We start from the raw sequence: 57,671 nt of genomic DNA on the forward strand, positions 1-57,671 counted from the left end.
AATCAATGGAAAAACCGTCAAACTCAAAAAGTGTTCAACTGCATCCATGCCCTGATCAAGAAAAAGGGCACCGTTGAAAGCTTCAAATACATCTTCCAAAAGTGTCTTGCGTGAACGAGCACCTGCTTTTTCTTCACCATGACCTAGATTTATTTCTGCTGGAAAGCCAAATTTTTGAGCGAATTCAGCGAAGCCTTCGGTATCAACAATGTTAGACCTCATGCGAGTCAATTCGCCTTCATTTAGCTGAGGAAAGTTGCGGTATAAATAATCTGAAATAGCCAATTCAAGTACTGCATCGCCTAAGAATTCAAGCTTTTCGTAATCACGCACGCCATCTCCTGGGTGTTCGTTGGCGTATGAAGAGTGAGTGAAAGCTTCTTCTAATAATTTTGGGCTATTAAATCTAATTTTATATTTTGTTTTTAATTGATTAATAAATTTCGTACTGACCATCTTTTCAACCCCTTTTTCTTTATAAATTATACCAGTTTTTGTAAGCGAAAATGAAAAAGAAAACTATTACACAGACTTTATGCAATAGTTTTCTTAAATTCTAACTATTTATCTTTACTTGGCATATGCAACATTACCCCAAAGGATGTGGCCGTTATTCATTTTCGATGGCTTTTGCGAAAAACCCGTTAACTCACTATTAACAGCATCAATTTGGTAAGTGTTATAAGTTGGAACCACATAAGCCTGGTCATTCATGTACTTTTGCCATTCATGGAATTTATCAAGCCGATATTGGTGATTAAAGGCTTTTTGCGAATCCATTTCTTGTAATAATTTAGTGTTTTCAGGAGTAACAAACCGTGAGTAATTTTGAATTGATCCTTGACCGTATAACTGTTCTGCCGATGGCTCCGAAGATAACATCCAACCACCAAGGAAAACATCGACCTTAGGATCATCATGTTGAACTTTATCATAGAATGAATTGAATTCACTAAGACGGCCACCGATCAACTTTACATTTAAGCCAGCTTTTGCCCATTGTTGAATATAGTTTTGAACGATCGGTTCATCAATTGGCGTATTGCCTTTGGCGAGTAAATTAATTGTTAAAGGCTTGCCTTCTGGCGTAGTCCGCCATTTACCCTTCTTTTTATAACCAGCTTTATCCAAAATCTGATTGGCTTTCTTCAAGTTAAACGAATAGCCATTGTTATCTTTCGCAAAATAATCACCAAATTGTTCAGGAATCAAAGTTGGCACTTGGAAACTCAAGCCATCTGTATAGTGCTTATAAACAGAATCAGTGTTTAGCGCGTACGCCATTGCTTGCCGAAGTGACTTATCACTCATTTTAGCTTTAGGATTCATGACGTTTTTAGAGGTCTTATTATCCCACTTGCCGACCTTGAAAGCCATGTAAAAATAGGCTAATGGGACTTTAGCCACGAAGGTAATCTTTTTGGTATCTTTGACTTCCTTCCACTGACTATTAACCACCCTCGCAACATCAAACTTATGACTCTTGATTGCCTGCGAAGCTGATTTGGTCGTAATTACTTGAATAATAATTTTATCTAGCTTTGGCTTACCTCGCCAGTAGTATTTATTAGGTACCCACGTAACTGCTTGGCCACGAACAACTTTTTGCGCTCTGTATGGCCCAAAGTAAAGTGGCTTCTCACGCACCTTGTCAGAGGACTCTAACTTGTCAAATGGAATATCCTTCAAGTAGTGATATGGTGCTGCACTTTCCAATAAGTAGCCATTACCGCTGTTATACATGCCAGGTTTTAATTCCTTACAGTGAATTACCACTTTCAGTCCATTTTCACCATCTGGCATCTCGATTCCAGAAATGGCTTTAGCTTTACCATCACGGTAAGCCTCTAGTCCATCAATAATGGCATACTGCGATGAATATCGTTGCGACTTAGTCGCCTTATTTGCCAAGATTTCATATGCATATTCTATGTCTTTAGCTGTAACCTGTTTACCATCAGACCACTTAACGCCCTTTTTGATCGTAATCGTTGCTGTTTTAGCTTTACGATCGAGCTTTAAGGTTGCTGGGCCTTTATCATTAATTTTGTAATTATCATCTGTATCAAAAAGCGACTCTTGACCGGGACTAGAAACATCTGCACTTGGTTGATCATTTTGCAATTCATCTAGAAAGACCCCAGTAAACGGCGTATCTGACTCAAGTGCTACCTTAATCGTTCCGCCTTGCTTGGCCGCTTTGTTCGCCGTTTCAACAGGAAACTTGTCGGCCTTTTTAGCACCTTCATTACTATTATTATTACTCTTGCCACAGGCTACCAAAGTTAAGGCAGTTGCAGAAACAACTCCTAATGAGCCTAGAAATTTACCTTTTTTCATAAAACAAGTTTCTCCTTTTTTTTAAAAATATGTAATTAAGTGTTTGAAACAAGCTAATAAATAAATATTAGCAGAAAAAATTAAAAAATCAATATATTTGTTAATTTTTAATTCATTATTTTGTATTATTATTCGCTATATTTTAATTTTATTTACATAAAGACAACAAATACCCCTTATTTATGAGCTTTATTTTTAAAACTTGTTTAAAATCAAAACTTGATTACTATGAGAGCGAGCATATAGTTTAACAAGGCTAAATCTTGATTATTCAGACGAATACCGCCGCATCACGATTAACAAACAAAAACCAGCTTAACAAAAAAACGTTAGGGTGATTAACCCTAACGCTTTTAAATATTTTTCGCAAAAAAACCGGTAAATTACTAATTAAATTTAACAGTTTTATTTAGCAAAAGCAACTTGGTACCATAATTGATGACCATTGTTTAATTTCGATGGTTTCAATGAGTAGCCAGTAATCTTACTATTAACAGCATCGATTTGGTATTCATTATAAGTTGGAATGACATAAGCTTCATCATTCATGTATTTTTGCCATTCGTGGAACTTATCAACACGGTATTTATGGTCAAAGGCCTTTTGTGAGTCCATATCCTTAATGAGCTTCGTATTTTCTGGAGTTACAAAACGTGAGTAATTGGACATTGTCCCTTCACTATACATTTGCTCTTGAGATGGTTCTGTTGAGAGTGTCCAGCCAGCTAAAAATACATCAACCTTAGGATCATCATGTTGCACTTTATCATAGAAAGAATTGAATTCAGTTAATCGACCACCGACTAGCTTAACGTTTAACCCAATCTTGTTCCATTGTTGAATAAAGTTTTGAGCAATTGGTTGGTTAATTGCTTGACCTGATTTGGCCATAAAGTTAATTGTCAGTGGTTTACCATCAGGAGTAGTACGCCACTTACCCTTTTTCTTATAACCGGCTTTATCCAAAAGTTGGTTGGCTTTCTTTATGTTATAAGTATAACCTTTGGCATTCTTATCGAAGTAATCGCCAAATTGTGCAGGAATCAAAGTTGGAACTTGGAAGCTTAAGCCATCAGTATAATGCTTGTATACCGCATCAGTGTTCATTGCATAAGCCATCGCTTGCCGTAATGATTTGTTATTCATCTTAGCTTTAGGATTCATGACGTTCTTAGACTTTTTAGCGTCCCATTTACCTACTTTAAAGCCCATATAATTATATGCTAATGGTACTTGGGCAACAAAGGTAACATCGCTAGTACCCTTTACTTGTTTCCATTGGTTATTGATTACACGAGCAATATCAAACTTATGACTCTTAATTGCTTGCGAAGCAGAATTTGGTGAAATTACTTGGTAAATAATCTTATCTAATTTTGGCTTACCACGCCAGTAATATTTATTTGGAACCCAGGTTACAGATTGACCACGATTAATTTTCTGCACTTTATATGGACCAAAATACAAAGGTCTCTTTCTGATTTGATCAGAAGCTTCTAGTTTAGAAAATGGAATATCTTTTAAATAATGATATGGTGCGGCGTTTTCCCAAATATAACCGTTACCACTGTAATACATGCCTGGCTTCAATTCCTGGCAGTGTAATACTGCAACGCGACCGTTTTCACCATCAGGCATTTCAATCCCAGAAATAGTCTTGGCTTTACCTTCGTGGTATTCTTTCATACCATTAATTATATTAAATTGAGATGCATAACGTTGTGATTTAGTTGCCTTATTGGCAATAATTTCATATGCATATTCAATATCTTTGGCCGTTACTTGCTTACCGTCAGACCATCTTACGCCCTTTTTAATTGTAATCGTAGCGGTTTTAGCTTTACGATCAAGTTTCAAGGTAGCAGGACCTTTATCATTAATCTTGTAGTGATCATCTGTATCAAATAATGATTCTTGACCAGGACTTGAAACATCAGCGTCGGGTTGACTCATCTGTAATTCATCATTAAAGATACCTGTGAAAGGAGTATCAGTTTCTTCTGCAACCCTAAGTGTACCTCCTTGTTTCGCAGTCTTAGTTTTAGTTTCGATTGGAAACTTGCTTGCAGTTTTTGCACCTTCATTACTAGTATTGCTACTCTTACCGCAGGCTACTAATGTTAAAGCAGCAGCTGAAACAACTCCCAGCGAACCTAAAAATTTACCTTTTTTCATAAAACGAGTTTCTCCTTCTTAATAATTAATTTTTAATAGTGTTCGAAACAAGTTAATAATTAAATAATATCATTATAAATGAAAATTGCAACAGAATGATTAATTTAAGCTTAATTTTGAATACTTTTTGTCTTTTATATTTTTAATCAAACAAAAAACTCGAAATAATTTCGAGTTTTTAAAATCTTATTTTACATATGCAACTTTAAACCATTGTTGATTACTGTCTGATGGTTTAACCGAATATCCTGTCAGTTTACTATTAACTGCTGTAATCTCGTAAGAGTTATTAGTTGGAACAACAAAAGCTTGTTCGTTCATATATTCTTGCCACTTATGGAATTGTTCAACACGGTATTTATGATCAAATGCTTTTTGTGAATCGATATTCTTTAGCAATTTAGTATTCTCAGGTGTAACAACTCTACCAAAATTAAATGGTGCACCTTCGGTATATAAGTCTGCTGGAGATGGTTCTGAAGACAAACTCCATGATGCCATGTACATGTCAATTCCAGGAGCATCATTTTGCAGTTTATCGTAAAATGAATTAATCTCAGTTAAGCGCCCATTATATAAACTTACATTTAAACCAATTTTATGCCATTGCTGGATGTAATTTTGATAAATAGGTTCTTTCGTAGCATCTCCCTGCATAGCTAGAAACTTAATTTTCAGTGGCTTACCGTTAGGCTGAACACGCCACTTACCCTTCTTTTTATAGCCAGCTTTATCCAAAATTTCATTGGCCTTTTTCAGATCATAAGGATATCCTTTAACATTTTTATCAAAGTAATCACCGAATGGAGCAGGAATTAAAGTTGGAATCCTAAAGGTGAGGCTGCTATTATATTTTTTATTAACATCATCAAGATTCATAGCATAAGCAATTGCCTGGCGTAAAGCTTTATTGTTCATTTTCGCTTTAGAATCCATTACATTTTTGCCCTTTTTGGCATCCCATTTACCTACCTTAAAACCAAGGTATGAATATGCTAAAGGAATCTTAGCTACGAAATTAGTGTTTTTTGCGTCTTTAACTTGCTTCCATTGTGAGTTAATGACTGCTGCAACATCAAATTTTTGACTTTTAATTGCTTGGGAAGTTGAATTGTTTGAAACTACCTGACAAACAATCTTGTCTAATTTCGGCTTGCCACGCCAATAATATTTGTTTGGTGACCAAGTTACTGACTGACCACGAACCACTTTATCTACCTTATATGGGCCAAAGAACAATGGCTTCTTCCGAACTTGATCTGATGACTCTAGCATACTGAATCGTACCTTTTTCAAATAGTGATATGGCTCGGCAGTCTCACTAAAATAGCCATTACCACTATTATACATTCCTGGTTTTAATTCATCATAGTGAATAACTATTGTGCGTCCATTTTCACCATCCGGCATTTCTAAGCCCGAAATTGTTTTGGCTTTGCCATCATGATACTCTTTCATACCCTTAATTGAAGCAATTGAACTAGTATATCTCTGTGATTTAGTTGCTTTATTAGCCATGATTTCATACGGATATTCTAGATCCTTAGCAACAACTTGCTTGCCGTCAGACCACTTAACACCCTTTTTAACCGTAATTGTGACTGTATTGTTTTTACGATCAATTTTCATGGTCGCAGGACCTTTATCGTTGATTCGATAATCATCATCAACATCAAATAAGGCTTCATTACCAGGAGAGGCGACATCGAAATCTGTTTTCGTAGTATATAGTTCATTAGCAAAAATTCCCGTAAAAGGTGAATCTGTTTCAATAGCATATTTTACTGTTCCACCCTGTTTAGCTTCCTTTTTTGCTACTTCGGCTGGGAACTTACTTGCTTTTTTAGAATCATCAGTATTAGCCGAATTACTGCCTTTGCCACAGGCTACTAAAGTAAGTGCAGCAGCTGAAACTACTCCTAGCGAACCTAAAAATTTAACTTTTTTCATAAACGAGTTTCTCCTTCTTAATAATTAATTTTTAATAGTGTTCGAAACAAGTTAATAATTAAATAATATCATTATTAATGAGAAATGCAACCAAATTATTAATATAATTTTAATATTAAATATTTTTATTTAAATAAAAACTCGAAATAATTTCGAGTTTTAAAATCTTATTTTACATATGCAACTTTAAACCATTTATCGTTAAGATCTGATGGTTTAACCGAGTATCCAGTAATCTTACCGTTAACTGCAGTAATTTGATATGAATTAGTCATCGGAATGCAGTATGCTTCTTCATTCATATATTCTTGCCACTTGTGGAATTGTTCAACGCGGTATTTATGATCAAATGCCTTTTCTGAATCAATTGCATTAAGTAGTTTAGTATTTTCTGGTGTGACAAATCTAGTCATATCAAATGGCGCGCCCTCACCATATAAGTCATTTGGTGACGGTTCACTTGACAAGGACCAAGCTCCCGTAAACATATCGATTTCGGGATCGTCATTTTGAACTTTATCAACATAAGAATTAAATTCAATCAATCGATTGTTAATCAAACTGACATTTAAGCCAATTTTATGCCATTGTTGAATATAATTTTGTGTAATTGGTTCCTTACTTGGATCTGAACCCTCACTAACCAAAATTTTGATTTTTAACGGTTTACCGTTTGGCTGAACCCGCCATTTGCCTTTCTTCTTATAACCAGCTTTGTCTAGCAGTTCATTTGCTTTCTTAAGGTTATAATCGTAGCCTTTGGCATCCTTATCAAAGTAGTCACCAAATTGAGCCGGAATCAAAGTTGGTATTTGGAAAGTCAGGCCACCAGTATAGCGTTTGGTTGCCTGTGAAATATTCATGGCATACGCAATAGCTTTACGCAAAGATTTATTATTCATCTTGGCGTTCGGGTTCATGACGTTTTTACCCTTTTTAGCATCCCATTTACCAACCTTAAAGCCAAGGTATGAATATTCCAAAGGAATTTTAGCAACAAAGTTTACGCCTTTAGTATCTTTTACCTGTTTCCATTGTGAGTTAATTACACGTGCAACGTCAAATCTTTGACTCTTAATTGCTTGAGAGGCGGATTTAGTAGAAACTACCTGGCAAATAACCTTGTTTAACTTTGGTTTACCACGCCAGTAATATTTGTTAGGTGACCAAGTTACTGATTGACCACGAACCACTTTATCTACCTTGTATGGGCCAAAGAACATCGGCTTTTTCCGAATTTGATCTGATGATTCCAGCTTACTGAATGGTACATTTTTCAAGTAGTGATATGGTTGGGCATTTTCACTAAAGTAACCATTACCACTATTATACATACCTGGCTTTAATTTATCGTAGTGAATAATTAATTTACGACCATTTTCACCATCTGGCATTTCTAAGCCAGAAATAGTTTTAGCTTTACCATCATGATACTCTTTCATCCCCTTAATTGAGGCAATCGAACTAGTATATCTTTGCGATTTGGTCGCTTTATTGGCCATAATTTCATAAGAAAATTCCAGATCTTTAGCAACAACTTGCTTGCCATCAGACCACTTAACGCCCTTCTTAACCATAATTGTGATTGTATTGTTTTTACGGTCAAGTTTCATGGTAGCTGGGCCTTTGTCATTGATTCGATAATCGTCATCAACATCAAATAAGCCCTCAAGACCAGGTTCCATAACGTCCACATCGGTCTGGGTTGTGGTTAATTCACTAGCAAAAATACCGGTAAAGGGTGTATCCGTTTCGATAGCTTGCTTAACCGTCCCGCCTTCCTTGGTGGACTTGTTTGGTACTACAGGGGAAAATTTGCTAGCTTGCTTAGTATCATCGGTATTAGCCGAATTACCGCCTTTGCCACAGGCTACTAAAGTTAGCGCAGCTGCACTAACTACACCAAGTGACCCCCAAAATTTTGCACTTTTCATAATTTAACTCCTTCTAATTTCACGCTGGTAATATTTGAAACAAGTTAATGATTAAATATTAACATACAAAATTAGTATATCAATAAAAATATTAGTTTTTATTTAATTTATTTTTTAATCTATATTAAGATAGTATTTGATTTTGCTATTTTAGTGCTACTATTATCATTTAACATAGCCAACTTGGTACCATAATGGATGATCATTATTAGATTCAGACGGTTTAAGAGAATATCCAGTAAGACAATCATTAACAGCATAAATTTTATATGCATTGTACATTGGAATAACGTAAGCGTCTTTAAACATGTACTCTTGCCACTCATGAAATTTTTGCACACGATATTTGTGGTTAAATGCTTTTTCTGAGTCTATCTCATCAATTAGTTTATTGTTTTCAGCAGTAACAAATCTAGTATAGTTTGCCGGACCACCCTCACTATATAAACCATTAGGCGACGGCTCATTTGAAAGTCCCCATGCAGCCATAAACATATCAACCGACTGATCATCATTTTGAACTTTATCGTAGAACGAGTTTATTTCAGTTAGCCTACCATTGAGCAAACCAACATTTAAACCAATTTTATGCCACTGCTGAATATAATTTTGTACAATCGGTTCCTGCGTTGCAGCTCCTGACATGGCCAAAAGGTTGATTTTTAATGGTTTGCCATTAGGTTGAACACGCCATTTACCTTTTTTCTTATATCCGGCCTTATCCAAAAGTTCATTTGCTTTGTTTAAATTGTACGTAAAACCTTTGACATTAGGATCATAGAAGTCACCAAATTGTTTGGGAATTAAAGTTGGAATCTGAAAACTTAAGCCATTAGTGTAGCGCTTATTAACCGCAGCAATATTCATTGCATAGCCAATTGCCTGCCGCAATGACCTATTATTCATCTTGCTATTAGGATTCATGACGTTTTTGCCTTTTTTAGCATCCCATTTTCCCACTTTGAAGCCTAAATAGCTGTAATACAACGGGATTTGCGCAATGAATTTAACTTTTTCGGTATTTTTTACCTCTTTCCATTGCGAATTAACTACCTGAACAATATCAAACTTATGCGATTTAATCGCTTGCGAAGCAGAATTAGGTGAAACTACTTGATAAACAATTTTGGCTAACTTCGGCTTTCCTCGCCAATAAAATTTATTGGGGATCCATGTCACTGATTGACCGCGAACCAATTTGGCTAATTTATAAGGGCCAAAATAAAGTGGCTTTTTTCTAATCTTATCTGAAGACTCGAGCTTATTAAATGGAACGTCCTTTAAATAATGGTAAGGCGCAGCAGACTCAACGTAGTAATCATTGCCGCTAAATGACATCCCGGGTTTTAACGATGAAAAATGTAAAATCATCCGTAACCCATTATCACCATCTGGCAATTCAATTCCTGAAATAGTTTTTGCTTTACCCTCATGATATTCTTTCAGTCCTTTAAGGACCTCCAGCTTAGTCGAATACCTCTGTGCCTTTGTTTTTTTATTGCCTAAAATTTCATAAGGATACTCAAGATCTTTAGCTGTTACCTGCTTGCCATCTGACCATTTAACGCCTTTTTTTAACGTAATCGTAATTGTCTTATTTTTTTGATTAATCTTAATGGTTGCTGGTCCCTTATCATTTATTTTATGGTAATCATCCGTATCAAATAGTGATTCAGCACCTGGTGAAGCTATCTGTGCATCAAAAGAAGTTGTAGCTAATTGATCAGAAAAAATACCAGTAAAAGGTGTATCAGTTTCTAAAGCTACCTTAACTGTTCCTCCTTGTTTAGCGGCTTTCTTAGGCATAGAACTAGGAAATTTACTTGCTGTCTTTGCATCATTACTATTACTTTGATTACTTTTACCACAGGCAACTAAGGTTAAAGCAGCCATGCTGACAATACCAACCGAACCGATAGTTTTTAATTTGGTCATTATACTACACTCCTTTTTAATTATAATTAACTATTTATTAAATATTACCATATTTAAAGCTATAAATATAATTTTACTTTAATTTATGCAAAAAAATACTTCTAAAACTAGTTTTTTCTAGTTCTAGAAGTATCTTGTACTTAATCTTATTTGCTTAATTACTTAATAAAGCCAACCTTATACCATAATTGATGACCATTCGAATTGTCTGATGGCTTAGTTGAATACCCAGTTAGTTTATTATTAACTGCAATCACTTTATAAGAGTTATCCAATGGTAAAACATAAGCTTGATCATTCATGTATTCTTGCCATTGATGGAATTTTTCTACCCGATAACTATGATTAAAGGACTTTTGCGAATCAATCTCATTTAAAAGCTTATTATTTTTAGACGTTGCGAAGCGAGAATAATTCATAGGTGAAGACTCACCATACATTGAAGCTGGTGATGGCTCACTAGCTAAACTCCAGCCTGCCATATAAATGTCCACTTGTGGGTCATCATTTTGAATCTTATCATAAAATGAATTAAACTCCGTTAATCGGCCACCAAGCAATTTTACATTCAAGCCAATCTTTTGCCATTGTTGGATATAATTTTGAACCGTTGGTTCTTGAGCTGAACTTCCTGTCATTGCCATGAAGTTAATAGTTAATGGCTTGCCATTAGGTTGAACACGCCACTTACCCTTCTTCTTGTAGCCAGCTTTATCTAAAAGTTGATTGGCTTTCTTTAAATTATAATTGTATCCTTTAGCATCCTTGTCAAAATAATCGCCAAATTGAGCTGGAATTAGGGTTGGAATTCTAAAGCTTAAGCCGGAAGTATAATGTTGGTCAACAGAATCAACGTTAACTGCATAACCCATTGCCTGCCGTAGAGCTTTATTATTCATTTTTGCATTAGGATTCATCACATTTTTATCTTGCTTAGCATCCCATTTACCAACTTTAAAACCAATGTAGTGATATGCGAGAGGAATTTGTGCAACAAAGTTTACGCCTTTAGTGTCCTTAACCTCATTCCATTGGTCATTAACAACTTCAGCGACATCAAACTTGCGACTCTTGATACCTTGTGAAATTGAATTTTGTGAAATAACTTGTGAAACAATTTTATCTAGTTTTGGTTTACCACGCCAATAATATTTATTCGGAACCCAAGTTACAGATTGTCCACGAACAATTTTTTCAACTTTATACGGTCCAAAATATAATGGCTTCTTTCTAATTTGGTCAGAAGATTGTAATTTCTCAAATGGAATATTCTTAAGGTAATGATATGGAGCTGCACTTTCCCAGAAATAACCGTTACCACTGTATAACATTCCAGGCTTCATTTCTTTAAAATGTAAAACAACCGTACGACCATTATCACCATCAGGCATTTCAATTCCAGAAATTGTCTTTGATTTGCCTTGATGGTATTCTTTTACGCCTTCAATTTCTTCCAGTTGACTACTATATCTCTGTGCCTTTGTCTTTTTATTAGCAAGAATTTCATATGGATATTCAAGATCCTTAGCGGTCACTTGCTTACCATCGGACCATTTAACACCTTTTTTAACGGTAATTGTGATAGTTTTAGCATTACGGTCAAGCTTCATTGTAGCTGGACCTTTGTTAGTAATCTTATAACTATCATCAGTATCAAATAATGATTCTTCTCCTGGCTCAGCTACTGAGCTATCTATCGCCGTTGTAGAAAGTTCGTCAGAAAAAACACCTGTAAATGGTGTATCAGTCTTAATAGCATACTTCAAAGTACCACCCTGCTTGGTCTCTTTAACAGGTACTGCTTGAGGGAATTTACTTGCCGTCTTAGCATTTTGGTTATTAGCAGTATTGCTATTTTTGCCACAGGCTACCAAAGTCAACGCTGCAGCTGAAGCAATACCTGCTGCGCGAAGAATTTTTGTCTTATTCATATTATTAAAACTCCTATCTAAATAATGAATAATCCCGTGTGTTCTTGGAATAAGCTAATAATTATATTTTAGCATAAGTTAGTTTAAGTTCAAATGCTTATCATTTCATAAACATTAATGTATAGATAAATTAAAATTAACATTCTAATTAAATCCAAAAAAATAACTTCGTTTAATGACGAAGTTATTTTTAATATTAAGTTAGTTTTCTCTTTGTCTTGCATCACCAGCACGCTGGAATGCACGTCCAACATAGTTAACACTCAATGAAATTGCTAACAACATGACCGTAGCAGGTAGCCAAAGCCAAGGCCGACTTACAACGTTAACCGGATCGTTAGCAAAACCAATTAAGGTACCTAGTGAAGGAACTGTTGATGGCAAACCGTAGCCAATAAAGGAAAGTGTTGTTTCAATACCAATGTTACTTGCGATTGCTAAAACCACATCAATAATAACCATTGAGGTAATATTCGGCAAAACTTCGCGGAACATAATCTTTAAATCTGATGAACCTGAGGTTTTCGAAGCAAGAACATAATCTCTTCCACGTTGAGATAGGACGAACGCTCTAAAGTATCTCGCTGTAGTTGTCCAACCGAACATTGAGATAATCCATACTAAACTCACAGGACTATAATGCGGAATAACACTTACTAAAACAATTTCAATTGGCATAGCAGGTAAAACTTGAACAAAGTCAACTATTCTCATGATAATTGCATCGACATAACCGCCGTAATAACCAGAAACTAAGCCAACTACCAAACCAACAATTTCACAGACAGCAGTAACACCTAAACCAATCAAGATGGAGTTACGTCCACCCATGATTAGAAGGTTAACAATATCACGACCACCATCATCAGTGCCGAACAGATGACCGTTCATGCCCCATCCCATATAGGCATCAATAATATTTGTTTCTGTTACCTTTTCAGAATTTAAGAATAATGATCCTCCAAAAGTAAATAAGAGAATTAAAACAATAATGATAAATGCGGTAAGTGCAATTTTATCTTTGACAATTTCTCTAACTACTACCTTAAAACTTGAAGCAGGAGAAGAAACTTTTTTCTTTTTTACTTCTTGAGTTGAAGTGTTTTCTTTCTTTTCAGACATTTCTTTTCCTCCTTACTTAATTCTGATTCTTGGATCAACGATACTCATAATAATATCTGACAAAAGATTTCCGAGTAAAGTAAGGATACCAAAGATTAAAATCAATGCCGTCAAAGTGGTGTAATCACGTTGTCCAATTGAATCTAGGAATAGTTTACCCATTCCTGGGTAACTGAACACTGATTCTACAACCATTGAACCACTTAAAAGACCAGTAATAACTGTACCTATTGATGACGCAATTGGTAATAACGAGTTACGTAAAATATGTTTGTTGAAAACAACATTTTCGGGAACACCCTTACTGTGAGCGGTCCGAACGTAATCTTCGACTTTATTATCAACGATTCCTGTTCTCAGATACTGTACAATTGATGTCGTTGTTATCAATGCAACAAGACAAGCAGGCAAGATAATGTGATAAATTTGACTGCCTAAAGTACCCCAGAAGCCAGAAGCGTTAGGTGAAACTGATCCAGAAATTGGGAACCATCCTAGCGTAAAACCAAATAACCAAATTCCTAAAATGTAAAAGACAAATGGTGGCACGGCAAAAGTAACGTAGTTAAAAATTTGAACTGCTTGATCTTGCCATTGATCTTGGTGACGTCCTGCAGTAACTCCCAAAGGAATAGAAATGCAGTAACTAAGAATAGTAGTCAACATTGCAAGCCAAAAAGTATTTACAGCACGATCAGCAATTAAAGAAGTAACTGGCACGTGTTGAATGTAACTGGTCCCAAGGTCGCCCTTAAATAAATTGCCAACCCAACGTCCATATTGAACTGGAGCTGGATCATAAAGACCTGCCGCTCTCTTCAATGCTTCAAGTTGCTTTGGATCAGTATTCGGATTGATTTGACCAGTAAATGGGTCACCCGGCATCATTTTAGCCAAGAAGAAGACTAAGATACTCAAGATAATCAATTGAGGAATCATAATTAATATACGTCTTAAGACTGTTTTCCACATTATTAGTCTCTCCCCTTTTCGTTTAATTCTTCTCGCTGAAGTTCATCTTTAGGTAATGCAACCCAGTGCTTTCCGGACACTTGTTGAAGTGGGAAGACACGACCGTCTTTATCATACCATTTACTTTGATCATTCTGAAATTCTTGTTCAACTTCTTCACGATGCTTCTTATGTTCTTCACGGTGCTCAACATCTACAACCGGAATCGCAGAAAGTAAACGTTTGGTGTAAATGTGAATTGGATGATTATAGATATCTTCACGGGTACCAATTTCAACTAGTCGTCCACGGTGCATAATTGCCAAGTTCTCAGACATGTGCTTAACAACACCTAAGTCGTGCGAAATAAATAAATATGCAATGTTGTACTGCTGTTGAATATGTTTCATGAAGTTCAAAACTTGCGCCTGAACCGACAAGTCCAAAGCACTCGTTGGTTCATCGGCAACGATCAGCCTTGGATTTGTTGCAACAGCACGAGCAACACCAATTCTTTGTCTCTGACCACCTGAAAATTCATGTGGGTACTTGTAGATAGCATCACTTGGCATACCAACGATATCTAATAATTCTTGTACTCGATCACGTTCTTGATCTGTAGTCAAATTTTCAAAGTTACGAATTGGTTCAGCAATGATGTCTTCAATTCGTTTTCTAGGATTCAAACTTGACATTGAATCTTGGAAAATCATCTGGACATCTTTGTTGTAATCAAGCTTTTTTCTATTCTTTGATTTAGTAATATCAACATCTTTATAAATGATTTGACCACTAGTTACTGGTTCTACACCAACTATTGCCTTACCTGTCGTTGATTTACCCGATCCTGATTCACCAATTAAGCCATAAGTTTCACCTTCATTAATGGTAATACTTACGTCATCAACGGCACGAACATAATCTGTTATTCTGTTCCAAAAACCTGATCTAATTGGGTAATGCACCTTTAAATTTTTAACTTGAATAATTTCTTTAGCCATAATTACTCCCCACTTGCTTCAGCATCTTGAAAGTGGAACGTCTTCCAGCACGTGCATCTTACCCAGTGTCCTGGTTCAACTTCATGCATGACTGGATCTTTTTCGTGCGCACTTGCTGGAATCCATGGGATTCTAGCCGCAAAACGATCACCTTCACGCGGCATATTTTGCAATGAAGGAACAGTTCCATGAATAACGTGTAAATCCTCATCCTCATCTTCAGATTGAGGCATTGAATTTAAAAGTGAGCGAGTATAAGGGTGAAGTGGATGCTCAAAAATAGTCTTAACATCGGCTTTTTCAACTACTTGACCAGCATACATAACAGCAACTTGGTCAGCAGTTTCAGCAACAACACCCAAATCATGAGTAATTAAAATAATACCAGAATGTGACTGACGTTGAATATCTTCTAGCAAGTCCAAAATTTGGGCCTGAATAGTAACATCCAAAGCAGTAGTTGGTTCATCAGCAATAATAATTTCTGGCTTACATGCAATTGCCATCGCAATAACGATCCGTTGACGCAAACCACCTGAAAGCTCAAATGGATACATTGAATAAGTTTCTTCAGGCTTAGGCATACCAACTTGATTAAAAAGTTCAATTACCCGAGCATGACGCTCTTTTTCATTCATATCCGTATGATAATAAAGCGTTTCGGCAACTTGATCGCCAACTCGCATTAATGGGTTTAAACTTGCAAGAGGATCTTGGAAGATCATTCCGATCTTATTACCACGAATCTTATCAAACAAGGTTTCATTTAAACCTACGAGATTCAATTCATTATATAAAATATCACCAGTTACTTTTGTATTTTTATGGTCATACAGACCAATTATACTTGCAGCTATTGTACTCTTACCACAGCCAGATTCACCTACGACTGATAAAATTTCATCACGCTTCAGAGTTATATTAATATCATCGGCAGCATCATAAAATTTTCCTTGTAATCGGTAAGCAGTATGCAAATGCTGGATATCTAGCAAGAGATCACTTTGTTTTTCCAAAGGCCATTCCCCTCTCAAATTTTCAACAGATTTATTAAAGATACTTAATAAATTTATTTAATTTCTAATTATATACATCAAATCGGCTACATGCAAATGCCAAATCAATATTTTAGAAATTATTTTTGGTGAGCTGCAATATAATTAACCGCATCTCCCACTGTTTTTATTTTCTCAGCATCTTCATCTGAAATTTCTGAGCCAAATTCATCTTCAAGCTGCAAGATGAATTCAACAAGATCAATTGAATCTGCATCCAAATCATTGGTAAAATTGGTTTCCTTTGTAATTTTATCTTTATCAACTTCAAAATTGTCTGCCAAAATATCTCTAATCTTGGTAAAAATTTCTTCTTCGGTCATCATTTCTTCTCCTTGTTACTATTAGTTAATTCCGTTAGTTTTTAACCGCAAATTCGCTTCTAAATTCTCCGATAATATTTTCTTTTAGTATTTTATCAATTTGCTTAATCGTAAAGTAAACTGCTCGTTGATCTGAACGGCCATGCGTCTTAACTACTGGAGCATCAACTCCAAGTAAAACTGCTCCGCCATATTTATCAACGTCAAACTTAGAAACCAATCCCTTCAATGCCTTTTTAATTAATAAAGCTCCAATTTTAACCATAAAACCACTATTTAGCAACTTATCTTTTAATAAATGGATTAAAACAGAAGATGTGCCTTCAATATTTTTTAAAACTGCATTTCCAGTAAAGCCATCAGTTGCAACTACATCGGCCTTGCCTTCCAAAAGTTCATTGCCTTCAATGTTACCAACAAAGTTAAGGTCACTATCGAGTAGCAATTGATAAGCAGATTGATGCAAATCGTCTCCCTTATCGCTTTCTGAACCATTATTAAGAAGGGCAACGCGCGGATTTTTGACACCCCGTACTTTTTCTGCATAATACGATGCCATTTTAGCCCAAGTTAAAAGGTATTCAGGTTTGCTTTTAGCATTAGCACCAACATCAATCATGTTAAAGCCATCATCCGAATTTTTAACCGGTAACGTAGGCATAAACCCTGGTCGTGCTATACCTTTAATTCGTCCAATAATGAAAATACCACAAGCAAGAATTGAACCCGTATTTCCTAAAGACAACAAAGCATCTGCTTTGCCTTGCTTCACAAATTGTGCAGCAACGACTAAAGACGAATCTTTTTTAGTCCTTATTGCTTTTACTGGTTCATCCTCATCATTAATGATTTCGGATGTTGCTACAATTTCAATCCGATCTTGATCAGAGCCAACCAGTTTTCTGATTTTTTTTTGGTCACCAAATAAAATAAATTTAGTGTCGGTTAATTCAGCCTTTGCTTGCAAAACGGCTTGGACAATAGCTTTGGGGGCATTCTCGCCACCCATTGCATCAACTGCAATTGTTCTCATTTGTCACCACAATCTTTTCTAAGTACGTTCTTGCTGTAATTGTTTATATTCTAGCACTTGTTGTAAATTTTTATGCGTAGAATTTGTTAAATTTGGATCTTTTTTGATTAATTCCTGTGCTTCTTTTTGCGCAACCACCAAAGTTTCATAATTATTCACTACGTTGCCGACCTGGAATTCCGGCAGACCAGACTGTGCTTTACCAAACAAATCTCCTTCACCACGCATCTTCAAATCCTCCTCGGCAAGCTTAAAACCATCCGTTGTCGAAGCGATGATTTTCATGCGTGATTTTCCTGCCTCCGTTTTAGGATCAGCCAGAAAAATACAATAACTTTGTGTGCTGCCTCGACCGATTCGACCTCGAAGTTGGTGCAATTGACTAATACCAAAGCGATCAGCATTATAGATCACCATCATATTGGCATTTGCCACGTCAACCCCTACTTCAATTACGCTGGTTGTCACTAAGATATCTATTTGACCTGCCCCAAAGGCAGCCATAATGTCCTCTTTTTTGTTGCCAGGCATTTGACCATGAAGAAGTACTACTTTTTGGTCAGGAAAATCGTGACTTAATTTTTCAAAAAGCTCTTCTGCATTTTTTAAATCCAATGCCTCAGATTCGGTAATTAACGGTGTAACTGCGTAAATCTGGAAGCCCTGCGCCAATTGCTCGCGCATCAATTGATAGACTTCCTTCATTTGGCCACTAGTTTTCCAAGAAGACTTTATTTGCTTACGACCAGCAGGCAAATGACGTATTTCAGAAACAGTGGTATCGCCGTAGACAGTTAGGGCTAATGTTCTCGGAATCGGTGTCGCGGTCATTGCCAAAACATCAGGTACATTACCTTTATTTATTAAAGTTTGCCTTTGACTGACACCAAAACGGTGCTGCTCATCAATAATGACAACCCCCAAGTTCTTAAAGATTACTTTTGCTTGAATTAAAGCGTGAGTTCCAACTACAACATTAATTGTACCATCTGTTAATTCGCGATAAATTTCCCGTCGTTCTAAAGTTTTGGTAGTCCCAGTTAATAGAGCACACCTAACTCCAAATGGTCGGAGTAACTCATCAATTTTTTTAAAATGCTGCGTGGCTAAAATTTCCGTTGGCACCATCAGAGCCGCTTGAAAACCTGCAGTAATCGCAGCATAAATGACATAAATAGCAACAATTGTCTTTCCCGAACCAACATCCCCCTGTAAAAGACGGTTCATCTGTCTAGTTGAATGAATATCAGCAAATATTTCATTGATTACCTCTTTCTGGTCAGCAGATAATTCAAATGGCAATTCTTTAGTCAGCCGGGCTATTTCAGTTAAATCATATTTTTTGGCAATACCACGATTGTGCTTATTTTGACTAGTTAATTGGTCCAATTCTGTTTGGAAAATAAAGAATTCACGAAAAATTGCACTTCTTTTTGCTAGCTGCGCTTCTCGTGCATTCTTAGGATGGTGCATCTGAACGATAATCTGTTGTTCAGAAAGCAATCTGTATTTATTTCTCAATGATTCCGGAACGATATCCTCAACTTCAGGTAAAAAATCTTCAATAGCTAAATTTATTAACTCAACAAGCTTTTTTTGCCGGATATTGCGGTTAACCGAATAAATTGGCGCCATTCCACTATCATTTTCTTTACTAGCGACAAATTTAAAGCCAGATAAGCTTTGTCTAGAAGCATTATACTTGCCATAAACAGCCACTTCTTTGCCAATTGTAATTTTGTCCTTTAACCAAGGTTGATTAAAAAAATTGACCATGACAACATCATGGTCAATTCTTATTTTAAAACTAAGTCTGCTTTTTTTATAACCAAAACGACTGACAAAAGCCTCAGTTGCTACTATTCCTTTCAGCATTACCTTTTGACCATCCATGATCTGATCAAGAGGTATCGTTTGCAGTTCATCGTAGCGAAAAGGAAAATAAAATAACAAATCATATATGCTGTAAATGCCTAAACTTCCAAGTGCAGCCGCAGTTTTTGTACCGACACCTTTTAAGTCAGTGACAGGAGCAAACAACTTCTTTGTATTCATTTTTATTCAACAGAAATCAAGAAATTGTAGACAGGTTGACCACCATTATGAATTTCAAATTCAAGATCGTCATGCTTGTTCTTAAGTGCCTCTGCAACTTGGTTAGCTTCTTCTTTGTTAGAATCCCGACCAAACATAATTGTTATGATTTCGGAATCTTCATCCAGCATTTTTTCAACCATATCAATCGTTGAATTAATCAAATCCGTTTCCGCAACCTGAATGTCACCGTCAATGATGCCGAGATAGTCATTTTCATGAATCTCTACACCATTAATTGTCGTATCACGGTTCGCCTTAGTCACTTCACCAGAAACAACATCTTCTAAAGCATCTGTCATGCTCTCAACGTTATCGTCAAGAGAATCATCAGCATCAAAGGAAAGCATTGCAGTCAGACCTTGTGAAATAGTTTTAGTTGGAACAATGCCAACAGGTATATCACTTACTTCAGCAGCCTGCTTAGCGGCCATCACGATATTGCCATTATTTGGTAAAACAATCGCCTTCTTAGCACCAGATTTTTTAATTGCGTCAATAATGTCTTGGGTAGATGGGTTCATCGTCTGACCACCAGAAATAATTCTATTGACTCCTTCGCTTTCAAACAGCTTACGAATGCCGTTACCTGAAGCAACAGCAATTACAGCAAAATCAACACTTTCTTGCTCTTCTTCACTGATATTAACGATTGTCTCGTGCTGAATCCGCATATTGTCAATCTTAATTTTACCTAGTTGGCCAAATTGCTTGCCGTATTCAAAGACAGCACCTGGATGCTCAGTATGAATATGGACTTTAGCAACTTCATCATCGGAAACGGCCAATAAAGAATCACCTATTTGTGACAAGTGCGCTCTAAATTCTTCAAGGTCAAAAGTTTTTTTATTAGGAACATCAGCAGTCAAGTCAACCATGATTTCCGTACAATAACCATTAGCTATATCTTGAGTAGATAGTTGGGATTGAACTGATTGGTGGTGCATGGCATTAATCATTTCATCCATTTCACCTTCATCAGGCTGATAACGATCAGCAAAGTTTTCTCCTAATAAACCTTCTAAGAAACCTTCATAAATGAAGAGCAAGCCTTGACCACCTGAATCAACCACCCCAACTTGTTTTAAGACTGGTAATAAATCAGGGGTCGTCTTAAGAGCAGCTTTTGCCCCCTCTACAATTGCCTTCATTACTTCTTCAACATCGTCAGTTTCATTGGCCTTATTAGCACCTTCTTGGGCAGCAACCCGGGCAACAGTTAGAATAGTCCCTTCAACAGGTTTCATAACAGCCTTGTATGCAGTTGCAACACCATTTGAAAAAGCATTTGCAAGCTCTTGAGCATTTAAAGTTTTCATGCCTTGGGTAGCTTTATAAACACCCCTAAAGAGTTGTGAAGAAATGACCCCACTGTTGCCGCGAGCACCCATTAACATTCCCTTGGCAAGACTTTCAGTTAAGTCGCCAACACTTGTACTAGTATTTTCACTAACAGCTTTCGCGCCGCTTTCAATAGTCAAATTCATATTAGTACCAGTGTCTCCATCCGGAACTGGGAAAACGTTCAAGGAGTTAATAAACTCTGCGTTACGTCCAAGTCGATGCGTGGCCACACGAACCATATCTCTAAACTTTTTACTATCTATTTCCTTTAAAACCAATATTCTTACCCTCCGCTTGAGTTATTCATCAAGCACTTTAACACTTTGAACGATGACATTAACAGCTTTCGTATCAATTCCAAGTTGATTCTTCAAATTGAACTTGACGCTAGTTTGTACGTTACGGCTAACTTCTGAAATTTTTAGTCCGTAACCAACAATTATATAAACATCAACCGTAATTTTATTATCTTCTGACTTAACAACAACACCACGTTTATAATTTGCTCGATTTAGAATTCCATCAAAACCGTCTCGAATAGCATTCTTTGATGCCATCCCGACAACGCCATAATTGGATGTAGCTGCACTACCAACGACAATTGCAATTACTCCATTAGAAATGTCAATCAAGCCATCTTTTGTTTTGATTTTAACAGCCATGTTTATCCTCCGTATCATTGTTCTCAATATTATGAATCTATTTTATCATAGTAATCAAGTATTAATGCAAAATTCCATTTATAAAAAATACTTTTACGGTTGCAAAGATCTTAAGGATATGCTATCTTAGTTTAGTATGAAAACACAAATAAAGGAGGTTTAGCAAATGGCAAAAGATTATATAACTGGTAAAAAGACCACTTTCGGCAACACGCGTTCACATTCTTTGAATTCATCACGTCGTACCTGGAAGCCAAACCTTCAAAAAGTTCGTATTCTTGTTGATGGTAAACCAAAGCGTGTATGGGTTTCAACTAAGACTTTGAAGTCTGGTAAAGTAACTCGTGCGTAATAACGATAAAAACTGGCAGATTTATCTGTCAGTTTTTTATTTTATAAATTAAACATAAAAAACCATTTTTCTTTTTATTGAGCTGATAACAAATGCTAATTAAATTGAAAAATGGTTTTTTGCTAAATATTTTGGTAGCGATCAAGGTCTTTTGACTGTATAACGGCTAAAACACCTTGATCACAAGCCAGATTAAATGTCTCACTTGCCGGTAAAAACTCGTTTGAGCCAAAAGAAACGGGTATGGGACTGTTGTAACCAGTTAAATGATACTTTGCCCCACTGATATTTAAATTTTGAACAGGCGTTAAGTTAATAACACCAAAATACTTATAGCCGGGTAATTTTTTTACGGTATAAGTTCCAGGCCGATAAAATTGAATTTCATTTTGCTGATCGACGATTGCTATTTTTTCCGTATAAGCACTAAATTCTGGTTTTAATACCATCAGTAAGTTATTCATAAAATGATCAAGACGGCCACCAGTCGATCCAAAGAGGGTTAAAAACTCTGCCCCGTAATCTTCAAACGCATATCTAATCATTAATTCAGTATCAGTCAGATCCTTTTCAGGTACCGAATAGCGGATATCTGCCACTGTTTGCTCTATTTGCGAAAGTTCCTGCGGCTTTAAAGAATCAAAATCTCCAACTGCTAAATCTGGCTTTAAGTCCAATTCCCGCAACAAGATGCTGCCCCGATCAACGCCAATCAAAAACTCGCCATTTTGCCCAGCTTGCTTTAACAGTGCCGTCAAATCAGTTGGCCATTGATCCTTCGGCGCACCCAATAACGCTATTGCTTTCATCATTCATCAATACTCTGTCTTAATTTAGTAATTTGCTGGGGTATGCTGTCTTGACAGAAAAGATATGAACCGGCAACAAAAATTTCCGCACCAGCCTTTTTAGTTAGCTGTGCCGTTTCATCATTAATTCCACCGTCTACTTCGATTGGAACATTATCGCCAATAATTTTCTTGGCTTCTTCAATCTTAGAACATGATTCGGAAATAAACTTTTGTCCGCCAAAGCCCGGATATACGGTCATAATCAGAACTTGATCAATTAAAGCACTATATTTAGCCAAGACAGAAACTGGAGTATCAGGGTTTAAGACCAGTCCCACTTTAACTTTACTTGCATGCAAAAATGCAATCCATTTGCTTAAATCTTCTTCATTAATTGCTTCATAGTGAAGCAGAATAAGATCAGCTCCTGCCTTAATAAATGCTGGAACAAGATCATCTGGATTATCACTCATCAGATGGACTTCTGCTTCCAGATCAGGGAAAGCTTTCTTAAAGTCGCTAACTACCTGAGGTCCAAGTGACAAATTAGGAACAAAATGGCCATCCATGATATCAATGTGAAAGCGAGTTATTCCTGCATCTGCAGCAACTTGGATGTCTTTAATCAAATCTAAATTATTAATGTTTAAAATCGAAGGTGCAATCAAAATTATTCTCCTTACTTCAAATACTCAGGAATGCGACCATTTTCAATTTCTGACCGCATTAATAGGTAATCATCATAACGACTTTGCAAAAATTGTTTTTCTTCTACTAATTTTTTCACTTCACATTTAGGCTCTTTTAAATGCTGACAGCCCCTAAACTTGCATTTAGCACTTGCTTTTTTAAATTCAACAAAATAGTTGCATAATTCATTAATTTTAATCGGCGTAAAATCAAGTGCGGAAAATCCCGGAGTATCAGCCAAAAAGCCCTCACCCAATTTAAACAACTGGACAGTTCTAGTCGTATGCTTACCCCGATTCAAGCTAGTAGAAATTGCTCCTGTTTTCTGTTTAAGGTCTTTTTTCAGGTGGTTAATTAGGGTGGATTTCCCGGCACCCGATTGTCCAGCCAGTGTCCAGATTTGCGCAGAAGTAATGGCTAAGGGTAACTTAGCAGCCAAATCTTCCCATTTGTAGTAAACAGGGTAACCAATTTTGACATAGTAAGCTAAGCTTTTACTAATCTCATTAAACCTGTTTGCATCGATCAGGTCACTTTTTGAAAGGTAAATGCTAACTGCCACTTTTTGCCAAGAGAAAAAGGTTAAATAGCGATCAAGCAGCTGCAAGGAAAAATCAGGCTCAACTGCCGACATTACCAATAAAACGTGATCAACATTGGCAAGAGCTGGACGACCGATCAGATTCGTTCGTGGTAAAACTTCGACTAAGTAACTTGTTCCTTGCTCATCTATTTGAATTTTGACGCGATCACCCACAACAGGCTTCATTTTGGTTTTCCGAAAAAGTCCGCGTGCTCGTGTCCGCACAACTTGATCCTTAGTTTGAACATCATAAAAACCGGCAATTAAGCCAATAATTATTCCTTCAGTCTGCTTCGTCATTTAGTCACCTTTTCATTCAGGATGGTTTGTCCATCGCGAACAACTCGTAATTCACCAGAATGGTTCTTCAGCAAAAATGGAATTGAGAAATTAACATCCCGCTTAATGTATAAATCACGATAAATATTATCAATCGAATGATTATCATCCGCAATATAAATCTGAACGTGATTGCCGCGCTTGTTTGATGAGTCATCGTCATCATCGTCTTCATAGGTAATCGTAAACGTCTTAATAACCGTAGAGTCTCTTTCAGCCTTGGGCCCTTCCGAAACACTCACAACAATCGTACTTCCTCTAGGAACCTCTGTACCAGCAGATGGACTCATCGAAATGATATTACCCTTTTTCACCCGTTTAGAATACGTTGGTGTGACTTGTAAAATCAATTCATGTTTATGAGCGAATTCTTGGACGGCCTTAAGAGAATAATTTTTAAAGTTAGGTAGTTTTACACTCTTGCGCCGATCATTGTCATCTCTACCTTTAGAGACAACTAACGTAATTGTTGTCCTTGCCGGTTTTACTTCAACATCTGCCGCAATACTTTGCGAAATTACGTGGTTGACGGGAACATTATCTGAGAATTGATTTTCGCGAATAACGTCAAAGCCCATTTTTTCTAACTTATAGACGGCTCTTTCATATGCCTGTCCGGTTACATCAGGTACGCGGACCATTCCCACCCCGTCTGACACATAAATATCAACGAAGCGACCTTTCTTCAAACTTTTTCCTGCGCTTGGAGAAGTTCGAATGACTTTCCCGCGTTTGATACTGTTAGAATTTCGGTGCTTAATTTGTCCCACTTTGAGACCGACATTTTCAATTTGTTGCCGGGCACGGTCTTCCGATAAATTAGTCACATCTGGAATTCTAATATCATTGCGACTATTATTAGTAACAACAAAAAACATTAAGACGACTACTAAAATTGCTGCCAAGCCAACAAATAGCCACCACCATTTGTGATTGCGCAATGCTTGAAAAAAGTTTGTCTTTTTAGGTAATTCTTTTTCTTCGTTTTGCTCAATCTCATCTTCAACCTTTTGCTCAGTTGACTTTAGCTTAGACTTAGCATTGAAATTAGGCAAAATAATAGTTTCATCGTCATTGACACCATGAGTCGGTTCAAAAACGGGTTCATCTGCGCGGGCTGGATCTAAACTAGTATCAAGATCTGATTGCATTTCCCTAGCAGAAGCATACCGGTCACGCGGGTCTTTGGCTGTTGCTTTTAGCACAACATTTTCAAGTGCCTGAGGCACATTTGCATCTTTTTCCTTAATAGAAGGAATTGGCTCCTGGGCATGCTTAAGTGCAATCGCGACTGCCGAATCCCCGTTGAACGGAACCGAACCGGTTATTAATTCGTAAAGAATAATACCTAAAGAATAAATATCAGACTGCTTAGTAATTAAGCCGCCACGAGTCTGCTCGGGCGACATATAATGAACAGAACCAAGAGCAGAATTAGTTTGGGTAATTGAATTTTGATTCAGGGCTACAGCAATCCCAAAATCCGCTATTTTAATATTTCCCCTTTTATCCATGAGAATATTTTGCGGCTTTAAGTCACGGTGAATCACATTATGCTTATGAGCCAATGCCATCGCACTTAAAATTTGATCCATAATTCGGATAACATCATGCAAATCTAGGGGCGAATTTTGTAATATATAGTCCTTTAAGTCTGGGCCATCAACGTATTCCATTACCATATAAGGTAATCCCTGATCAGTACCGACATCGAGAACCATGACAATATTTGGATGACTTAGTTCACTAGTCGCGAGGGCTTCACGCTGAAAACGAGCCAATGTCTGCGGTTCTTTTTGCAAATCCAACCTTAAGATTTTAACTGCTACTTTGCGCTGCAAAATGATGTCTTCTGCTAAATAAACATTAGCCATTCCACCTTCACCCAGCGTATCAAGGATGCGATAACGGTCACCTAATAAATATCCTTTATTGATCACTAGTCATCACCGCCTTCATTTAGCACTAGGCAAACTGTGATATTGTCTCCACCACCTAAACGATTAGCCTCATTAATTAATTTATGACAACGGTCTTTAAGCGATAAGCCCTTAGTAGCCAAAATTTGTTGAATTTGCGGATCGCTTAAGGAATTGGTCAAACCATCAGTACACAATAATATCAGGTCATTATCCTTTAAATCGATTTGACAAAACTCAGGGTCAACCGTACTGGAAACACCTAGTGATTGCGTAATGATATTTTTTTGTGGGTGATTTTTTGCTTGTTGCTTGGTAATCTGACCCATTTTCACTAATTCATTAACTAGTGAGTGATCTTCTACTAATTGTGTAAATTGACCATCAGAATAGCCATAAGCCCTTGAGTCACCTAAATGAGCAATCAGGGCTTGGTGATCGAATACAATTGCTAAAACAATTGTTGTCCCCATTCCATTTAGATCAGGAAAGCGATCAGCGGTGCGCAAGATTGTTTCATTTTCAGAGCTCAATTGCACATCCAGCCATTTATGCGCACTAACACAATCGTTAAAATCAGTCATGCTAAAACTATGTCCGAGATGACTGACAGCCATCGTTGAGGCAACATCCCCACCTTGGTGGCCACCCATGCCATCACAGACAATCGCCATTGTTACATTACTTTTATTTTCAAAAACTTGAACAAAATCTTGATTACTTTTCCGTATCCGACCAATACTGGAAGCAAATGCTGTTTTTATCAAAACTTTAACCTCGCATCACAAACTTGGCAATGAAAAAGCCGTCACTATTATAACTATCAGGTAAAATTTTAAGCATCCCATTTGGAGCTTCAAGATTACCTGCTTTAAAAGACTGTAACCGATATTTAGAATGCTGCTCTAAAAATTTCTCGACTACTTCTTCATCTTCTTCAGTAGCAATCGTACAAGTTGAATAAACCAATTCACCACTTTCATTTAATAGCTTAGACACGTGGTCAAGAATATTCAACTGAATTTGCTGTAATTGTTTTAAATCAGCTGGATGTTTATTATACCTAATTTCCGGTTTTCGTCTTAACAAGCCTAAGCCGGAACATGGCGCATCAACTAAAATTTTATCAAATTGTTGTTGGTCAAATGATTCATCGGCTTTACGAGCATCCATAGCCATCGTTTTTACGCGGTCAATTACATTCATTCGTGTCGCGTTTTGACGAACTAAGCGAAGCTTATTTTCATGGATATCCAAGGCAATTACTTGACCAGTAGGTATTTTTTCAGCTATTTGAACGGTTTTACCACCCGGTGCACTACATGCATCAAGAACATTCTCATCACCAATAAAGTCAAATGCACTTACAGCCAAACTAGCAGCTTCATCTTGAACTGTCAATTCGCCTTTCTTGAACAAAGTAGAATTTACGATACCACCTCGACTAAGAACAAAGACATCATCAGACAATTGTGATCTTTGTGGTGCAAAATCAAGTTCTGTTAATTTAGAAAATACCTCATCAGGATTAGCTAAACTAGAAACGCGCACTGTATTCTTCGCGGTTTCATTAATGCTGGCTAAAATACTGCCAGCGCGCTTTTCACCCCAGTGACTAATCAGATATTCTACTAACCATTTAGGCGTGCTCTCTTTTACACTTAAATAATGGACTAAATTATTTTTTTCAGGTAAAACAGTCCCTCTGCGAATTAACGAACGCAAGATACCGTTAATGATTTTGTATCCAGTCGAATTTTTTTTGCCAAATTTCTTTGCTAGCAAATTCGCCTCGTTTAAAACGGCACGATCAGGAACTTTATCCATAAAAATGAGCTGATAACCCGACATTAGAAGTAACGGCTTCAGATACTCTTCCTTAAGTTTAGTTTTAATTAAATCCTGTAATTGATAATCCAAAAAGATTTTATATTGAACCGTACCATAAACTAGTCTTGTGGCAAAATTACGATCAGCTTGTGATAGATTCGTTGATCGCAAACTATTATTTAAGCTGATATTGGAGTACGAACCATCACACAAAATACGAATTAAAGTTTCTAATGCAACTGCGCGCGCACTTTTATTTAGCAATTTGATCTCCTACTTTAAATTTACCACCTTGTCCGTTTAAAAAGCTTTTGACATCCATTCTCTTCTTGCCCGCTGGCTGAATCTCTTTAAGCTCTAAAACTGTTTTCTTAGCCATACTAATCGCAAAACAATTATTGTTTGCAACCAAGGAGCCCGCTGGTAAATCAGTTGTGGTAGAACTAACAGCAGCCTGCCAGACTTTTAGTCGTTTACCATCAACAAGTATGTAAGCACCTGGATCGGGATTAAGTCCACGAATCAGGTTATTAGCCTGCGTTGCGGTCATAGTGAGTTTGATTTCTTCCTGGGCTTTACTAATATTAGGTGAAAAAACCACTTTACTTGCATCTTGTGGCGTTTTTTTAGACGGATCAGCAATTATCTGCGGCAAAGTTTGCAGTAATAAATCACGACCAACAATCGACAACTTAGCAAAAATACTGCCAGTTGTGTCATTATCCGCAATTTTGATGGCTTCTTGGGCATAAATGTCACCAGCATCCATCTCTTTTACCATTTCCATGATAGTTATTCCGGTTTCGGTATCACCGTTTATTAATGAGTACTGAATTGGTGCTCCACCACGGTATTTTGGTAAAAGCGACCCGTGTACATTAATAGCCGCAATTTTAACCGAATTTAAAAACTTGGTAGGCAAAAATTGACCGTAAGCAGCAGTAACAATTAAATCAGCGTGCATTTGAATTAGTTCTTCCACTTCAGGTGAGCGGGAAAGCTTTACTGGTTGGAAAATTGGTAGTCCCAAACTTTCAGCGGCAACTTTTACTGGCGTCTTGGTCAGTGTTTGCTTGCGACCAACCTTTTTATCAGGTTGAGTAACAACGCCCTTAATTTCATAGTCATTTGCAACTAGTCCCTTTAAGATTGGAACTGAAAATTCAGGTGTCCCCATAAAAATTACTGATGTCATTTATAAATTTCCCCTTTACATTATGCGTTCAGGTTCATTATCAATATAGATATTTAAACCATATTTTTTAACTTTTTGTGCAGAATCTTGAATTTGGTGCAACAAATTGTTCAAATTGTCCTCTTTTTTATATTTTACCAGTATTTGATAGTAATATTGGTTTTTTAGACGAGAAATTGCACTTGGCGTTGGACCTAAAATGATTGTTTCCGAATGCAGATGACTCTGAAGTTGCTTTTTTATCCTAAAGGCTTCGCGCGCAGCATTTTGTTCATTTTTAGATGCGACTGAAATCAAAACCGTGTAAAAATACGGGGGATAGTTTCCAGCATGCCTAACCCGCATTTCATACGCATAAAAATGCTCATAATCCTGTTTTTTAGCTAGTTTAATAGCATAGTGATCTGGATTAAAAGTTTGAATAATGACCTCGCCCGTTTTTTCAGCACGTCCAGCACGTCCAGCAACTTGTGTGAGCAATTCAAAAGTGCGCTCAGAAGCGTTATAATCCGGGACCCATAATCCTGTGTCCGCATTTACCACGCCTACTAAGGTAACATTTGGAAAATCAAGCCCTTTTGCGATCATTTGCGTTCCCAGCAATATATCTGCTTCATGATTACCAAACGCATCCAAGATATTTTTATAAGCACCCTTGCGTCTTGTAGTATCCACATCCATTCGCAATACTTTGGCTTCGGGCAGAAGTTCATTCAATTCTTCCAGCACCTTTTGTGTACCTGTCCCAAGAAACCGAATTCTGCTACTTTTACAATTAGGACACTCACGCGGAATTGAAGTCGAGTAGCCACAATAATGACACTGCATTTGGTGCGTATCCTTGTGCATCGTTAACGAGAGGTCACAGTTGGGACACTTCATAACATAACCACATTCGCGGCAGAGCATAAAGTTAGCAAAACCGCGGCGATTAAGCATTAAAATTATTTGCTCATGCCTAGCTAATCTATCCTCAATTGCTTTCACTAATTGGACAGACAAATCTAGCTGATTTCCTGCAAAATCAGCTTGCTTAAGATCTACTAAATGAACTTCAGGCAGTTTTTTATTATTTGCCCGCTGCGGTAATAATAATAACTGATAAACACCCTTTTGTGCTCGCGCACGACTCGAAAGAGAAGGCGTTGCACTGCCTAACACTAACGGACACGAATTATACTTGCTACGCCAAATTGCAACATCACGGGCATGATAGCGCGGATTATCCTCTTGCTTATAAGAAGATTCATGTTCTTCATCAATTACAATTAACCCGATATTCGTTAATGGTGCAAAAACGGCACTGCGTGCGCCAACAACTACGCGAACTTCTCCGCGGCGAATTCGGCGCCACTCATCGTACAATTCACCTTCTGATAACCCACTATGCAAGACGGCAATTTGATCTCCAAAGCGATCTTTAACTTGTTCAACCATTTGGGGAGTTAATGAAATTTCCGGTACCAGCATCAAGGCATTTTTACCGAGAGCAAGGGTTTTACTAATCGCATTAAGATAGACTTCAGTTTTCCCACTGCCAGTAATTCCTTCCAACAAAAAGGTTTGTGCTTTTTTGTTTTCAATGGCAGGGGTGATTTGAGCTAAAGCAGCTGTTTGATTATCATTTAATACAACTTGATGATGGTTTTTAGTAGCTGTTGCAAAACCAGCTAGGGGATCACGGTATATTTCTGCCCGATCTTTACGTAACCATCCTTTGTTCACAGCACTAGTAAGAGTCGCCGTGTTAATTTCAGCCTGTTTTTCTATCAAAGTTTGTTTCAACGGAAACTCATCATAATGCTGAATCACAAACGTAAGCAGCTGTTTTTGTTTAACCGCGTTACTTCTGAGTTCTTCATAAAAAGCAAGATAATCTTTTTGCGCTAACGGTAGCGAATAAACGTTTTCCGTTTTTACTTTAGCACGATTTTCAACGATGTATTCAACCTTGGCCTCATCATTGCGAAGAAGTTTACGGATATACGCAATTTCACGATTATCAGTAACTTTAGTTAAATCAATTGGATCACCTTGAAAAAAGGGTAACGCCTTTGCTTGATCAGAAACCGGTGTTAATACTTTACGGTAATTTGCCCGCATCACTCGCGGAAGCATGGTTTTTAAAATTGAAATGCGATAAGAAAATACTCGCTTTGCCAGTGCCTTGGATAGGTCCACTAGTTCATTTGTTAATGGCGGCATTTCATCCACTACTAAAAGCAAATCTTTCAGCTGACCTTGATATTGACTTTTTTCACTTAAACCTACAACAAAGCCCTGCAACTTGCGTGAACCGAACGGAACAAAAACGCGAGAACCAATTTCGACTTCATCTAGTTCATCTGGAACATGATATTCAAAAATGCGGTCTGTTTGCTTTGCCGCAATATCTACAATTATTTGCGCAATCATTAAATCACCTTTAGTAAAAATGACCTCCATCTCATTGGGATGGAGGTCATATAATTTAACCGATTACTGATTAACCTCACGATGACTTGAATCGACGGTAACTTTGCCGGCTTCAATCTCTTCAAGGGCTTTACCAACTGGCTTTTGTGATTTGTATTCTTTTAATGCCTCTGGCTCGCCAGCCTCTAACTCATGTGCTCTCTTGGCAGCAAGTACAGATAAAGAATAGCGTGAATCAACTTGTGCCAATAATTTATCAATTGATGGGTATGTAACTCTCATTTTAATCCTCCCTGACCATCTTACGATAGGTATCAATTACTCTTTTAACGCTAACGTGTTCTGCATCAACAATTGCCTTGATATGATCAACGGCGTTAGCAACAGTATCATTTACAACTGCATAATCATAATCTTGCATAACTAAGATTTCATTACGTGCCTGCTTAATTCGACCCATAATGACATCTTCAGATTCTGTTCCACGATTTTCTAAACGCAAGTGTAAAGTGTGCAAATCAGGTGGTGTCAAGAAGATAAAAACACCATCTGGCATTTTTTCTCGCACCTTTTGAGCACCATTAACGTCAATTTCCAGTAAGACATCCTTACCTTCATTCAACATCTTTTGAACAGGATCAAGCGGTGTACCGTAAAAATGATTTACGTAATTATTATATTCTAAAAGCTTCCCCTGGTTAATAGCTTCCTGAAATTGCTCTTCACTAACAAAATAATAATCTCGACCATCAACTTCACCTGGTCGCGGCTTCCTCGTAGTCATCGAAACCGAATATTCGAAAGGAAAAACCTTATTTTCTACAATTGCACTTTTAACGGTACCTTTTCCAACTCCTGAAGGACCCGAAAGGACAAGTAACAAACCTTTTTCTGCCATGCCATACTCCCCTATAAAAAGCTAATATGTCTAGTTTGCACTAAATGCGCAAGTTTTTCAAGTTCGATCATTATTGTTGTATTATACTTTGAGCACAAGTTTACACTCTTAAACAAAAAACTTTAAATAAAAAGCTTGTTTTTCGAAACAAATGTTCTTATAATATAAATAGTCAAACAGATGTTCGAAATTTACTGAGGGTTGATTTGATGAAAAACTCACTTAAGAAAATCTATCATTACTTATTTGATTATGACGACGACAGACTGAGTATCTATAATCAGTTTCACAGTGAAATATTATCTTCTTTACAATATGCCTTATTGCATCGCGCCTACGCTTTAATCAGCTATCAAGATGGCAGTAGCGAAATTGGCCAGATTACTAAACAGGTTTCGGCCGGCAGGTTCGTTTTAAGATCGGCTGACTGTAAATTACTGAAAGTAATCGACCTGGACAATATTTTCAGAATTGATTTGGATTAAGGTTTGTTAATTTAACTATAAAATATTATGCACTAAAAAAGCTCAAGAACTTAATGGAGTTCTTGGGCTTTTCGTTGTTTTACTTTCTTAATTTAAATAGAAAGTTTCACTTTTAATTTGAAAACCTGCGTTTTGGTAGGCATGAATTGCCGCTTGATTGTCCGGTTCCACATCAAGAACAAACTTTTTCATACCTTTTTCTTGTCTTATTGCCATCATTTTTTTAATAAAAAACGTGGCATAGCCGTGACCGCAAAAGTCCTTAGCAACAAACAGACCAAAGAAATAATCAGATGAGCCAGGATCAATAGCGCAGTAGCCAACAATCTTGCTATGATCAGTTAATACAAAATTGATTTTTTCTTTATCTTTAAAGCCTTCAGTAACATATTTCGTTGACGATTCAATGCTTTCAGCAAATGCTTCGCTATATAAGTCAACAACCGTTTTGATATCACTTTTGGTCATTTCACGAACTGCCAAAACTTGATTGAACATATCTTCTTTATCGATTGACTTTGGATTGGTAGTTTCCATGTGGTAATCATGATCATCAATTTTTAAGTTCGTATTCTTTAAAAAATCCGGATTATTATCAATAAATGGTTTTTCAGAAACAAAACAATAATCAAAATAACCATATTTATTCATGATTTTTTCTGCCCGCTTTATCATTTCCCTTGCAATACCTTGCCGGCGATATCTAGGACAGACTTCCACGTGCACTTCAACTTCGTCAGTGGGCTTTTCATCAGCATATAACATTGTCAATCCAACCATCTTGCCATTATCAAGCGCATAGACAAATGTTGGCATGTCGGGAAAATAATTATATTGGTTACTTAAATAAATTTCATTATATGTGCTGTCTTCTGCACGTACACTGGCGGTTAGCTTTTGGGCAAGTAAAATTTCAGCTTCATTAAGAGTTACCTTTTCAAAGTATTTCATTTTTTCTTTTTAAAACTCCTCATTAGGTCTTTCGCATTTTGCTTCGCCGCTTGGGTAACATCGCTTCCAGCCATCATTTCCGCAATTGCAGTTACAGTTTCTTCTTGTGTCAGTGGCCCAATTTGCGTATAAGTTGCGCCATCCTTAACTTGTTTAGCTACCAGATATTTTTGGTCACTAGCGGCCGCTACTTGCGGGGAGTGCGTAATCGCAATCACTTGCTTGTGTTCACCAATTGAATGCAATTTTTCACCAATAGCAGCCGAAACCCGACCAGAAACACCCGTATCAATTTCGTCAAATATCATTGTGCCTACAGGTTCTACACGGCTAAAAATAGCTTTAAGTGCTAAGATCAAACGTGATTGTTCACCACCAGAAACTATTTTAACTAACGGTAACAAATCTTCTCCGGGATTAGGTGCAATTAAAAAGACAACTTCATCCGTTCCCTTTTTAGTAAAAGTCTTAGTTGATGAAATAGCAATTGCAAACCGCGCTTTAGCCATATATAGGTCTGCTAATTCCTGCTTTATCTTTTCTTCAAGTGAACGGGCCACCTTTTCACGAGCTTGGTGCAATTTATCAGCTCTTTCGGTCAATTTTTGCTCTATTGCAGTAACACTTTTTTGCAGCTTTTCTTCGTCTAAACCGCCCGTTTGATATTGACCTAATTCTTTTTTGACTTTTTCATAAAAAGCAAAAACATCTTGTAAACTCGGTCCGTATTTTTTCTTCAATGAATTAAGCAAGTCCAACCGATTGGTTACGTACTGGAATCTTTCTTCATCAAAGTCCATTTCATCCAAGACATTTGAAAGCTCACTGCGGGCATCACTCAATGCATAAACACCATCGTCAATCGTCTTAGCAATGTCTTTAAATTTACTGCCATACGTAGTCAAATCATTAGCTGCTTGCTGTGCGTTGCCAACTAAGGTTTCAATCCCATGTTCTTCATCATCATAAAGCTGCATCAAATAATTAGCAGTATCGACAATTTTTTGATAATTGTTAAGCTCGTTATATTCTTCTTCCAGCTGTTCGTCTTCGTTAGGATCAGTCAAATTTGCTGAAGATAACTCCTCATTTTGAAAGGTTAAGATATCCTGCTTTTGGGCTAGTTCTTGTGCATCACTTTTTAAGTGGTTTAACCGGTCCGTTAATTTTTGCCAAGTTACAAACTCATCTTGATACTGCTTTAGCTGGTCTTTAAATTCATCCGAAGCATAATTATCGACTAAATCAATTTGACGATCCTGGTCCATTAGAATTTGTTGATCATTTTGACCATGAATATCAACAAGGTAGTTACCAAGCTCACGTAACACGTTAATGGTCGTCAACTGTCCGTTAATTCGAACAACATTTCTGCCCTTAACTGCTAACTCACGACTAATAACCAGTTGACCATCTGAATCAGGTAAACCGTATTTTTCACATAAATTGGTTATTTTTTGAGAGTCTTCCCCAATTTCAAAAAGACCGGTTACTACAGCCTTTTTTTCACCGCTTCGAACCATTTCTTTTTGCCCACGGCCACCCATTAGCAATGAAACAGCATCAATAATAATTGATTTACCTGCACCAGTTTCACCAATTAAAACCGTCATGTGTTCTTGAAAACGAACTTTTAACGCTTTAATAATAGCAAAATTCTTAATATCCAGCTCAACTAACATTGTCTTCTCCTACAATTCAGAAATTGCCCGTCTAACAACGTCTTCAGGTGTTTGCGTCCACAAGCACTTGCCACCATTTGCCTCGTTTTTTTGCAAATGAATCAGAAATTCGATATTTCCCTTACCACCTTTGATGGGGGAATAATCAACATCTAAAACATTAAAACCAATCTCACGTGCTTTTGCCACTGTGTGTTCAATAACAGCGCAGTGCACAGCATGATCATGGACAATGCCATGCTTACCAACGTTTTCGGGACCCGCTTCAAATTGCGGCTTAATCAAGCAAACAGCATCACAGCCATTTTGTAGAATCTGATACATTGGGGGCATGATTAAATCCAGCGAGATAAAGGATACATCAGTCATCGCAAAGTCAGGCAACCCAAGAGTAAAATCTTCTGGTTTACTATAACGGAAATTTTGCTTTTCCATTACAACCACACGTTGATCATCCCGTAATTGCCAGGCAAGCTGATTATAACCAACATCAAGTGCATACACTAGTTTGGCATGATTCTTTAACGCCACATCGGTAAAGCCACCAGTTGAAGCGCCAATATCCAAACATATTTTATCAGTTAGATCAATCTTGAAAGATTTTAGTGCTTTTTCGAGCTTAAAACCACCACGGGATACGTATTTTTTACCAGAATCTTTAAGGTAAAATTTTTCATCGATAGGAAAACTAGTCCCACTCTTATCAATTCGTTGGTGATTATGATCTGAAACTAGGCCAGCCATGATTGCACGCTGTGCCTGATTTCGTGAATGAAAAAGTCCCTGCTTGGTCAGTAAAATATCTGCTCTCTCTTTTGTCATTTAAAGCACCTTTTGGTATAAATCAAGAAAACCAGCTAAAATTAGGCCATTTAATCCAACCAATGTTGACTTGGCATGAATGGTTAAACGTAATAATTCTTGGCGACTTTTTTCAACTCCTAAAACTGTCAAAGTGTTATTTTTGCCACTTTCTTGATCTTTATGAGTCTTTTTACCTGCTTCTTGACTTGTTTCAGTAATATCTACCAGGTCATCATAAATTTGATATGAGCGACCAAAATCTTTTGCAAAGGCCAGTAATTTGGCTTTGCTTTGCTCATCAGCTTCAGCGTAGACAGCGCCCATTTCAACACAAGCTTCGATTAAGCATCCGGTCTTAAGCCATTCCATCCGATCAATCAGTTTTTCATTATCAGCAACAGCTTGGTTATTAGTTGAGTCAATATCCAAATATTGACCACCAACCATGCCATTAGCGCCAATTGCAGCGGTAATAATTTTAACTAATGCAATTGAATTACTTCCTTCAGCAATCCACTGAATGCCCAAAGGTAGCAGTGCATCCCCAGCTAAGATAGCTTCAGCTTCACCCCATTTGCGGTGACTAGTAAGCATGCCACGACGATAATCGTCATTATCCATGGCTGGAAGATCGTCATGAATTAATGAGTATGTATGAATTAATTCAATTCCACAACTGATCTGTATCTCCTTTGGTCCGATTTCTTTACCTAAGGAATTAATTGTTGCCAGAAAAAGCAGTGGCCGTAATCTCTTTCCACCAGCCATTACCGAATAAGACATAATTTGACTAATTTGCTTGTCATCAATATCTTCTTTTAAATGGGTAGCTAAATACTCATCGATGACACTTGTCCATTTGTTCTTAAATTCTGTAAAGTTCATTTTTATTATTCTTCCGGTGCTGCAGCATTATTAGGGTCAAGTTTATGCTCTGTGCCATCACTATCAATTAACTTAGCGACAGTTTCTTCCGCCTCAGTCAAGCGCTTATTTAAATCACGACTTAACTTAACGCCAGCTTGAAATTCATCAAGAGCGTCTTCCAAAGGAACATTACCATTTTCAAGGTTATTGACAATTTTTTGTAATTGCGTCAGTTCTTCTTCAAAATTATTTTTCTTGGTTGTCATTGTCATTTCTCCTAGTTGTTTTTACAATTGCTTTTGCTTGGCCATCTTTAAAATGAAGATTCACTTCATCTTTTACATTGACTTGTTCAATTGAACCCACAGTTTTGGCTGCAGTGTCAGTTACATACACATAACCACGCTCAAGTGTTTTAAGTGGGCTGTAATCATCAAGTTGTTGCCCGAGTTGAGCAAGCTGATGCCGTTTTTCGCGTAACAAGTTGCGCATATTAGCATTTAATTTTTGATAGTAAAAATTCTCTTGCTGTAATATCTGCTCAATTCTTTTAGCCGGATTCTGCGCAAATAATTTTTGGGTACTTAATTGATAGCTTTGCCTATTTCTCTCAAGCAGATGTGTCATATTACGTTGAAGTCGATCACGTAAAAGATCCAAAGTTTGTGCTTGTTCATCGTACAATCTAGCCGGTTCGCGCATAATAACAGAATGATTGATCCGATTCAAAGCATCGCGCCGAACACGAATAACATTTTGCATACTAGAAAGCATACTACTTTGCAACTGATGAATATTGGCTAATTCATCGGTTAAATTAGGTGTTGCATATTCTGCAGCTGCAGTTGGAGTGGCAGCACGTGCATCAGCTACAAGATCACAGAGAGTTGTATCAGTTTCGTGACCAACTGAAGAAATAACTGGCATTTTCATGTCGTAAACTTGCCTAACGACGGCTTCTTCGTTAAAAGGCCAGAGATCCTCTAAGGAACCACCACCCCGACCAATTATCATGACATCATATTTATCACCATAATTAGCGATTTGCTTCATTGCGCTTACTAAGGAATCTGCTGCTCGGTCACCCTGTACCTGTGCAGGAAACAGATCCACTTGTGCATGAGGAAAGCGGCGATTAGCAGTTACTAAGATATCATGAATAACTGCACCAGAGGCACTAGTAACAACAGCAATATGATCAGGAAACCGTGGGAGCGGTCGCTTATGCTCTTGAGCAAATAAACCTTCCTGGGCTAATTTCTTTTGCAATTGCTGCAACTGCTCATACAAAGCCCCTAGTCCAGCTGGTTCCATTGCTTCAGCATAGAACTGATATGTCCCTTGAGGGCCATAAACATTGACATACCCAGTGATATAAACTTTCATTCCCTCTTCAGGCTTAAACTTCACCTTATCAAAATAAGAACGAAACATAACAACATTGATTTTTGATTTTTCATCTTTTAAAGAAAAATATTGGTGTGAATTCCGTCTGTAACGAAAGTTAGAAAGTTCACCTTGAAGAAAAACCTTATGCAAATACGGATCATTTTTAAACTTTTGCGTAATGTAATAATTTAAATCCGTAACGGTAAGATATTTGCTATCTTCCATTTTTCCTCCTTGTCAATGCGACTACCTGTTCCATTAATGATTCAACGGTCAATGGTCCGATTCCACCTGGGACCGGTGTAATGTATTTTGCTTTTGGCAAAACCCCTGCAAAATCAACATCACCAATTGTTTTTCCATTTTGCCGGTTGATGCCAACATCGATTACGACGGCATCATCTTTTACCATATCTGCTGTAATCAGACCTGCTTGACCAGCGGCAGAAACTAAAATATCAGCTTTTCTGGTGTATTCATCAAGATGTTTCGTTTTCGTATGTAAAATTGATACTGTGGCATCACGCTCAAGCATTAATGCAGCAAGTGGCTTACCAACAATACTACTACGGCCAATAATTACAACATTTTGTCCACGCAGATCAATCTGATAGTAATCAAGTAAAGCCAAAATTCCGTGAGCAGTTGCCGGTTCAACAAAATGATCTCCCCGCCATAGACGGCCGACATTACTTGGTGTGAGACAATCAACATCTTTACTTGGACTGATGTGCTCTAATGCTTCATTAAGATTAATTTGATCTGGAACAGGTAACTGAATCATGATTCCGCAAACTTTTTCATCTTGATTTAAGCGATCAATTAAAGTTAATAAGTTATTCTGGGTTTCATTTTGTGCAAGTTGATACACTTGTTGCTCAATTCCAACTTCCGCAGCCCTTTTTTTCTTGGTTTTCAAGTAAAGCTGACTACTGGGATCATCACCAATATTAATTACACAAAAAAGAGGATTTAGCCCGCGTTTTTTTAAATCCTTTACTTTTTCTTTAAGTTTACCAGCACGTTTTTGCGCCAGCAACTTTCCATCCAGCAATTGTCCCACTACAAATTCCTTTTCTAAAAAAATAGCCGGCCTCTAGCCGACTATTAGTTATTTTTTGATAAAGTTTGCCAAAATACCGTTAATAAATGGCTTTGTTTTAGGATCGGCAAATTCATCACATAAGTTTAAAGCTTCATTTACTGCCGCTTTAGGCTCTATTTCATCACTGTACTTAATCTCGTATAAACTAACTTCCAAAATTGCAAGTGAAATTTGGTTAATTCGGTCAATTCGCCAATTTTTCTTTAAGTAAGCAGCAAGTTGGCCTTTTAATTCATCCCGCTTTTCAATTACGCCTTCAATAATAGTTTTTGAATAAGCAGAAAGTTCTTTCAGATCAAGCATCGCAACAGTTTTAGCTTCAACTTCGGCAGGAGTATATTTAGGCTCTTGATTAGCTAAATATACTGCTTGCATTGCAACTCTACGACTCTTGTGTTGATTCATTTTTACCCTTTTCATCAATGTCAGAGAACAGTTGAGAAGTTCCACTATCATCCTGTTCTTCTTCTGGAAATACCAAGCCGATAACATGAACGTTAATTTCTTTAAGGGTTAAATCAGTCATTTGAAGAACCTGACTCTTTAACGACTTTTGAAGCTCCTTGGCAATTTTAGGTACGTTACAACCAGCTTCAAAGCTAACATAAACATCAGCAATCAAATCGCCCTCATCATTGACTCTGATTTCGATCCCACGGCGACGATCTTCACGACCTAAAACCCAGTTAATCCCAGATCTAACGTTACCATGCATTTCGGCAACACCGTCAACTTTTTCGGCAGCAATGCCCATGATAACTTCGAGAACACTAGGATCAATTTCGATTTCTTCACCGTTATTTTTATCATTTAAGACAATTTTTGAACTATCTGCCATTTTGTTTTACCTCAAAAAAACTACTTATTTGTTTGCACGAGATACGTAACTACCATCGACTGTATTGATAACTAAAACGTCACCTTCATTAATAAAGAATGGGACATTTACAACAAGGCCAGTTTCCATTGTAGCAGGCTTACCACCACCAGAAGAGGTGTCGCCTTTAATGTTCGGCTCAGTCTTTGCAACCGTCAATTCAACGGTGTTTGGCAATTGGATTCCTAAAGTTTTGCCTTCATGCATAATGACACTGACATCCATATTTTCTTTTAAATATTTTGCTTCGTCAGTAATTTGATCATTCGGAATAGCCAACTGATCATAAGTTGTCGTATCCATGAAAACATAGCTTGAACCATCATTGTACAGGTATTGCATTCCCTTAGTTTCAATTTCTGCAGTTTCAACTTTTGCAGTTGACCGGAATGTATATTCCTGAACAGCACCGGTATTCAAACTCTTAAGCTTTGAACGAACGAAAGCACTACCCTTACCAGGTTTAACATGTTGAAATTCAACAATCCGCCATAAGTCGTTATTATACTTAATGGTTAGGCCATTCTTAAATTCGTTAACTGAAATCATTGTCATATTAAGTACCTCATCTCCATAATAATATCTTACCAATTCATGAATGATTTTACTATCAATAATATTTAACTTTATAAAGAAATTAATTCATCTTTGGGCAAAGTTGATAATGTTTCTGGTGTTTGGTCATGAACAAGGATGTCATCCTCAATGCGAACGCCACCTTTATTAGGCAAATAAATTCCTGGTTCTACGGTGTGAACCATATTATTAACTAATTTTTGCTTTCCAAATGGTAGCGCAGGCTGACACAGTTCGTGTATTTCTAAGCCAATGCCATGACCGATTCCGTGACCAAAATATTGGCCATATCCTTGCTCATTAATATAATCTCTTGCAGCTTGATCAACATCTTTGCCGTAATTACCAGCTACCGCAGCTGCTATACCACGTCGTTGAGCTTCATGAACAATTTCATAAATTCGATACATTTCATGGTCAACCTTACCCACTGCAACTGTTCTAGTGATGTCAGCCGCATAGCCATGGTAAAACGCACCAAAATCAATTACGACCATGTCACCATCTTCGATCATTTTATCACTGGCAACACCATGGGCCCAAGCAGAGCGGACACCAGACGCAATAATCGTATCAAAGCTGGGACCATCGCCACCATTGATTTTAAACAGATAATCGAGCTTAGCTCCAATATTGCGTTCAACTGCACCAGGTTTGATTAAAGGCAGAATACCGTTAAAACTGTCCATCGATACGTCAATTGCATGACGTAAAGCGTCAAGTTCAAGGTCATCTTTAACATTGCGAACTCGTTCTACCAGTTCTTCGCAAGTCGCAAACTCAATTTGCGGATTCAATTCTTGAAGATGCGCAAATTCAATTGCTGAAACAAATTCGCCTTCAATTAAGACCTTATTTAAATTTAGAGCTTTTAGCTGGTTGCTAATTTCTTCATCCTGATTAGCTTTTTTCATAATGACTTTTAATTCGCCAGGAGCTTCGAACTTAATCTGATCAGCAAAGCGGGAATCAGATAATAAGATTCGGTCGCCTTGGGCGGTTAAAATCAATTGTGCTTCTTCACCAGTAAAATTCGTCAAATAACGGTAATTAGCCTGATTGAAAATCAAGATTGCATCAGCATTTTGCTCTTTTACTAATTTTGTTACTTCATCAATACGTCTATTTAACAGAGTTAATAATTCGTCTTGCTCAGTCATTGCTAGTACTCCTTACCTAAATACTTGAACTAATTTTACCGCGAAAGCCTGATAGATAACTAGCTAATTAAATTAAATATTATCAATTTAAAAACAGAAAAAAGACGAGAAGCACATGCTTTTCGTCTTCTTATTAAGAACTAAATTACTTAGCTTCTTCTTCAACTGGGATAACAGAAACTTGCTTTCTGTATTTATCCTTACGTTCAAATTTAACTACACCATTTACTAATGCAAATAATGTATCGTCTCCACCTTGACCAACGTTCTTGCCTGGGTGAATCTTAGTACCACGTTGACGATAAATAATCGTTCCAGCATGGATAGTTTGACCATCAGCAGCTTTAGCGCCTAAACGACGACCAGCTGAGTCACGACCGTTAGCAGTAGAACCTCCACCCTTGTGGTGGGCAAATAATTTAAGATTTAAAATATTCATTATCTCTTTCACCTCTAGCTTAATTCAATCTTTTCAACTGTAACCTTAGTATAAGGTTGACGGTGACCATATTTTGAATGTGAGTGCTTCTTAGGCTTGTACTTGAAAGTTACAACTTTCTTTTCCTTACCTTGTTTCTCAACTTTAGCAACTACTTTGGCACCCTTAACAAGTGGAGCACCAACTTTAACGTCGCTACCATCAGAAGTTAAAATTACTTGATCAAAAGTAACTTCCTTACCTTCTTCAACGTCAAGCTTTTCTACAAAAACACTATCGCCTTCAGCAACTTTATATTGCTTACCACCGGTTTTAATAATTGCGTACATTTACTGCCCTCCAAAAAAAATACTTAGACTCGCCAATTGAGGTGCTTTCTTTTAGTAAAAGACTTCTTACCTCAAAATGTGCGGTTGCAGATGTGAAGGTCTCCACACATACAACTATTTCATATTACTACTCTAAGAGCAATTTAGCAATATAAATCAATCTTATTTCGCTAATTTAGATTAGATTTGCCACTTACCACCATGAACTTTAGCAATATTTTCAGTGACGATAAATGCTTCATTGTCGATTTCGCGTGCTTTAGCTACTAATTGCCCATATTCATTAGTATCAACGACTATTACTAATTGCTGTTTATCCTTGTCAGTATAACCTCCGACAACATTAAAAACCGTTAAGCCATCATAATCTTCCTGCAACATGTCACGAATTTCATCTAATTTACTATTACTCATAATGCGAACCTGATATTTTTTATCAAAACCGGTTTCAGTATAGCGCATTGTAATCGTAGTAATAACTTGTGAAAAAGCTGCCAGCAAGAATGCTTCTGTACCATCAACAAAAAGATTCAAAACAATAATGGTCATATCAATTGCCATCAATGACATGGCCGGATCAATATAGAAATATTTCTTAATAATCAATGGTGGAATTGTCGTTCCTCCTGAAGAGGCATTAATGCGGTATAACATTGAAACGCCAATTCCCATTAAAACACCACCGTATATAACAGCTAGCATATTATTCGAAGTCAACTTAAAACTTGGAGTAATTGCCATTAGTATTGGCAAAAGCATGCTACCCAGAGCTACTTTTTTTAAAGTTTCTTTACCAAGGAAAATGACTGCTAGAACCAGCATAAGCAAGTTTACAATAAAGACGGTTAAAGAGCGGTTAATTCCCCACACTGCATCTACTAAAATTGAAATACCGGTAGAACCTCCAGCCGCAACATTAATTGGCGCATAAAAGAAGTTGATTGCAATCGTAATTATTTCTAACCCAGCTAAAAAGAACAGCCAGTATTGCCACGTATGTTTATGTTTTATGTTTCCCATCTCATCTTCCTTTCATAAAATATAGTATTTAATTATACAAAAAAAGATCTATTTAGCCAAGAAATATGCTAAAAACGACGTTTTTTGGCACTTGATTTAAACAGATCTTTATTATTATAATTTTTAATTAAGTTTCCATAAAGTTTGCTAAATATGCTTTACTGTTCAAGCTTTTGGTATTCAATCGTTTGATTACCTTCGTAAGCAGGTAAGCCCTTTTCCGCACGGTATAGTGCTCGTTCAAAGGACTGGAATCCTTTGCTCGAACTAACAGCAAATTTAACATGATATTTACTGGCAAATTCCCTAATGTTCCAAGTACTATCATGGGCTGCAAATGCCGTTACTAGGATAACAATATCTAAATCTTTAATTTGATTTTCAATGACCTTCTTTTTTCCCTGAAAGGCATCAATTGCAAATGGAATTCCATGGTAACTTTTGACAATTCCTTCAAGAATAGCTTCATTCTGATTGTCTCCAATTGCTATTCCTACGCGTTCATAGTGTAAATCTAGGTCTAGTCGAGCTAATTCTTCCTCTGTCTTATCGGACTTAACCTTTCTCTTTTTGATCTTGCTGGTAGTTTGCGGTGGATCAACCTCATATATCCACCTAATTTTAATTGCCTCCGATGGATCTTTTTTAATCCGAACATCCCCATCATACCAAGCCAAATCGACTATTGAACCATCAAGCAATGGGACATTACCTTCAGAAAACTTGCTGGCGTCAACCGGCAAAAGAATACTTTTACCGCGAATGCGCAATTTTTGTCCTTTAATATTGCGACTAACTGAATAGTGCCCCGGTCTTCCTTGAACAACCCCATATTTAAAAGTTGATATCTGATCAACTTCCATACTGGGGAGTTGGTGGTAACCGACCACCCGCAAGATTTCTGCTTCATAATTCGAATTATTTTGCTCAGGTAATGCCTCAACAATATCCCCACTCTTTAAATTCAAAGCATGTATTTGGGACTCTTTGAGTGTAAATACCCGCCGATTGCTGTCATTAATCAGATCACAACCTGACAAAAGCCGAATCACGGTATAACGCTTGCCTTTACGATAATCACGTTTAGGTGCTGGCTTTTTCTCCAAGGCTTTTTCAAATACCTTTTTATTAATCGTCTCTTTAGTCGTTTTAGACGAACGTACTGCCTGTTCAAGCTTGTTAACGCTCTGACGAAACGATGGCGTATTTCCTTGAATAAACATCAGATGGTGAATTGCTGCTAGTGCCGTCTTTTTTGCTTTTGAATTGCCTGGAGAAAGTAATAATTCTGCAAGACTCGAAAATAGACTTTCTAGTTGCTGCTTCTCAGAATCGGCATTCTTTGCCTCACTTGGAGCAGCGTCTTTTTCATTTTCAGTCATCCCGATAATCAGCTTAATTGCCGCCAGACTATTTCGCAAACTCTGGTCATCACCACTTGTTTTAGCCAAGATTTGCTTTAAATTATTTCGATAGTCAAACATTTTTCTCAACTTCTTTGTTTCTTTTAAGTATGGTTAAGTATAACAATTAAAAAAGGCCAGCACAAAGCTGGGCCTTTCGTATCCACGTTCTGATTATCTTTTACACTAAAATGCTCCACCACCGGAACCTCCGCCAAAGCCTCCGGATGAATTAGAACCAAAACCACCATTTCTTACACTAGTTGAACCAGCAGCAATTCCTTTAATAAAGCAAGAATTAAAGTTCGTAATAAAACTATAGTCATAGAAATTATTCTTAGCTAAGTCTTCTTGCCCAAATTCAAGTTTGAGCTTTTGCAAAACCTTCTTAGCTAAACCAAACGAAACTGCGTAAGGCAAAATATCTTCCCAAATCGTCAGATCGCCGATATCTTTCACGTCAAAGCGACCGATATCTTTCAACATTTTCTTGAAACTGCGTACCTTTTCGGCCTCAACAACGCCTTCTTCCGAATAGAGATTAGTTTGCCGTTTGTTTTTGAACATACTAAACCAACTAATTATGAAAATTAATGCTTCACCAATAAGTACCATCCAGAAGAATCTCCGCACAAAGAATACTGAGATAGCAGCAGCTATTAAACTAACTAATCTAGCAGCAACAATGGTTCTATTACTTTTTTTATTTTGGTCAAGCAAATCATTTGGCATGTAGCGATTTTTTGCAGATGAACAAAATTGTCCTTCGGCCCAAGCATCAAATTGACGCCCTAGTTTTTTACCGCGGGCTTTCTTAATCTGCTTGGTCGTAAAACTCTCACCATCTCCCACATGGTAAAATAAAAACTTAAGTAAATCATTTTCATCGCAAACTTTTTGATCAATTGCAGAGATTCGATAATGCGCTTTAAGCCCTTTCTGGTCCTCTTCAATTTTAATCCTCTTCTGCTTTGCTAGCTCCAGCAAGTAAGCAGTAAAGGCTTTACTATTAGGACGTTTAGTTGTATCAATGATTTGAGCTATTACTGGATCAGCAGTAGGTATTTCATAACCATGAGCTAAGTTCCTGATTTTAGCAGGCTTAAAGCCCACCTTTTTAGCAGAAAAGCCCTTGATAATAGCAAAAATTCCCGTTACTAAACTGACTAAAATTAACCCAATACTAATAAACAGATTACGGTTTTCTTTTTGCTTGTTCTCATTGGCAAGCTTTTGTTCTTGCTTAATAATCGCTTGTCGGCGATTTACCTTTTCGACATTTTTATTTTTAGCAGTCACACTAGTTGGAAAAATCGTCCGGATCCTAATTCCTGTACTACCTGCGAGATCTTTAGCAGTGACAATTATGCGACCTTTTTCAGGATCGACTTTAGTAACGTTTTCCAGTGGTCCATGCGACCATGCTTGCAGATCTTTTACAGGGCCTGGAAAAATAATGCTAGCCTTAACATTTTCTAATTTAGTATTCCAGCCATTACCAATAATCATAAAATTAAGTTCAGCAACATCCCGATAATTAGTAATAGCATTGGTTATCCGGTAAAAGTAGGTTACTGTTAAGCGCTCATTTTTCTGGGAGACGGATTGCCTAACAGTGAACAAATACCCTTTGTCTGTCTTACTTACTTCAGTTTGCGGGTACTTATTGACCGGTCCATCATTTGTTTGCGTGGTTACCTTTAGATGTTTAATTTTCTGATTTTGATTAAGATTTTGCCTATAAAAGACCCCATTAGCATTCGAATGAAATTCATAAACGATTTTGCGTTTCAATGATATCGATCCATCGGAGTTTACCTTTGAAGTGACCTCATTGTCTTTAATGTTGTAACTAACCTCAGCTTTTACTTTTTGCGCCGAAGCTAAGCAAAAGATAAGCACGCCAATAAGTGATATTAGCCTATAAAGCTTGTGTTTCATCTTTTTTTCTACCTTTATTTAAATTGATTAACATTTTGACTTGGGATTTTGAGTAAAATGCCCATTTTGCTCGATTTTGGATAATCGAATGATAAAGCTATCGTACAAATTCTGCTTGTTAATACTGGTTTTAGGTTAAGTGTTTTTAATGGCGGCTAAAAACACTTACCAGTTTTAGTCATGCTAAATTTGACCATGAAAAGTGCGGTACTCAGGCCGGACTCCTTATTTTAATCGATCCCAATGCTGATCTAAAAGGTAGTGCCAGCAATTTAGCTATCACAGGTTCTGAAAAATCCGCCAAAAGCAGCCTGCAGAATGCAAAATAAACTAAAGTTTTCCTTCAGCTGTTCGGAATAAAAAGGTGCTCTTTTTCTCAAAAAAGTAAAACACAAATTATGGCGATCTTGCTTCTGATAATTGTTTAATTTGCTCACTGTACGAGCTTGTCTCTTAGCCGCCTTATTCCATCTTGCGGTAATTGATAATGTTTTTCGACCAGTATTCAGGCTTTGGCGGTCGGAAACTCTGGCGCAATTACCAGCGCAATTATAGCTAGCTATCTTTTTGATTAAACAAAATAAGCCGTAATTGTTAGTCAGCGTACTGGATAATGATAATCGCTTTAAGATTAGGTGCTTCATAATTTATCTCACTAATTAAATTTTAATCAAGCACAATTATACAGATAATATAATTAAATTGATATAGTAATTAAAGTAAATTTGTCATCTTATTTTCGTGCTAATTAAATTAAATAACTTGTGATGAAAAAATGAAGAAAGTCTTTAAGTCAAGATAAAGTGAAATTTCTTGTTGCAATTAGCAAAACTTTTCTCTATAATAACTTATGTTCTTTGCGAGAAACAAAGAGATGGTCTGGTAGCTCAGCTGGATAGAGCAACGGTCTTCTAAACCGTGGGTCGTGAGTTCGAATCTCACCCGGATCATTATAAATGGTTTTTACCGATTTTTATTAATTGTAAATACCGTTATATCAACAATTTAATTTTTATTGATATTTATCAGTTTTAAAGTTGGCTAACATTTTGGCTAACATAGAAATAGCCCTAGCAATTAAGCTAGAGCTATTTTTTATATTGTTTCATTTTCAGCCTTAAAGATTTCTAATAAATCCTTGGCTTTAATTTTCTTTCTCAAGAAATTTGGGTAAGTTTCAAATACTTTTTTGTCAAAATCAGAAACAGATTTGTAATCTGGCTCGTTTTCAAGCTCTGGATCGTCGAGCGGATAATAATCGAAGTAAATCTCCTGGTTATTATCCATAACAATCCAGTAGCCCCAGACGTCAACATTGCCATCTTCGGCAATGTCAGCTGATAGTTCATCAATTAGCTTACTTGCATCAAACGAATAGTTCATTTACTAGCCACGATCTTTCTAGCAGTAGTAATTTCTGCTGAAGTTGCTCCTGCCTTATTCTTAGCAATACGGTAGGCTTTACTGTGGCAATTGCCAAACAGTAATTGACAAGCATCTAAAGCATCTGGTTTAGCACTTTCTTCCTTGATTGACTCATTTTTAGCTTCTGAGAAGGCATTGCCCTTAACGCCTAGTAATTGACCTTTACGGTTGTATCTTACTTGAAAATCAGCGTAATCTTCCATCTCCATATTGCTAGGTAAGATTAACATCTCACGTTCTTCATTGGTTAACTCATCGGCTGATTTGTAAATAATAGTAGCTTGTCCATTTTTTGCAATTTCTGTAACTCTCATTTTTAATAAGTCCTTTCTTTAACTCTTTTACTTTATACTTTTATAATACACCTACGTATGTGTATTGTCAACTATTTTTTAAATATTTTTTTCTCTGATTGACATATTCTAGGGTTTTTTCTAAATCTTCCTCAGTCGCAAACTTCAAAATAAAATTTTTAGAATCAGAACGACGTCTAATATATGTCATTCTTGCCCTATTTTTTTCATTCCACTTTTTATTAGCTCTCTTTTTGGCTTCACTTAATTTTGCCATTAAATTAATTCTCCTTTATAGACAGATTTTGGGCACCATGTAAATAGACAACCGTAATCAGTATCGAATTGGATTAATACAGCTTTTTCTGTTTCTTTTTTAACACGTGAATTAAAGCTATTGTTCCAAATTGCTGTCTTTTCCTGTTCGTCAAAGTGTTGATCAATGATCCAATCTGGGACTCCATCTTTGTATTTAGGGCCCGTGTATGGCTTGTGGGTTAGCTCATACGTCATATGTCTAATGTTACTGTCGGTTACCCTAACACGATAGTCCTTAGCCATCTTCCAAATTAACTTTAAAGCATAGCTCATTGCCATGCGGTAGTTCTCAGTTTTGTCAACAATGCTTTTAGCAAGTTTATGAGCTGCGCGGAACATCGTTGACTTCTTCATCTTCATGTCCTTAATTCTAAATTTGTAACCTTCTGTAATCATTTTAATAAGTCCTTTCTTAACTCTTTTACTTTATGTTTATATAATACACCTACGTATGTGTATTGTCAACTAAATTTGCTAAAAAAGTTAAAAAAAGTTATTATTGTTTAGAGTTCTTTCGCAACTCTTTTACTTTATACGCTCCCAAGTTGGGGCTTTTTTATTGCAAAAAATAAACCGCCTAGGATTTTCCAAAGGCGATTTTTATACCATATAAAAAGGAAGTTCGGAAAGAATCATCTTTCCAAAATCTATTCTATCATATCGACATTATTTATATTACTCAGATCCACCCAGTTGCCAGATATCATGATCTCATCGATGTGATATCCTTCAACGAAACCAACGATATCTGGCTGAATGTGACCTTCTACATCTAGTTCTTTCAACTGCACTGCCACTTGACGGTGGTTAGCGTAGGCTGTTATCAGTAGCTCACTAGCCTGCTCTTCTGTCATAGTAGGCTTCTTACAATAGACAACTGCTCTCTGTTGGTTATCTCGATTAATAGCAGCAGTGTGATCACTTAGCATTAAGCCTTGCCACTTTTTCATACCCCGGTCTTGATAAGTTTTAAAAAAATTGTCGAGAATCTGATCGAATTCCTTCTGATTATATTTTTTTCGCATTTTTATCCCTCTACAAACACTAGTTTGTATTTATTATAGCACAAAAAATAAGCCACCCCAGACTAATGTCCAGAGTGGCTTATTTATTTTAGAAAAAAGATAGTTAATAATATTGTTTTACAAAATAATTTTTACTTTTGCACCATTAATCCATTTATCAACGCCAGCGCCAATTAGTAAATAGCCTTTGCGCAATTTATAGGCTTTATAACGTGAACCCTTGGCAAATTTACGACCGGTAACCGGCCCATCTGCTTCAGCGTGGCCTTTAGCATTGCCGACCACTTCAATTACTGAATGAATATCAGGATTGTCTAATAGCGGATTGCGCTTAACTACCCCGGTTCGAGGGTCAATATAGCCTTTTTTAGTTTTATAAAAACCTTTTTCATAACCAGTAATCTCGATAGTCTTATTGTAATCTAGCATGCCTAATTTCTTATCGTTATTAGGTTCAGCCCATAGTGTGGCACCTTTCTTTTTGGTAACTAGAAACCCACCATACGCAGTAACGGGTACTTTAATTTTCCAATCCATTAAGTTATTGTCAACTCCTTTATCGTTGTTTTTGTGCTTATCCCAGTCATTTTTATTACCGTAATATACATCTAAATCAAGTGGTCCATTGTAACCATTTAGACGGCCATTTGCCGTGTATTGAAACATTGACATCTTATTCCAATGGCACACTTTACCGTATAAAGCACGTGGGCTAAAGCCATAATGCGGCGCCATGTCGTTATACTGAGCTATCCAAACACTGTATTTTTTAGCCACTGGTGACCAATTGTAATAATTTTCGTCAGCTAATCCCAAATAAATCATTGGTTTGATACTAGTTTTCTTGTAGACATAATCAAGCCAATTAAGTGCCCACTGCACGCCACCATAAGTTACCACAGTACTTTCATAATCAAGCACAATAATTGAATGTTTTAGATATGGCTTGGCAGTTCTTAAAAAATAATCTGCTTGTACCTGCCAGTTACCTGGCCGAGCAAAGTGGTAGAGCCCTGTCAGTTTTCCAGAGTTTTTTGCCTGACTCATGAATAGCGGCATTAGGCCATCAGTGAAATTATTGTTCTCTGTTGCTTTTGCTATAACGCCATCAGCTTTAACATTGGCCACATTAAGACCGCCGTTATTATTGGAGACATCAATCACATTAAGCATTGCTATCAGAGCCTTTAACGTTGTCGATCACTTTGTTTTCGTCAAAGTCATCAACGGATTGAGCCTCATCACTGTGGTCGATAGCCGGCTTAGTAGCATTAATTTTGGCCACTTCTTTCTCGGCAAAAGCCTTAATTGCAGACTCAATATCAGGTGTGATTTTTACGCCTGAATTTCGCAAAATATTGCATACGCTAGTTATTACAATATCCATCTTTGCGGTACCATTGCTACCAGTAGTTTCAGCTTCATGAACAAAACCGGCTGCTAAGTCTGGGATCTGTGCAATCCACTTATTTTTGATTTCATGTTTTAAACCATACAGCTTAACCACACTGTAAGCAATGATTGCAATAACAATTAGCAATGCATAGACCATATCAAAAATTTCTTTAACGCTCATTATATTTTCCTCCAAAAAAATAACGCCTATTGGCGCTTTCTCAATTCTTCTTCAAGTTTTTCAGTTTTTTCTTTTTGCTTGTAGTAATCCTTTTTAAACTCATCCCTCTCTGCTGTTAACTCTTTTATAATTGCTTCGTAATCTGCTTTATTGGATTTGTGGGTAACGGCAAGTGCTGTTGCAAATGCACCAACAAAGCCGCCGATCACTTGTAGCAAATTGATTAAATCATGCAAGTGACCACCCTCCTAACTCTTGTATGCTGCTCTCACAATTAAACAAAAAATAACAAAATCGCCAATAACGGTATGTGCCATCCGCATTTGTCCGCCTAAAAAGGCATGCCATAATTGCGTTAATGCTAGAGTAAAAATAACTGCACCACACAAAATTAATAATGCGTGCTGCCAAAATTTACTTTTATTGCCAGTCACGGCTGATACCAAAAGGCAAAAACCTAATAATAGAATTACAATATCAATCCTTTGATCATTCATGGTACTGGTTAGTTCAGGTGGCCAGAAGAAGTAATCGCGATCAATCCAGAGGGATAACCCAATTGCAATAACAGCAACGCTTGCTAACGCTTGCTCGAAGTTATTGCTAACATTATTAAGCATTTTGCGTAGCATATTTATCACCCGTAATCTCTTGAAAATCGTCAGCCGTTAAGGCTCCAACTTGAACAAATGATGCAATAATTGCTTTGTCATACCAACCTGTATTATAAAATTGCATTGCTAAATTTTTGAAAATATTAAGCATTAGTATTACCTCCATTTTTAGCAACAGCAGGCGCTAACAATTGCAACATCTGAGCCATCTGTTTAGATTGCTCAGTCTGATTTTTAGCAATATCATCTAAGCTATTTTTTAAATCCTTGTTTTCATTAGTTGCTGATGTAGCCTGCTCTTGAGCCGTTTGAATTGCTTTTTCAGCATTCGTTAAACGAACGCTGGTACTTGCTGCATCCTGGTCAACCCACACGTGTTTTGTCCAATCATATTTTGGATTGTTCATACCTTTAGGTTCCTCTGCAACAAAAGGAAATGCAAAATCAGCATTTAGTTTTGCTGGAATTGGAATAGGCAAACAATCAAATTGATCATTTGAAACGTAAACAATCTGTTTGAAGTAGCCTGTTTCATCTACTAATTTTTCTTGTTCTTTTAAATCATCTTGCCATTCTGCCATTGTTTAATTTCCTTTCTTTTCGATATTAATTAGTTTTTTAATGTGATTTTGGTCAGAGGTGTCCCACTTATAATAGATATTTCCTTGGTAATCAACAGTAAGAATAGGACTTGTCGCATCCTTAATAGGAATTTTATAAATCAATGTATTATCGGAGCTAATCTTTAACAAATTAGTAGTTTTACTGGGACTAATATATTCAATTACATATAGGTTCTGCTGATAATCAACACACATGGAGTTATTTTCATTGCTAATATATATCGGTAATTTAATTTTTGTTTTGTCCTTAGTAGAATATTTATATGTTCCATTATTACGAGTTTTATATATAATATTTCCCAATTCATCTGAAGTAATAGATGTTATATGATTATCTATATCTGCGTTATTTAAATCGTCAATAATGGATGAATTTGATATATCGTCTTTATCAAACCTTCTTAAAACACCAGTATTAAATGCCCTACTTTCTTCAGCATACAAATATTTATCAACGCTTATTAAGGTATTATTTGCAATGAACACAGTTGTTTTTTGCACAAGCTTTTTTGTAATTCTATCAATTTTCAGTAAATAATTATTATAAATTTCATAATTGCCATTAATTGTATATCCTGATACATATATATATTTGTCGTCAATTACAAAGCTACTTATTTTTGACCAAGAACAAGGGTATATATCATAAATACTATATTCATTTTTAATTAAACCATCTCTATCGAGTTCATAAATAAACCATTTAGAATTATCATTACCTTTTGCAAAAAAAAGATCATTGTTAAACTTCAAATAATAAAATGAACAATTATGTTCATCACTTTTTTTAAACTCTTCAAGTTTCTTTTGCCATAAAATTGAACCATTTGAGTCAAATTTATATAAGCTGTTAATGTTTAAGCCATAAAGATTGTTATCCAAATCACTAACTAATTCACCTAAACTAGATGATATATCATAGTCTTTTGTCCACACTTCTGTACACGTGCTAGGCAATGTCTCCCAGCCTTTAGACTGATAAATTAAAGCATTGTTAAGATACGCTTGCTGAACAACTTTCTTGCCAAAAAATATATTTGATAGCGTCATTTAACCACCACCTCATAGTCTGAAACAATAAAGTAAATTGTCATTGGGTCGTAACTAGTTAATGCCTGATATTGCGTTAATGTACCTGTCCACGACCTCATCATTGACTGTTTAATTTCAGTCATCTGATTTTGCACGTTACTTAAATCTTGCGTATTAATAACGCGATTAAATTTAGGGTAGTCATTATAAGTCTTATTAATATATCTATAATCTAAAATGAAGTCATGCATCTGCCGGCAGATGATTACCTGGAATGTGTTATCAAGTGCGGCGTTGTTAACAACCAGAATGTAACCGTATGTTGCGTTTGTCTGTGTAAATCCTGGTAAGCTGTCTAAGCTAATTTGCAAATCAGAGTTTTTCAGCTCGTAGATACCTGTAGTGGTTAGTGTGTTCGGATCAACTTTAGAATCTTTAAAAATTTTTGTTGGATGATTAAAATCAGGCAATACCACCTTGCCATCTTTATCAGCTGTAACATCGTTAACAGACAAAATCCGTTTAGCAATATCTGCTGTTAAAGTGTCATGTGCAGTTTTAGCATCTGCTTTAGTCTCTAACCCTGATAAATCAGGTTGTGGTATGTTCAGTTTAGCCAATCCATTATCGTCTGGGTTAATTGGGTCGCCACCGTTAATGCTAATCTGCTTTAGTTTGCCGTAAACGTCTTTTAGATTCTGAAATTCAAACGTGTAGTAAGAATCGCTATAGTACTGGTATCCCCCACGGCACCAGATGTTGTATGTATCTTTAGTGCTTTGGAATAAAAATTGCTGAAAATAATTGTACGACCTATCAGGTCTATCTCCATGGAATACTATTAGATAACTTTTTCCCTGCCAATATTCAGCCGGAGCCTTACTACCAAAATTAAACCCGTTTTCGCTGTAATAAATTCCAGGATCGCATAGCGTATCAGGATTGGTATCCGAACTAACTGGTATTGGATTTTCCAATGTATGAATTTTTTCTAAATCTTCTTTTTTTGCGTACTTAGTAAAATCAACATTGTTAATATTGGCAATGGCTTTATTAGCTGCATCAATTGCCTGTTGCAGCTTAGCCTGAGCATCTTCATCATTTTTCAATTCGGCCGCAAGTTTATCCAACTGTTTTTGAAAATCAGTAGTAGCGTTAGCTTTCCATGCATTGTAATCAGACTGAATGCTTGCCAACTTCGCTTGAAAATCAGTATTAGCCTGCTTAATTGCTGCCTGTTTGTCAGCATTAATTTGAGCAATAGCTTTGTCACTGGCTGTCTTATTGGCAGACAGTTGATTATCTGCGGCTGATTGTATGGCTTTCTTTTGTGCATCATAATCAGCATTAATATGTGCAGTCTGATTTTTCCAATCATTCTGTAACTTTTCCAACGCCTGTTGAGTATTAGATAGTTCGCTCTTCCAACTATTAATTAATTGATTAGCATTGTCAATTACAGTCTGAATGTTTGTATTGCCATTTTTAATCAGTTGGTCTATGTCAGCTTGCCATTTCTTAAAAAGTGCATCCCTATCATCTTCGGTTTTCTGAATAACGGCTTTGTAGTGCGTTTCTAAAGCCGTCAGCGAAGATACATAGTTATCGTTGTTGACGTGGATAGTTTCGTCCTGGATAACATCGATATTAAAACTCTTGGTTGTGTCAATCACATCGCCATCTTTTGAACTAATATCAAACCAGGCAATACCACTAGCGGCATAGACTGCATCAGCCAAAGTGTATGTAAATCTGCCGGCTTTTTGATCTGTTACATTAAAATGAGCGGCTTCGTTATCACTAACGATCTTACCGCTCTCTTTATTTTCCGAAAATGTAATTATTCTATCAGTTAAATCGTAACCACTGCCATTAGCATCGGTTACGATTACATCTAATTTTTGCCCTTTTTCACCCTGACCAATTTTCCGGACATGGTCGCTAACCGTGCTGATTGACTTATTAGTTGGCAGTGTGATCAGCGCTAGACTCATGTTTTGCCTCCTTTCTTAATGTGTTAATTGTTTCTTGCAACTGAGCATTACGCTCTTGCAATTGCGCATTTTCCGCTTGTACTTTTGACAATTCTAAATTTAAATTGCCAATCTGTACGGCCATATTACTGGCCAACTTACTTAATTGATCCATTTTTTCACCTACATAAAATCCCATTGACTTGACTTACCGCTCCAATGGCGACGAATCCATTCCTGAATCGATGCAATACCGTCTGCATTTTTCAGAAACATGCCATTATCGTCATAAATATGGCCATTATAAAACGACAGTCCACTAATCATGCTTACGCCATCGCTTGAAACTCTGCCGTTAACACCACCACCACGAGCTAGCCAGATGCCTTTACTATTGGTAATAACTGCATCATCGCCATTTGTAACTACAAATCCATAATTGCCAGTAATTGCACCACTCACACTAGGTGGTAAGGTGTCATTAATTGCGCCTACCGTTAACGTTGTCCCACCTACACGTGTTACGACTGAACTATTAACAACTAGACTCTGAACATTAAGTGCTTTAACAACGCCAGTATCTATTTCTTCAGCGTTAATTGTCCCGTCAGAACGAATGGCTGTTCTTATGTTTCCGCTAGGACTAAAAAATCCCAGTCCGTGATTGTTAAATCTCAAAAAGCCTTCAGAATTAACCGCTCGGATTTCAACCGGATTTTTATAAGTTTGATTCCCTGAAGAATCGACAAATTGTAAAATGGCCGAACCACCTGAGGCTATCCAGGCTTGTGCATCCTGCATCTGTTGGTTGTAATCTTGTAGTGCTTTATCAAATCGATCCTGTTGTACTTCAAGTTGACCAGTTTTATCACTTACGATACCAATTTCTTTACCAATTCGCA

At 36.9% G+C, this 57,671-nt stretch carries 59 protein-coding genes, 1 tRNA gene and 1 other annotated feature (2 of these 61 cut by a window edge); of the genes, 3 read left to right on the forward strand and 57 right to left on the reverse strand.

Annotated elements, in window-relative coordinates:
• The 16 genes from rnc to GYM71_RS06100 all read right to left on the reverse strand — a co-directional run.
• A protein-coding gene (rnc, locus tag GYM71_RS06025) for a ribonuclease III (RefSeq protein WP_103751786.1) crosses the window boundary here: on the reverse strand, nt 1-456 show its 5' portion. It extends 231 nt beyond the left edge of the window; only the first 456 of its 687 coding nucleotides appear in the window; its start codon is at nt 454-456; its stop codon lies off the left edge, out of view.
• 114 nt (nt 457-570) lie between these two features.
• A complete protein-coding gene (locus GYM71_RS06030; RefSeq protein ID WP_220219816.1) occupies nt 571-2,340 on the reverse strand; it encodes an oligopeptide ABC transporter substrate-binding protein in 1,770 nt (589 codons plus the stop codon).
• Between the two features lie 405 nt (nt 2,341-2,745).
• On the reverse strand, nt 2,746-4,515 hold the full coding sequence (locus GYM71_RS06035) for an oligopeptide ABC transporter substrate-binding protein (RefSeq protein ID WP_220219817.1): 1,770 nt from the start codon (nt 4,513-4,515) through the stop codon (nt 2,746-2,748).
• Between the two features lie 186 nt (nt 4,516-4,701).
• Nucleotides 4,702-6,465, reverse strand: a complete 1,764-nt coding sequence (locus GYM71_RS06040) for an oligopeptide ABC transporter substrate-binding protein (RefSeq protein ID WP_220219818.1) — start codon at nt 6,463-6,465, stop codon at nt 4,702-4,704.
• 167 nt (nt 6,466-6,632) lie between these two features.
• Entirely contained in the window at nt 6,633-8,399 is a 1,767-nt protein-coding gene (locus tag GYM71_RS06045; RefSeq protein ID WP_220219819.1) for an oligopeptide ABC transporter substrate-binding protein, read from the reverse strand.
• Between the two features lie 165 nt (nt 8,400-8,564).
• A complete protein-coding gene (locus GYM71_RS06050; protein ID WP_220219820.1) occupies nt 8,565-10,334 on the reverse strand; it encodes an oligopeptide ABC transporter substrate-binding protein in 1,770 nt (589 codons plus the stop codon).
• A gap of 158 nt (nt 10,335-10,492) precedes the next feature.
• Nucleotides 10,493-12,265, reverse strand: a complete 1,773-nt coding sequence (locus GYM71_RS06055; protein WP_220219821.1) for an oligopeptide ABC transporter substrate-binding protein — start codon at nt 12,263-12,265, stop codon at nt 10,493-10,495.
• A gap of 201 nt (nt 12,266-12,466) precedes the next feature.
• Nucleotides 12,467-13,387 (reverse strand): ABC transporter permease, encoded by a 921-nt coding sequence (locus GYM71_RS06060; protein ID WP_103751792.1) that lies wholly within the window; start codon nt 13,385-13,387, stop codon nt 12,467-12,469.
• Nucleotides 13,388-13,399: 12 nt separating this feature from the next.
• Entirely contained in the window at nt 13,400-14,359 is a 960-nt protein-coding gene (gene opp4B / locus GYM71_RS06065; RefSeq protein WP_103751793.1) for an oligopeptide ABC transporter permease, read from the reverse strand.
• Between the two features lie 2 nt (nt 14,360-14,361).
• The gene (locus GYM71_RS06070) at nt 14,362-15,339 is read right to left on the reverse strand and encodes an ATP-binding cassette domain-containing protein (RefSeq protein ID WP_103751794.1); all 978 of its coding nucleotides are present in this window, start codon (nt 15,337-15,339) and stop codon (nt 14,362-14,364) included.
• Between the two features lie 2 nt (nt 15,340-15,341).
• Entirely contained in the window at nt 15,342-16,355 is a 1,014-nt protein-coding gene (locus GYM71_RS06075) for an ABC transporter ATP-binding protein (RefSeq protein ID WP_103751795.1), read from the reverse strand.
• Between the two features lie 119 nt (nt 16,356-16,474).
• The gene (gene acpP, locus GYM71_RS06080) at nt 16,475-16,717 is read right to left on the reverse strand and encodes an acyl carrier protein (protein WP_103751796.1); all 243 of its coding nucleotides are present in this window, start codon (nt 16,715-16,717) and stop codon (nt 16,475-16,477) included.
• Nucleotides 16,718-16,751: 34 nt separating this feature from the next.
• Nucleotides 16,752-17,750 (reverse strand): phosphate acyltransferase PlsX, encoded by a 999-nt coding sequence (plsX, locus tag GYM71_RS06085; RefSeq protein WP_220219822.1) that lies wholly within the window; start codon nt 17,748-17,750, stop codon nt 16,752-16,754.
• Nucleotides 17,751-17,768: 18 nt separating this feature from the next.
• Nucleotides 17,769-19,805, reverse strand: coding sequence for an ATP-dependent DNA helicase RecG (gene recG, locus GYM71_RS06090; RefSeq protein ID WP_220219823.1), 2,037 nt, complete (start codon nt 19,803-19,805; stop codon nt 17,769-17,771).
• A 2-nt stretch (nt 19,806-19,807) separates the two neighbouring features.
• Entirely contained in the window at nt 19,808-21,466 is a 1,659-nt protein-coding gene (locus GYM71_RS06095; RefSeq protein ID WP_220219824.1) for a DAK2 domain-containing protein, read from the reverse strand.
• A gap of 21 nt (nt 21,467-21,487) precedes the next feature.
• The gene (locus tag GYM71_RS06100) at nt 21,488-21,850 is read right to left on the reverse strand and encodes an Asp23/Gls24 family envelope stress response protein (RefSeq protein ID WP_103751800.1); all 363 of its coding nucleotides are present in this window, start codon (nt 21,848-21,850) and stop codon (nt 21,488-21,490) included.
• 166 nt (nt 21,851-22,016) lie between these two features.
• On the opposite strand from GYM71_RS06100, the gene rpmB reads away from it, so the two are divergent.
• The gene (gene rpmB / locus GYM71_RS06105; protein WP_046307139.1) at nt 22,017-22,202 is read left to right on the forward strand and encodes a 50S ribosomal protein L28; all 186 of its coding nucleotides are present in this window, start codon (nt 22,017-22,019) and stop codon (nt 22,200-22,202) included.
• Between the two features lie 122 nt (nt 22,203-22,324).
• Here the strand turns inward: rpmB and GYM71_RS06110 are convergent, their stop codons facing one another.
• The 10 genes from GYM71_RS06110 to gmk form a co-directional block, all read right to left on the reverse strand.
• Entirely contained in the window at nt 22,325-23,011 is a 687-nt protein-coding gene (locus GYM71_RS06110) for a thiamine diphosphokinase (RefSeq protein ID WP_220221187.1), read from the reverse strand.
• Nucleotides 23,011-23,664, reverse strand: a complete 654-nt coding sequence (rpe, locus tag GYM71_RS06115) for a ribulose-phosphate 3-epimerase (protein WP_220221188.1) — start codon at nt 23,662-23,664, stop codon at nt 23,011-23,013. Before rpe ends, GYM71_RS06110 begins: the two co-directional genes overlap by 1 nt.
• Nucleotides 23,665-23,672: 8 nt before the next feature.
• Entirely contained in the window at nt 23,673-24,566 is an 894-nt protein-coding gene (gene rsgA, locus GYM71_RS06120) for a ribosome small subunit-dependent GTPase A (protein ID WP_220219825.1), read from the reverse strand.
• Complete coding sequence (gene pknB / locus GYM71_RS06125) at nt 24,563-26,545, reverse strand: Stk1 family PASTA domain-containing Ser/Thr kinase (protein ID WP_220219826.1); 1,983 nt, start codon at nt 26,543-26,545, stop codon at nt 24,563-24,565. The genes rsgA and pknB overlap by 4 nt, the downstream gene beginning before the upstream one ends.
• Entirely contained in the window at nt 26,545-27,291 is a 747-nt protein-coding gene (locus GYM71_RS06130; protein WP_220219827.1) for a Stp1/IreP family PP2C-type Ser/Thr phosphatase, read from the reverse strand. The genes pknB and GYM71_RS06130 overlap by 1 nt, the downstream gene beginning before the upstream one ends.
• A gap of 4 nt (nt 27,292-27,295) precedes the next feature.
• Nucleotides 27,296-28,618 (reverse strand): 16S rRNA (cytosine(967)-C(5))-methyltransferase RsmB, encoded by a 1,323-nt coding sequence (gene rsmB, locus GYM71_RS06135; protein WP_244986804.1) that lies wholly within the window; start codon nt 28,616-28,618, stop codon nt 27,296-27,298.
• A complete protein-coding gene (gene fmt, locus GYM71_RS06140) occupies nt 28,608-29,549 on the reverse strand; it encodes a methionyl-tRNA formyltransferase (protein WP_220219828.1) in 942 nt (313 codons plus the stop codon). Before fmt ends, rsmB begins: the two co-directional genes overlap by 11 nt.
• 15 nt (nt 29,550-29,564) lie before the next feature.
• Complete coding sequence (priA, locus tag GYM71_RS06145) at nt 29,565-31,964, reverse strand: primosomal protein N' (protein WP_220219829.1); 2,400 nt, start codon at nt 31,962-31,964, stop codon at nt 29,565-29,567.
• A 63-nt stretch (nt 31,965-32,027) separates the two neighbouring features.
• Nucleotides 32,028-32,246, reverse strand: a complete 219-nt coding sequence (rpoZ, locus tag GYM71_RS06150; protein ID WP_103751808.1) for a DNA-directed RNA polymerase subunit omega — start codon at nt 32,244-32,246, stop codon at nt 32,028-32,030.
• A 1-nt stretch (nt 32,247) separates the two neighbouring features.
• Nucleotides 32,248-32,862 carry a guanylate kinase gene (gene gmk, locus GYM71_RS06155; RefSeq protein WP_103751809.1) on the reverse strand — a complete coding sequence of 205 codons (615 nt, stop codon included), beginning with the start codon at nt 32,860-32,862 and terminating at the stop codon, nt 32,248-32,250.
• Nucleotides 32,863-33,071: 209 nt separating this feature from the next.
• Here gmk and GYM71_RS06160 point away from each other — a divergent pair, with 209 nt between their 5' ends.
• Nucleotides 33,072-33,347 carry a hypothetical protein gene (locus GYM71_RS06160; RefSeq protein WP_103751810.1) on the forward strand — a complete coding sequence of 92 codons (276 nt, stop codon included), beginning with the start codon at nt 33,072-33,074 and terminating at the stop codon, nt 33,345-33,347.
• A gap of 87 nt (nt 33,348-33,434) precedes the next feature.
• Here GYM71_RS06160 and GYM71_RS06165 read toward each other — a convergent pair whose 3' ends face one another.
• The 16 genes from GYM71_RS06165 to GYM71_RS06240 form a co-directional block, all read right to left on the reverse strand.
• Entirely contained in the window at nt 33,435-34,298 is an 864-nt protein-coding gene (locus GYM71_RS06165; protein ID WP_220219830.1) for a GNAT family N-acetyltransferase, read from the reverse strand.
• Nucleotides 34,295-35,980 (reverse strand): DNA repair protein RecN, encoded by a 1,686-nt coding sequence (gene recN / locus GYM71_RS06170; RefSeq protein WP_220219831.1) that lies wholly within the window; start codon nt 35,978-35,980, stop codon nt 34,295-34,297. Before recN ends, GYM71_RS06165 begins: the two co-directional genes overlap by 4 nt.
• Before the next feature lie 9 nt (nt 35,981-35,989).
• Complete coding sequence (locus GYM71_RS06175; RefSeq protein ID WP_220219832.1) at nt 35,990-36,802, reverse strand: TlyA family RNA methyltransferase; 813 nt, start codon at nt 36,800-36,802, stop codon at nt 35,990-35,992.
• Entirely contained in the window at nt 36,803-37,669 is an 867-nt protein-coding gene (locus GYM71_RS06180; protein ID WP_103751814.1) for a polyprenyl synthetase family protein, read from the reverse strand.
• A gap of 5 nt (nt 37,670-37,674) precedes the next feature.
• Nucleotides 37,675-37,917, reverse strand: a complete 243-nt coding sequence (locus GYM71_RS06185) for an exodeoxyribonuclease VII small subunit (RefSeq protein WP_103751815.1) — start codon at nt 37,915-37,917, stop codon at nt 37,675-37,677.
• Entirely contained in the window at nt 37,898-39,265 is a 1,368-nt protein-coding gene (gene xseA, locus GYM71_RS06190) for an exodeoxyribonuclease VII large subunit (protein ID WP_220219833.1), read from the reverse strand. Before xseA ends, GYM71_RS06185 begins: the two co-directional genes overlap by 20 nt.
• Nucleotides 39,255-40,103 (reverse strand): tetrahydrofolate dehydrogenase/cyclohydrolase catalytic domain-containing protein, encoded by an 849-nt coding sequence (locus GYM71_RS06195; protein ID WP_220219834.1) that lies wholly within the window; start codon nt 40,101-40,103, stop codon nt 39,255-39,257. Before GYM71_RS06195 ends, xseA begins: the two co-directional genes overlap by 11 nt.
• 48 nt (nt 40,104-40,151) lie before the next feature.
• Nucleotides 40,152-40,550, reverse strand: coding sequence for a transcription antitermination factor NusB (gene nusB, locus GYM71_RS06200; RefSeq protein WP_103751818.1), 399 nt, complete (start codon nt 40,548-40,550; stop codon nt 40,152-40,154).
• Nucleotides 40,528-40,983, reverse strand: a complete 456-nt coding sequence (locus GYM71_RS06205) for an Asp23/Gls24 family envelope stress response protein (protein WP_220219835.1) — start codon at nt 40,981-40,983, stop codon at nt 40,528-40,530. The genes nusB and GYM71_RS06205 overlap by 23 nt, the downstream gene beginning before the upstream one ends.
• 24 nt (nt 40,984-41,007) lie before the next feature.
• Nucleotides 41,008-41,577: an elongation factor P gene (gene efp / locus GYM71_RS06210; protein ID WP_103751820.1), complete on the reverse strand. Its 570-nt coding sequence runs from the start codon at nt 41,575-41,577 to the stop codon at nt 41,008-41,010.
• Between the two features lie 71 nt (nt 41,578-41,648).
• Nucleotides 41,649-42,758 carry a M24 family metallopeptidase gene (locus GYM71_RS06215; RefSeq protein WP_220219836.1) on the reverse strand — a complete coding sequence of 370 codons (1,110 nt, stop codon included), beginning with the start codon at nt 42,756-42,758 and terminating at the stop codon, nt 41,649-41,651.
• A gap of 145 nt (nt 42,759-42,903) precedes the next feature.
• Nucleotides 42,904-43,197: a 50S ribosomal protein L27 gene (gene rpmA / locus GYM71_RS06220; protein ID WP_046307181.1), complete on the reverse strand. Its 294-nt coding sequence runs from the start codon at nt 43,195-43,197 to the stop codon at nt 42,904-42,906.
• Nucleotides 43,198-43,211: 14 nt separating this feature from the next.
• On the reverse strand, nt 43,212-43,526 hold the full coding sequence (gene rplU, locus GYM71_RS06225; RefSeq protein WP_103751822.1) for a 50S ribosomal protein L21: 315 nt from the start codon (nt 43,524-43,526) through the stop codon (nt 43,212-43,214).
• 15 nt (nt 43,527-43,541) lie between these two features.
• Nucleotides 43,542-43,622, reverse strand: a sequence feature (ribosomal protein L21 leader region).
• Nucleotides 43,623-43,706: 84 nt separating this feature from the next.
• Entirely contained in the window at nt 43,707-44,546 is an 840-nt protein-coding gene (locus GYM71_RS06230) for a YitT family protein (protein WP_103751823.1), read from the reverse strand.
• Between the two features lie 158 nt (nt 44,547-44,704).
• Complete coding sequence (locus GYM71_RS06235) at nt 44,705-46,030, reverse strand: DUF2325 domain-containing protein (RefSeq protein ID WP_220219837.1); 1,326 nt, start codon at nt 46,028-46,030, stop codon at nt 44,705-44,707.
• Nucleotides 46,031-46,135: 105 nt separating this feature from the next.
• Nucleotides 46,136-47,890 (reverse strand): DUF2207 domain-containing protein, encoded by a 1,755-nt coding sequence (locus GYM71_RS06240; protein WP_220219838.1) that lies wholly within the window; start codon nt 47,888-47,890, stop codon nt 46,136-46,138.
• An 876-nt stretch (nt 47,891-48,766) separates the two neighbouring features.
• On the opposite strand from GYM71_RS06240, the gene GYM71_RS06245 reads away from it, so the two are divergent.
• A tRNA-Arg gene (locus GYM71_RS06245) sits at nt 48,767-48,840 on the forward strand.
• Nucleotides 48,841-48,985: 145 nt separating this feature from the next.
• On the opposite strand, the gene GYM71_RS06250 is transcribed toward GYM71_RS06245, so the two are convergent.
• From GYM71_RS06250 to GYM71_RS06320, 15 genes are all read right to left on the reverse strand, one after another.
• A complete protein-coding gene (locus GYM71_RS06250; RefSeq protein WP_220219839.1) occupies nt 48,986-49,273 on the reverse strand; it encodes a hypothetical protein in 288 nt (95 codons plus the stop codon).
• The gene (locus GYM71_RS06255) at nt 49,270-49,629 is read right to left on the reverse strand and encodes a hypothetical protein (RefSeq protein ID WP_220219840.1); all 360 of its coding nucleotides are present in this window, start codon (nt 49,627-49,629) and stop codon (nt 49,270-49,272) included. Before GYM71_RS06255 ends, GYM71_RS06250 begins: the two co-directional genes overlap by 4 nt.
• A gap of 67 nt (nt 49,630-49,696) precedes the next feature.
• Nucleotides 49,697-49,885, reverse strand: coding sequence for a hypothetical protein (locus GYM71_RS06260; protein ID WP_220219841.1), 189 nt, complete (start codon nt 49,883-49,885; stop codon nt 49,697-49,699).
• Nucleotides 49,885-50,322 (reverse strand): hypothetical protein, encoded by a 438-nt coding sequence (locus GYM71_RS06265; RefSeq protein WP_220219842.1) that lies wholly within the window; start codon nt 50,320-50,322, stop codon nt 49,885-49,887. Before GYM71_RS06265 ends, GYM71_RS06260 begins: the two co-directional genes overlap by 1 nt.
• Nucleotides 50,323-50,573: 251 nt before the next feature.
• Nucleotides 50,574-50,951 (reverse strand): hypothetical protein, encoded by a 378-nt coding sequence (locus GYM71_RS06270; protein WP_220219843.1) that lies wholly within the window; start codon nt 50,949-50,951, stop codon nt 50,574-50,576.
• Nucleotides 50,952-51,068: 117 nt separating this feature from the next.
• Nucleotides 51,069-52,124 (reverse strand): GH25 family lysozyme, encoded by a 1,056-nt coding sequence (locus GYM71_RS06275; protein ID WP_220219844.1) that lies wholly within the window; start codon nt 52,122-52,124, stop codon nt 51,069-51,071.
• A complete protein-coding gene (locus GYM71_RS06280; RefSeq protein WP_220219845.1) occupies nt 52,117-52,527 on the reverse strand; it encodes a phage holin, LLH family in 411 nt (136 codons plus the stop codon). The genes GYM71_RS06275 and GYM71_RS06280 overlap by 8 nt, the downstream gene beginning before the upstream one ends.
• A gap of 26 nt (nt 52,528-52,553) precedes the next feature.
• On the reverse strand, nt 52,554-52,763 hold the full coding sequence (locus GYM71_RS06285) for a hypothetical protein (RefSeq protein ID WP_220219846.1): 210 nt from the start codon (nt 52,761-52,763) through the stop codon (nt 52,554-52,556).
• 12 nt (nt 52,764-52,775) lie between these two features.
• On the reverse strand, nt 52,776-53,159 hold the full coding sequence (locus GYM71_RS06290) for a hypothetical protein (RefSeq protein WP_220219847.1): 384 nt from the start codon (nt 53,157-53,159) through the stop codon (nt 52,776-52,778).
• The gene (locus GYM71_RS06295) at nt 53,140-53,292 is read right to left on the reverse strand and encodes an XkdX family protein (RefSeq protein WP_220219848.1); all 153 of its coding nucleotides are present in this window, start codon (nt 53,290-53,292) and stop codon (nt 53,140-53,142) included. The genes GYM71_RS06290 and GYM71_RS06295 overlap by 20 nt, the downstream gene beginning before the upstream one ends.
• A complete protein-coding gene (locus GYM71_RS06300) occupies nt 53,285-53,722 on the reverse strand; it encodes a hypothetical protein (RefSeq protein ID WP_220219849.1) in 438 nt (145 codons plus the stop codon). Before GYM71_RS06300 ends, GYM71_RS06295 begins: the two co-directional genes overlap by 8 nt.
• 3 nt (nt 53,723-53,725) lie before the next feature.
• Nucleotides 53,726-54,814, reverse strand: a complete 1,089-nt coding sequence (locus GYM71_RS06305) for a hypothetical protein (protein WP_220219850.1) — start codon at nt 54,812-54,814, stop codon at nt 53,726-53,728.
• Nucleotides 54,811-56,790, reverse strand: a complete 1,980-nt coding sequence (locus tag GYM71_RS06310; protein WP_220219851.1) for a phage upper tail fiber protein — start codon at nt 56,788-56,790, stop codon at nt 54,811-54,813. The genes GYM71_RS06305 and GYM71_RS06310 overlap by 4 nt, the downstream gene beginning before the upstream one ends.
• Nucleotides 56,759-56,944 carry a hypothetical protein gene (locus GYM71_RS06315; protein ID WP_220219852.1) on the reverse strand — a complete coding sequence of 62 codons (186 nt, stop codon included), beginning with the start codon at nt 56,942-56,944 and terminating at the stop codon, nt 56,759-56,761. Before GYM71_RS06315 ends, GYM71_RS06310 begins: the two co-directional genes overlap by 32 nt.
• Before the next feature lie 8 nt (nt 56,945-56,952).
• Nucleotides 56,953-57,671: the end of a phage tail spike protein gene (locus tag GYM71_RS06320; protein ID WP_220219853.1), read on the reverse strand. 2,560 nt of this gene lie beyond the right edge of the window; the window shows 719 of its 3,279 coding nt (coding positions 2,561-3,279); its start codon lies beyond the right edge, outside the window; it ends in the stop codon at nt 56,953-56,955.

Origin of the sequence: Lactobacillus panisapium, from assembly GCF_019469265.1 — a bacterium.
GTDB classification, from domain to species: domain Bacteria; phylum Bacillota; class Bacilli; order Lactobacillales; family Lactobacillaceae; genus Lactobacillus; species Lactobacillus panisapium.

Bases quoted from the DNA above. Each gene is read 5' to 3' on its own strand.
- GYM71_RS06030 (WP_220219816.1), bottom strand. From the start codon at position 2,340: ATGAAAAAAGGTAAATTTCTAGGCTCATTAGGAGTTGTTTCTGCAACT.
- GYM71_RS06035 (WP_220219817.1), bottom strand. From the start codon at position 4,515: ATGAAAAAAGGTAAATTTTTAGGTTCGCTGGGAGTTGTTTCAGCTGCT.
- GYM71_RS06040 (WP_220219818.1), bottom strand. From the start codon at position 6,465: ATGAAAAAAGTTAAATTTTTAGGTTCGCTAGGAGTAGTTTCAGCTGCT.
- GYM71_RS06045 (WP_220219819.1), bottom strand. From the start codon at position 8,399: ATGAAAAGTGCAAAATTTTGGGGGTCACTTGGTGTAGTTAGTGCAGCT.
- GYM71_RS06050 (WP_220219820.1), bottom strand. From the start codon at position 10,334: ATGACCAAATTAAAAACTATCGGTTCGGTTGGTATTGTCAGCATGGCT.
- GYM71_RS06055 (WP_220219821.1), bottom strand. From the start codon at position 12,265: ATGAATAAGACAAAAATTCTTCGCGCAGCAGGTATTGCTTCAGCTGCA.
- GYM71_RS06060 (WP_103751792.1), bottom strand. From the start codon at position 13,387: ATGTCTGAAAAGAAAGAAAACACTTCAACTCAAGAAGTAAAAAAGAAA.
- opp4B (WP_103751793.1), bottom strand. From the start codon at position 14,359: ATGTGGAAAACAGTCTTAAGACGTATATTAATTATGATTCCTCAATTG.
- GYM71_RS06070 (WP_103751794.1), bottom strand. From the start codon at position 15,339: ATGGCTAAAGAAATTATTCAAGTTAAAAATTTAAAGGTGCATTACCCA.
- acpP (WP_103751796.1), bottom strand. From the start codon at position 16,717: ATGACCGAAGAAGAAATTTTTACCAAGATTAGAGATATTTTGGCAGAC.
- plsX (WP_220219822.1), bottom strand. From the start codon at position 17,750: ATGAGAACAATTGCAGTTGATGCAATGGGTGGCGAGAATGCCCCCAAA.
- recG (WP_220219823.1), bottom strand. From the start codon at position 19,805: ATGAATACAAAGAAGTTGTTTGCTCCTGTCACTGACTTAAAAGGTGTC.
- GYM71_RS06100 (WP_103751800.1), bottom strand. From the start codon at position 21,850: ATGGCTGTTAAAATCAAAACAAAAGATGGCTTGATTGACATTTCTAAT.
- rpmB (WP_046307139.1), top strand. From the start codon at position 22,017: ATGGCAAAAGATTATATAACTGGTAAAAAGACCACTTTCGGCAACACG.
- GYM71_RS06110 (WP_220221187.1), bottom strand. From the start codon at position 23,011: ATGAAAGCAATAGCGTTATTGGGTGCGCCGAAGGATCAATGGCCAACT.
- rsgA (WP_220219825.1), bottom strand. From the start codon at position 24,566: ATGACGAAGCAGACTGAAGGAATAATTATTGGCTTAATTGCCGGTTTT.
- fmt (WP_220219828.1), bottom strand. From the start codon at position 29,549: ATGACATCAGTAATTTTTATGGGGACACCTGAATTTTCAGTTCCAATC.
- priA (WP_220219829.1), bottom strand. From the start codon at position 31,964: ATGATTGCGCAAATAATTGTAGATATTGCGGCAAAGCAAACAGACCGC.
- rpoZ (WP_103751808.1), bottom strand. From the start codon at position 32,246: ATGAGAGTTACATACCCATCAATTGATAAATTATTGGCACAAGTTGAT.
- gmk (WP_103751809.1), bottom strand. From the start codon at position 32,862: ATGGCAGAAAAAGGTTTGTTACTTGTCCTTTCGGGTCCTTCAGGAGTT.
- GYM71_RS06160 (WP_103751810.1), top strand. From the start codon at position 33,072: ATGAAAAACTCACTTAAGAAAATCTATCATTACTTATTTGATTATGAC.
- GYM71_RS06165 (WP_220219830.1), bottom strand. From the start codon at position 34,298: ATGAAATACTTTGAAAAGGTAACTCTTAATGAAGCTGAAATTTTACTT.
- recN (WP_220219831.1), bottom strand. From the start codon at position 35,980: ATGTTAGTTGAGCTGGATATTAAGAATTTTGCTATTATTAAAGCGTTA.
- GYM71_RS06175 (WP_220219832.1), bottom strand. From the start codon at position 36,802: ATGACAAAAGAGAGAGCAGATATTTTACTGACCAAGCAGGGACTTTTT.
- GYM71_RS06180 (WP_103751814.1), bottom strand. From the start codon at position 37,669: ATGAACTTTACAGAATTTAAGAACAAATGGACAAGTGTCATCGATGAG.
- GYM71_RS06185 (WP_103751815.1), bottom strand. From the start codon at position 37,917: ATGACAACCAAGAAAAATAATTTTGAAGAAGAACTGACGCAATTACAA.
- xseA (WP_220219833.1), bottom strand. From the start codon at position 39,265: ATGGAAGATAGCAAATATCTTACCGTTACGGATTTAAATTATTACATT.
- nusB (WP_103751818.1), bottom strand. From the start codon at position 40,550: ATGAATCAACACAAGAGTCGTAGAGTTGCAATGCAAGCAGTATATTTA.
- GYM71_RS06205 (WP_220219835.1), bottom strand. From the start codon at position 40,983: ATGGCAGATAGTTCAAAAATTGTCTTAAATGATAAAAATAACGGTGAA.
- efp (WP_103751820.1), bottom strand. From the start codon at position 41,577: ATGACAATGATTTCAGTTAACGAATTTAAGAATGGCCTAACCATTAAG.
- GYM71_RS06215 (WP_220219836.1), bottom strand. From the start codon at position 42,758: ATGACTGAGCAAGACGAATTATTAACTCTGTTAAATAGACGTATTGAT.
- rpmA (WP_046307181.1), bottom strand. From the start codon at position 43,197: ATGAATATTTTAAATCTTAAATTATTTGCCCACCACAAGGGTGGAGGT.
- rplU (WP_103751822.1), bottom strand. From the start codon at position 43,526: ATGTACGCAATTATTAAAACCGGTGGTAAGCAATATAAAGTTGCTGAA.
- GYM71_RS06230 (WP_103751823.1), bottom strand. From the start codon at position 44,546: ATGGGAAACATAAAACATAAACATACGTGGCAATACTGGCTGTTCTTT.
- GYM71_RS06235 (WP_220219837.1), bottom strand. From the start codon at position 46,030: ATGTTTGACTATCGAAATAATTTAAAGCAAATCTTGGCTAAAACAAGT.
- GYM71_RS06240 (WP_220219838.1), bottom strand. From the start codon at position 47,890: ATGAAACACAAGCTTTATAGGCTAATATCACTTATTGGCGTGCTTATC.
- GYM71_RS06250 (WP_220219839.1), bottom strand. From the start codon at position 49,273: ATGAACTATTCGTTTGATGCAAGTAAGCTAATTGATGAACTATCAGCT.
- GYM71_RS06255 (WP_220219840.1), bottom strand. From the start codon at position 49,629: ATGAGAGTTACAGAAATTGCAAAAAATGGACAAGCTACTATTATTTAC.
- GYM71_RS06260 (WP_220219841.1), bottom strand. From the start codon at position 49,885: ATGGCAAAATTAAGTGAAGCCAAAAAGAGAGCTAATAAAAAGTGGAAT.
- GYM71_RS06265 (WP_220219842.1), bottom strand. From the start codon at position 50,322: ATGATTACAGAAGGTTACAAATTTAGAATTAAGGACATGAAGATGAAG.
- GYM71_RS06270 (WP_220219843.1), bottom strand. From the start codon at position 50,951: ATGCGAAAAAAATATAATCAGAAGGAATTCGATCAGATTCTCGACAAT.
- GYM71_RS06275 (WP_220219844.1), bottom strand. From the start codon at position 52,124: ATGCTTAATGTGATTGATGTCTCCAATAATAACGGCGGTCTTAATGTG.
- GYM71_RS06280 (WP_220219845.1), bottom strand. From the start codon at position 52,527: ATGAGCGTTAAAGAAATTTTTGATATGGTCTATGCATTGCTAATTGTT.
- GYM71_RS06290 (WP_220219847.1), bottom strand. From the start codon at position 53,159: ATGCTACGCAAAATGCTTAATAATGTTAGCAATAACTTCGAGCAAGCG.
- GYM71_RS06295 (WP_220219848.1), bottom strand. From the start codon at position 53,292: ATGCTTAATATTTTCAAAAATTTAGCAATGCAATTTTATAATACAGGT.
- GYM71_RS06300 (WP_220219849.1), bottom strand. From the start codon at position 53,722: ATGGCAGAATGGCAAGATGATTTAAAAGAACAAGAAAAATTAGTAGAT.
- GYM71_RS06305 (WP_220219850.1), bottom strand. From the start codon at position 54,814: ATGACGCTATCAAATATATTTTTTGGCAAGAAAGTTGTTCAGCAAGCG.
- GYM71_RS06310 (WP_220219851.1), bottom strand. From the start codon at position 56,790: ATGAGTCTAGCGCTGATCACACTGCCAACTAATAAGTCAATCAGCACG.
- GYM71_RS06315 (WP_220219852.1), bottom strand. From the start codon at position 56,944: ATGGATCAATTAAGTAAGTTGGCCAGTAATATGGCCGTACAGATTGGC.